The following is a 57,671-nucleotide window of genomic DNA, read 5'->3' on the forward strand; positions in this document are numbered from 1 at the left end:
CGGATCACATTTCAGGCATTGCAGGTACTGCCTGTACAGAGCATTATGCTCTGCCTGAAGCCGAAATACCTCCAGTGCCAATGATTCAAAACCATTTTGCTCTAAATTGAGTATTCTTTGCGGTAGAGTTGGATCAAACTGCTGCATCATTCACACAAATATTGCTATCTTTTCGTTAACATAAAAAAGAGTATCTTTCGTATGAGATTTTACCCCATATTTCTATGCCTTCTGGTAATGGCTGCCTGTTACAATGAACCGGAGTTCCCGGTAGAGCCAGATATAGAATTTAGGAGTGTGCAGTTTGTAGACAATACCGATCCCAGATTCCCGGACGACACCCTTAAAGTTACTGTTTCTTTCAGAGATGGTGATGGTGACCTGGGTATTATCCCGCCCGGCCAGCATTTCTACGATTCAGTTTTTGACATCAATGGCCAGAGAAGGTATATCAGATATGGTGAGTTTGATACCCTGCCAGCCCATAATTGCTCCAACTACAGAACAGGCTATTTTGATCCCAATGGCAGGTTTGTTCCTTCTGTGCTTCGCCAGGAGGTAACAGATACCATTTACATCAGGCCTAACTCTCTTTACTATAACTTCTTCCTGGACATCTACAGGATAGTAAACGGACAGGAGGAGCGATTCGATTTTATTGAGTCCAGTTACCCCCGCTGTGGTGTTACTCCAAATGGCAGGTTCAGGCTAAACAATGCAGATGATAATAAACCACTCAGTGGTACTGTTACCTATAACTTTACCAGCCAGTTTCTGCTGCCTTTCTTTAGCGACGACAGCTTAATAGTAAGAGTACGCATTGCCGACAGGGCCGGAAACATGAGCAACCAGGTAGAGTCGCAGGTGTTCACCTTAAGAGGCATCCAGGTTAACAGGTAACAGTGTTCTGCCAAACTCCTTCACAAAAAAAAGAGCTTCTCGAGAGAAGCTCTTTTTTATTTATATCCATGAAAGGACTGCCCTGTTACAGGCAATACGTCAGCTTTAGTACAACTTTGGATAATTAGCCGGGTCGGCCTCTGACATCAGCTTATAAACAGCCTCTACCACCGATTCTATGTTTGGTTTGGAGAAGTAGTCTCCGTCGGTTGAGTAGGCCGGCCGGTGCGCCTTGGCAGAAAGTGTAAGGGGCTGGCTATCGAGGTAGAAGTACCCGCCCTGCTTTTCCAATACCTCCTGCATCATGTAGGCAGTAGCACCTCCGGGTACGTCCTCATCCGTAAACACTATCCTGTTGGTCTTTTTCAGCGACTCCAGGATGCGGTGGTGCACATCGAAAGGCAACAGACTCTGTACGTCTATCACTTCGCAGCTGATACCAAACTCCTGCAGCAGATCTGCAGCATCCATTACTACCCTGCACATAGAACCGTAAGTAACCACTGTTACATCGCTTCCTTCCCGCAGTACTTCTGGTACGCCCAGCGGCACTTTAAATTCTGCTATGTTGCGGGGCACGCGTTCCTTCAGGCGATAGCCGTTCAGACACTCAATAACAAGTGCCGGCTCGTCTGCCTCCAGCAGGGTATTGTAGAAACCTGCAGCCTGTGTCATATCGCGCGGTACCAGCACATGCATACCCCGCAGGGAGTGCAGCAGCATGCCTATGGGCGATCCGCTATGCCAAACGCCTTCCAGGCGGTGCCCGCGTGTACGTACAATAACCGGTGCTTTCTGACCTCCTTTTGTACGGTAGTGTAAACTGGCCAGGTCATCAGAAAGGGTCTGCAGTGCGTACAGTATGTAATCGAGGTACTGGATCTCTGCAATGGGCCGAAGACCCCGCAGTGCCAGTCCAATTCCCTGCCCTATGATAGTGGCTTCACGGATACCGGTATCGGTAATTCTAAGCTCACCGTACTTTGCCTGCAGACCTGCAAATGTTTGGTTTACGTCGCCGATAAAGCCAACATCTTCACCAAAAGCCAGCACCCTCGGATCACGTTCTAACATAGCATCAAAGCAGGCCCGCAGTACTTCACGGCCATCTACCTGTGGGTCTTCTTCATTGATCTCCGCTTCTACGCCTTTAACAAGCAGGGCAGACTCTGAAGATTCGCTGTAAAGGTGCGAGTTGAAGCGTTCCTTATTCTGCTGCATGATCTTCACCAGCCATTCCTGTAGCTGCTGCTTCTCACTGCTGTTATTATCACGCAAATGCCAGAGCGCGCGCTTCACAGCCCTCACAGTATCGAATCTCACCGGGTTCAACACCTTTCTTAGATCTTCGAGCAGTTGTGAAATTGCCGGATGCATAGAGGCTAGCTGCTCCAGCAGAGCTTCTGCCTCCTGCTGGTCCTGTGCTATGGGCGCCTGAAAAGCCTGCCATGCCTTTGTTTTTTCACTCTTGGCCAGTGCAACGGCTTCCTGCTCTATGGTATTGAGCTCTTCTTCAGTAGCCAGTTCATTTTCCAGAATCCACTGCCGCATTTTGCTTAGGCAGTCGTGCTCGGCCTCCCACTGCAGGCGCTCTTTGGGCTTGTAGCGTTCGTGTGAGCCGCTGGTAGAGTGGCCCTGTGGCTGAGTAAGCTCTGTTACATGCACCAGTACCGGCACATGCTCTTCGCGGCAAATACGTGCAGCTTTCTGAAAAGCATCAATAAGGCCAATATAATCCCAGCCCTTAACCCGGAAGATCTCGTAACCGGGCTGATCTGCCGTACGCTGAAAGCCAGATAGTACTTCAGAAATGCTGCCTTTGGTAGTATGATACTCTTTGGGTACTGAAATACCGTAGCCATCGTCCCACACACCTATTAGCATGGGCACCTGCAGTACGCCTCCGGCATTGATGGTTTCCCAGAACAAGCCTTCTGAGGTAGAAGCATCTCCTATGGTACCAAAAGCAACTTCTGATCCATTAATGGAGAACTGCTCAAACTCATGCAGATCGGGGTTTTGCCTGTAAAGCTTAGAGGCATAGGCCAGCCCCAGCAGGCGCGGCATTTGTGCTGCGGTAGGTGATATATCTGCACTGCTGTTTTTAAGCTTCGACAGCTCCTTCCACTCCCCTTTCTCATTAATGAGGCGGGTAGCAAAGTGGCCGTTCATGAGCCTGCCTGCCGTTGCAGGATCTGCCTCCTCATCGGGGTGTGCGTACAACTGGGCAAAATATTGCTGTATGGTAAGCTCTCCTATGGCGAACATAAAAGTCTGGTCGCGGTAGTAGCCACTGCGGAAATCGCCGGGCTGAAAGGCCTTTGCCATTGCAATCTGGGCAATCTCTTTGCCATCGCCAAAGATGCCAAATTTAGCCTTGCCCATGAAAACTTCTTTACGGCCCATTAAGCTGGCCTGCCTACTGGCCTGTGCCAGGCGGTAATCAGAAATCACCTCCTCGGCGGTAAGTGAAATAGTTTCTGTTTCTAATGCTGTATATGTACCCATAGTTTCCATAAGCAGGATATTAATAAGAAAACAGGGAAAAACTCAAAATATTATTCCGAATAAAGGATTGACAACACTGCGCTACCAAAGAATGTTAAGTACTCTGATTTTGCAGGCTTCAAACAAATATAAACATATACGGTAGCTAAACAAAAATGAGTAAAGCCTGCTACCCCAAATTTTAAAGACACTGCCGGCAAGATCTCTTTTATAATATTTGGCACTTATATACTAACCGCAGAACAATCATTTAGACAAGGCAGTAATTATAAAATTTTATATGTCACTAAAGTAAAAAATGGCGATTAAATACATTTAAAACGTTTGCGGAGATATAAGTGTTTGTAATAAAAAAATTTTAATTTAAGGCCAGAATCCGCCTGTAAAACTTTTAGACTATCAAATTAATTAACCCGCATCTACTATATTTGTGCCGGTTCTTTTAACAGTAATTCCAATGATAATAGGAGTTCCCAAAGAAATTAAGAATAACGAAAACCGAGTGGCCATGACGCCTGCCGGTGTTCAGGAGCTGGTTAAGTTTAACCATAAGGTTTATGTACAAGCCAGCGCAGGTGTTGGCAGCGGTTTTTCTGATGAAGAATACCAGTCTGCAGGTGCCGAAATTCTGCCAGGCATAGCAGATGTGTATGCTGCGGCAGAAATGATTGTAAAAGTAAAAGAGCCCATAGCTCCTGAATGGGGATTAATTCGGGAAAACCAGCTCCTGTTTACTTATTTTCACTTTGCTTCTTCACGCGAGCTTACGGATGCCATGATCCGCAGCAAAGCTGTGTGCCTTGCCTACGAAACCGTAGAAAAGGCCGACCGCAGCCTGCCCCTGCTGGTACCCATGTCAGAAGTAGCAGGCCGTATGGCCATACAGGAGGGTGCCAAATACCTGGAAAAACCAATGAAAGGCCGTGGTATTCTGCTGGGTGGCGTACCTGGTGTAGCTCCTGCCAAGGTTTTGGTGTTAGGCGGCGGTGTAGTAGGTACACAAGCTGCTAAAATGGCTGCCGGCTTAGGTGCCCAGGTAACCATTCTGGATGTAAGCCTGCCACGGCTGCGCTACCTTAGTGATATAATGCCGGCCAATGTAGTTACCCGCATGTCTAATGACTATACCATACGTGAGCTGATCAAAGATCACGATCTGATAGTGGGTGCCGTGTTGATTCCGGGAGCAAAAGCACCACACCTGATTACCCGTGATATGCTGAAAATGATGCGCCCGGGTACTGTTCTTGTTGATGTTGCCGTTGACCAGGGTGGCTGTATAGAAACATGCCAGCCTACCACGCACGAAAATCCTACCTATGTGATTGATGATGTGGTGCACTATTGCGTAGCCAATATGCCCGGCGCGGTGCCTTATACCTCTACCCAGGCACTTACGAACGCAACACTTCCCTATGCACTGCAGTTAGCTAATAAGGGCTGGCAGCAGGCTTGTCTCGATAATGCAGAATTAAGGCTCGGACTTAATGTTGTGCAGGGTGAAGTAGTGTACCAGGGTGTATCCGCCGCCTTTGGTTTACCTTACACACCACTGGAGAATGTGTTTCGCCGCAGGGATTACGTAAGCTAGATCTTATTCTTATCAGAAAAGAAAAGCTGCCCTAAAAGGCAGCTTTTTTAATATACTTTCCAGGCTGGTATTTCGGGTAAAAATTGCCACTTATTCAGTTCTGGATTTAACTTGCAGCAAAAGTGCTGTAATCCATTGGATACGAGTAGTACCTCAGCCCGGAGGGTTTGGTTGTAGGTTGAAATTTGCCGGAATACTTCATTGGTCAGTGGCACCTCTGGCGCCTTGCATTCTGCCAGCAAATAGGGATGCCCCTGCCGGGAATGCACCAGCAGATCTGAGCGCCGCTGCATACCATTGTACTTGAGGCCGGTTTCGGTGGTAATAAGGCCCCGCGGATAGCCAAGGTGCTCTATCAGGTAATTCAGCAGGTGCTGTCTTACCCATTCTTCCGGGCTTAGCAACAGGTATTTACGGCGTATGGGATCATATATATAAAACCGTTCGCCCTGTTTTTTTAGTTTATAGCTAAACTCCGGCAGGTTTAACTTTTTCATAGAAGCAAATTAACAGTATGAAAACCAAAAAAGAAATTGTAGAAAACTGGCTCCCCCGATATACTGGTGTTCCTTTAGATAAATTTGGTGAGTTTATTCTTCTGACAAACTTTGCCAATTATGTAGAGATGTTTGCAGAACGCTTTGAGGTACCTGTTATGGGTAAAAGTAAGCCAATGCAAACTGCAACAGCAGAAAACATCACCATCATAAATTTTGGGATGGGCAGTGCCATGGCTGCTACTGTTATGGATTTGCTTAGTGCCATTAAACCGCATGCGGCCCTGTTCCTGGGTAAATGCGGGGGTCTTAAGAAAAAAACAAAGCTGGGAGACCTGATCCTGCCCATAGCCGCTATTCGGGGTGAGGGTACCAGTAATGACTATATGCCCCCCGAAATACCGGCCCTTCCCTCCTTTCGCCTGCAGAGGGCTGTTTCTTCCATGATCAAAAAACATGAAATGGACTACTGGACAGGCACTGTATATACGACCAACCGCCGTGTGTGGGAGCACGATGAAGAATTTAAGGAGTACCTGCACAAGATCAGAGCCATGGGTGTTGATATGGAAACTGCCACCCTTTTTATAACCGGATTTGTAAATGAAATTCCCCACGGTGCCTTACTACTGGTTTCAGATAACCCTATGGTGCCTGAAGGAGTAAAAACTGCCGACAGCGATAGAAAAGTTACCGATCTGTTTGTGAAAAAGCACCTGGCTATTGGTATAGATTCCCTGATAGAGCTCCGCGATTCGGGCGAATCAGTTAAGCACCTGCGCTACGACTAAGGGCTCATTCAGCTAAGGGGTATTCAGCTTCAGCAGAAAGCTACACTACAGCTTTCGTCTCTGCTTGTTAAGCTGACGATAGCCATAAGTATGTCGAAGATCATTGAAGAACAAGCAATAGGTCTATACAGCTGGCACAAGCCTCCGCTAGTGCTGATCGTGAATTAACAGCCACAGAAAACAGAAGCACAAGCAAAGGCCTGATCTAGCATACAGTTTCTGCTTACCCTTTAACTTGAAAGTAACACTCCCTCAAAAGGCAAAAAAAAAGCTTCTCCCGAAAGAGAAGCTTTTTTATGTTTTATAGATCTGGTCTGATAAAACTAGTCACGCTCAATATCCTGTGGTGTAGAGTACATTACTTTCAGGGCGTTTGCTGTTTTTAGCTCTTCCTGAACGTCTGTAATCAAACCCATTTTAGCCTCATCATCCACTTTAAGTGACATGGTGAGTTTATTCTGGTCGTTTTCATCAAGCTTGGAGCGCTCAGTCTCAACGTACTGAACAATCTCCGGCGTGCTGATAAAAACATCGTTCACCTGGATACGTGGCTCTTCACCAAAGCGGTGCGTTTCGCGTGGCTTACCTACATAAATGTAGCTTACCAGGCTTTTCTTCTCCAGCTTCTTCAGCTGTGTTGCTTTGGGTAAGTCCTGCTCTACCTTTATTTCAGACTCCCTCATTACGGTTGTTACCATGAAGAAGAATAGAAGCATGAAGATAATATCAGGCAATGCAGAAGTTGGAATTTCTGTCTTGGTATTGGACTTCTTTCTAAACTTGCTCATTATTCGCCGAATTTAGTAGGTTGTGCAATGGAAATGGCCATTGGTATACCCTCTTTGCCTCTTTCCATCAGCTCCAGTTGTCTTGGATCTTTACGATCGAGGTTACGGTATTCCTGTGCTGTTAAACCAACACGCTCACCATAAATCTCATAGTAAGCAGCCTGTAACTGGTCAAGAACGGTAACAAAACGCTCGTAGCTGGTACCCCTGTCATTTTTCAGTGATACAACGGCTTCAAGTGGATTTTCCGCCTTGTTAGGATCGTTGTTCGGGTTCAGCACGTGGTCTTTCACCATTTGCTTCAGCTGGTAAACGTCCTGCAGTGGTTCGTCCTCTACAAGCAGGTTATCTGCCGAATTGATCCTTACAGTAAACACATTCCGCTCATTTAATTTAATATCTGGCGGCGGCTCATTTGGATCCAGCTTTTGCGGAAGCTGTATAAGCAAACCTTTGTCGTTTGGAATTGTGGTGGTTACCAGAAAGAATACCAGCAACAGGAAGGCGATATCCGCCATTGAGCTGGAGTTAACTTCTGGTGAGCCCCTGTCCTTTTTTCTGGCCATAATTTTTTAACGGAAATATTTTGACACCTCAGTTACTGCTATGCCAAGCACGGCAAGAACTATTAAAATGTACATGGTAATCAGCGCTCCACCCACCAACTTAGAGCCCTGCTCTGTTAAATCTGGGTAGCGTGCTGCAAGATCTCCACTAGATAACGCATAGGAGATACCGAATATTACAAGTAGCAGGATAAATCCTCCGGCTACTTTAATCAGGCTTTGAGGATGGTCCAGTGATTTGATGAGCGGCAGTATGATAGCTGCTGCTACAGCAATGATCACCAGGAAATATCCCAGGTATAGAAAAATGTCTAATAATGTTGATTCCTGGTCCATACTTGAGTAGGATTAGAAGTTTAGCAGATCTAAAATCGGGTTGGCTTAGCGACGAGCCAGCTGATGACGTACCAGCATGTCAACCAGTGCAATGGAAGCATCTTCCATTTTGTTAACAAGCGAATCGATTTTAGAAACGCAATAGTTGTAGAACAGCTGCAGGATAACCGCAACGATCAGACCGGCAACTGTAGTCAAAAGGGCAATTTTAATACCGTTTGCCACAACTACAGGAGAGATATCACCTACACGCTCGATGTTGTCGAAGGCCTCGATCATACCAAGTACCGTACCCATGAAGCCCAACATTGGTGCAAGGGAGATAAACAGAGAGATCCAAACCAGACCTCTTTCCAGGCGGCCCATTTCTACAGAACCGTAAGAGATGATTGATTTCTCAACCATATCGATACCTTCAGAGCTACGCATTAAGCCCTGTGTGAAGATAGAAGCAATTGGGCTGCTGTTATTGCGGGTAACTTCTTTAGCGGCTTCTACACCACCTGTTGCCAGCGCATCTTCAACACGAGCCAAAAGCTTTTTAGTGTTGGTTGTAGCCATGTTAAGGGTAATGATACGCTCAATTGCTACAGCCAGACCAAGGATCAAACACAGAAGTACAATACCCATAAAGTCCCAGCCTCCTTCGATGAACTTTTGCTTCACATTCTGGTGAAAACCTGCTTCTTCTTCCAATGCTGGATCTTCTTCAACCAGAGCGGTGTTTACGTCTGTGTCGGTTGTTGTAACTGTTTCTTCGGCAGGTGCAGTAGTGGTGTCAGTAGTTGTTTGAGCTGTTGTATCTTGAGCAAATACTACAGAGGTATTACCTGCGCTCAGAACACCACAAAGCATCAGCAGTGCGAATAACTTTTTCATAGTGTTGTTTTGTGTGGAAATGTTAGTAAGTAAAGGTTATTTATTTTCTGATTTTTTTGTCAATAAAAAATCGCAGAGAGGAAGGGATTCGAACCCTCGATACCCTGTTGGGGTATACACACTTTCCAGGCGTGCGCCTTCAACCACTCGGCCACCTCTCTGAATAATCAACTAGAAAGCAATTTTCTACTTTCTACAATGCACAAATAAATGTAATAAATCGGCACTACGCAACAATCTTTTTCAAATTTTCGCATCTACTTCACAGACATTTCGCCGCAAAGGGGAGTAACAAGTTCTTTTTTAGCTGCTTCTGCCTCTGCGCCATACTCTCCTAAAACCAGCATCATTTTTACCAGAGCTGCATCTGTGGTTAGGTCAAAACCATTTAAAACGCCCATTTCTTCCATCAGGCGGCTGGTGCTGTAACGCCCCTGCACTACCCTACCACCCAGACACTGAGACACATTCAGCACAATTTTTCCCTCTGTAATAGCTTTTTCAACGGCCTGAATAAACCAGGGAAATGTGGGTGCATTACCGCTACCGTAGGTTTCGAGCACAACTCCCCTGGTATCCGGAATGTTCAAAACATGCTCAACATACTGTTTGCTCATGCCGGGAAACAGCTTCAGCAGCACCACCCTTGGGTCAAAACAACAACGAAAGTTCAGACTAGTTCCATCTGCTGGCTTAAGAATTGCAGAATGATTATAATTTATTTCTACCCCTGCCTCAGCCAGGAGCGGATAATTATTACTTTCAAACGCATCGAAAAGAATACTTTGTACCTTTTTAGCCCGATTTCCCCTCAATAATCTGTAATTGAAATAGATAGACACTTCAGGAACGAGAGCTCCCCCACATTTATTTTTGGCCGAGGCAATTTCTATTGCAGCCAGCAAATTCTCCCGTGCATCTGTTCTCACGGCACCAATTGGCAGCTGCGCCCCGGTAAAAATTACAGGTTTGGTAAGATGTTGCAGCATAAAGCTAAGGGCCGATGCACCGTGTGCCATGGTGTCGGTACCATGGATCACCACAAAGCCATCGTATTCGCTGTAATTATTAAGAATGGCCCTGCCTATAGCCTGCCAGGTGTCCGGGGTAGCATTCGAGCTGTCAATCAGTTCTACAAAAGATAATACCGTTATCTGGAGATTAAACCTGCCGATGGAGGGTATTCTTTCCAGGATCTGCTCGAAATCGAAAGGCACCAGTGCACCCTCTTTATCATAAACCATCCCAAGGGTGCCACCGGTATAAATAATCAGCAGCGAAGCCTCCGGATGGCGGTTTGCTGCAGTTTTGATGATCACTTTTGGCTTAAACATGGGAAGAAAAGAGCTTTAAGGTGTTGGCAGTAGTGCGTTCGGCTATCTCCTGCACATCTGCTTCCATGAGGTCTGATACACGCCTGGCAATAAGCGGAATATACTCGGGGCTGTTGCGCTTGCCCCTGTGTGGCACCGGCGCCAGGTAAGGGCCATCTGTTTCCAGCAGCAGACGATCTGGCGATATGTGGGGAAGCACCTTATCAAGGCCTCCATTCTTAAAGGTGGCCACACCGCCGATGCCCAGGTAAAATCCCAGTGCAATGGCTTTGTTAGCCTCTTCCAGGTTGCCGGTAAAACAGTGCAGCACGCCCTGCAGCTGTCCGTCCTGCAGTTCTTCCAGCAGCTCCAGCGTCTGGGGCATGGCATCCCGTGTATGGATTACCACGGGCAGGCCTTTGGCTTTTGCCCAACCTACCTGTATGCGCAGGGCTTCCTTTTGCTGCTCAAAAAAGGTTTTGTCCCAGTAAAGATCTATACCAATCTCTCCTACTGCCACAAATGGCCTTTTATTTAGCCAGTCTTCCATAATATAGAGCTGGCGTTCAAAGTCCTTGCCAACAGAACAGGGGTGCAGGCCCATCATGGCGGTACACTGCGGGTAGCGCAGTTCTGCCTCCAGCATGGCATCAATAGAGGTTACATCTACATTGGGCATGTACAGCTTTTTTACACCAAGCGCATCGGCACGCTCAAGCACCTCTGCCCTGTCTTCTTTATAGGATTCGGAGTAAATGTGTACGTGAGAATCTATATAGGTTAAGTCCGGTTGTTCCGGTAATTTCTGTCTTTCCAATTTATTTGTATTGGTAATAGGTAAAACAATAATAGCAGCAGGTTGAAGAAGAACAGGTAAAGTTCATAAAACAGTCCTGCTCTTGGCAATTGTTTTATGCCCGTTCTCTTCAGCACAGTGCCTACCAGCATGTTCTGTGCCAGCAGCCTCATAAGCAGCAGCAATATAGCAGTCAGGGGCTGTAAGCACAAAAGAACAACAAATGCCCCGAAAAATAAGTACTGAACGCTTAGCAGCGCTACCATCAGCAGGGGCATCCGCAGGGCACCCGTCATCCAGCGCTTGCGCTGATGCAGGAGTGCAGCAACATGCGCTACAGGTTCGGTAAGGGCGCTGCTGGCCCTGTTCATGAGCTGAACAGCCTTATAGCCCTGCCTGTTTAGCTGCTGCATCAGCTCAAAGTCTTCTGTAATGGAAAAAGGAATGGCCTCATAGCCCCCGGTAGCCCTATAGGCCTCCCTGCTGATTAGCATATTATTACCGATGGCTGTAAGGGTGCGGCCAATGCCGGGCAGGTAGGTATATGCCTTTGCCAGCCCTAAAGCCACTGCCCAGTCTGTTTGCTGCCAGCGTGCCAGAATACCGCTACCACCTACCGTAGTAGTGCCGTTTACCAGCCCCACACCAGGCCCCAGCCCCTGCAGCATACCTTTGATCCACAATGGATTGGGTCTGATGTCGGCATCAGTCATGAATATATATTCTACCCCTGCCGGGCATTTATGCACCAGCTGCGCCAGCACATTAGCCTTTCCCCTGGCAAGCCCCAGGTTATGCTCAATGTTGTGTACACTGATTTGCGGATGCAGCACCTGCCACTGAGCAGCTATTTCTGCAGTTCTGTCTGTAGAAGCATCGTTCCCTATCAAAATATGTAGCTTTTCAGTGGGGTACTCCAGCTGTAGCAGGCTTTTCAGGCAGGCAGCTAAGTATTTTTCCTCGTTGCGTACCGGCAATAAAACAGCAACAGGGGGCCAATCACGCTCCTGTAGCTGCTCTGGAACATCCCTGTTGTGCCGGAGCAGGTACCAGGCCCACAGGTTTGTAACGATTACCAGTAAAACAATAAGAATACATACAAGTACAACTGCCATCATAGCGTGGCAAAAGTAAAGCCTTTACGGCTAAAGTGCTCTAAATAGCGGGGCAACACCCACTGTAAACGATCCCACGCTTTAAGGCTGTCGTGAAAAACAATTATGCTGCCAGGGCGTGTATAACGAATGCTTTTTTGCAGGCAGACTTGCGGCGATAAGCGAGAGTCATAATCAGCAGAAAGCACATCCCACATCACCAGCCTGTACTGTGCCGAGAGTGCAGTGCGCTGCCCCTTAGTAAAACGCCCGTATGGTGGCCTGAAAAGCATGGGGGCTGCTTCCGACAGCTCTGGCTGCAACAACTGCTGACACAGTGCTGTATCCTGCAGGTAGGTTTCGGTGCTTACCTCTACCCCCTTCAGGTGATGGAAGGTGTGGTTACCCAGGCGATGTCCCTGCTCAACTACCTGTTTTAGCACCTGTGGGTGTTTCTGTACGTTTTCTCCCACACAAAAAAAAGTAGCCTTAGCATTCCACTGGCCGAGCATTTCCAGCACAGGGGGTGTTACCTCGGGAATGGGACCATCATCGAAAGTAAGGTAGATCTTTTTTGTATTGCGGGGCATGTGCCATAACATACCCGGGTACAACCAATGGAGTAAGCTTGGGGTAAAGTGCAGGTACATGCTTAACTTTTACTCACATAGCAGGAGAGCATCGTAATGTCGTCTCCATATTCTCTTGTTCCTCTGTAGGTATCCAGTTCTGCAATAATTAGCCGGTGGAGCAGCTCCAGCTCCTGCGATCTGTGTTGCACGATCAGCTCCTCTATTTTTTCCATGCCAAACTGTTCTTCCGCCTCATTGAAGGTTTCAGACAGGCCATCGGTATAGCAAAAGAACAGGAACTCCTCCAGGTTGTGTACCTCCCCAATGTTCAAAAAAGGCAGCTTGGGCATAATACCCAACAGGGTGGTGCCACTTTCCAGCAGCTGGCTCTCCCCATTGGTATACAAAATAGGTGGTATATGCCCGGCATTGATGTAGGTGAGTGTTTTGGCCGCCTCATCATAATAGCCAAAGAAAGCCGTGATGAAGTTATCGCCACTGGCACTTTCAAAGATCTGCTCGTTTAGCTGGCGCACAGCAGTTTCCAGCGGCGCCTGCTGCCGCATAAGGGTACGCAGCGATGCCTGGAAATTAGACATAAGTATGGCCGCAGGCATGCCTTTGCCCGATACATCGGCAATGCAGATCAGGTATTTGTTGTCGTCGAGCCGGAGAAAATCGTAATAATCGCCCCCGATCTGGTGGTGGGGAATATAAGTGGCCGCTACTTTAAGGTGCGTGGTCTGGGGCAGGTTATTGGGCAGCAGAAACTGCTGTACACCCCTGGCAAGCTCCAGCTCACGGCGTAGTACCTCCTCCTGCAGTTGCCTGCGGGCCAGCTTTTTATTTTCAATGGCTACTATGATGATGTTGGAGAGCGCCTGCACAAAATCCAGACGGTCCTGCCGGCTTAGCTGTGCTCCTTTGCCGGAAGAGGCATTGCTCACCAGCAAATAGGCCAGAATACGATCTTTATGCCTGATGGGAAATATCCAGTCATATTCCTTCAGGTCATCCTGCAGTGATTCTGTACTGGTAGGCGTTTGCAGGCTTAATAAGGAGGCCGGTATACCTTCTTTGGTAAAATCGTGATCGGCGCCATAATTCACCTGGCACACCCACTGGTCTTCATTCTGAACGATGAGCGCAAACTTTTTTATATCCAGGCTACCGCGCAGCGTAAAATAGAAGATACGATAGAGGTCATCCTCTGCCACGTTGTTATTGATGGCCTCTGTTATTTCTAACATGGCCTTCAATTCTAACTGCTGTAATCGGTAGCGTTGCTCAAAGTCTACGACAGACATAAAAAATTATTTAATAAGGGTTTTTGGGTCGAAAGCATCCCGAAGCCCATTCCCTAATAAATTGAACGATAGAACCATCAGGCTGATAGCTACTGCCGGGAATACTACCAGGTGCCAGCTGTTTTGTGTTCCTATGGCATGATATCCTTCATAAATCATAATACCCCACGATGGTGTAGGCGGTTGCACGCTTAACCCCAGGAAGCTTAAGCCTGCTTCCAGTAGTATGGCTGCTGCAAAATTTGCCGTTGCAATTACTATGAGTGAACCGGCTAAATTTGGCAGCACATGCCCCCAGATAATCTGCCGGTTGTTTAACCCATAGGCTCTGGCAGCTTCAATATATAACTTTTCTTTTATACTTAAAATTTCGCCACGCACAACCCTTGCAACATCTACCCACATGGTAAGGCCTACCGCTATAAAAGCCACAAACACACCCCTACTCTGCAGGGCCAGGCTTATGGCAATAACAAGCATAATACCGGGGATAGACCACACCACAGACATGAGCCACATGATGAGGTTATCTGTCCAGCCGCCAAAATAACCCGCCATTGCGCCAAATGTTACCCCCAGCAGCAGTGAAACGAGCACCGAAACCAGGCCTATGGAAAGAGAGATGCGTGCACCATACATAAGCCGGCTTAGCATATCTCTTCCGGATTTATCGGTTCCCAGCAGGTAATAACGCTCCTCCAGGTGATCTTCCTCGAATCTTTGCAGCAGTTCGCTCCTGCTGATCTGCTCTTCCTGGCCGGCAACATTCAGGTAGCGCACTACATCACCCTCTACAACCACATTCTGATTATTGGGGAAACTGCTGTTTTGATGGTCGCCTATAAAAAGGGCAAGCACCACCCCGGGCAAATCGTAAGCTTTTTCGGTATTCTCGCCGTAGGGCGTTATATAAAGTTTAAGGTCTTCCAGCCTGTAAGCGGCAATGGGCTCCAGCAGGTAAGGCGTAGGCTGGCCAAAAAACAGTTCTCCCAGCCAGGAGCGTTCTTCGATCTCAGCATTTTTCCTGATCCGGAGCATGGTTGCCTTAAAACCCGGAAGCTGCTTTTGCAGCTGTATGGCCCCATCATTCGCATTGGGGGTATCATCGGGCATAACCGTATACCCCAGCAGTGCTACCAGCGTGGCCAGTAAAATAATTGCCAGGCCTGCAACTGCAGGATAGTTCTTTAAAAGCCTGCGCCTGATGTAGTAGTTTGGAGACTGATGCCTGAGCTGCATACAGGTGCCGATTAGCGGGTATTATGAGCAAGCAAACCAGCCTTGGTAGCCAGGTACAAGAAAGCCTGATAGTTGCCGCTGAACTCATCAAGATTCGCCGGCTCCTCTCCTTCACGACTACGCATGCACTTTATCCAGCCCTTCCGGAGCAATGTTTCCAACACCTCCCTAAGCTCATCCGCCCCCATTTCTGTCAGCTCCCTTAGCTCTTGGTATGACTGTAAAAAGTACAGTTCATCCAACACGCGATACTCCTGTTCGCTCATGTTCTGATGTAGTGTAACGATAGTTACGTTCTTTCCAGGTAAAGCTGCCTGTATTAGCAACCAGTGCAAAGAAAAGCACATAAAACGGATAAACCAATTCCATCAGCAGAAAGACCTTCAGGGACAAAGGCTTCTTTAAAAAGTTCAACACCGGGGCCAGAAACCGGTAATCTGCCACGGCTTTCAGGAGCAACAGCGGCAAGATATACAGGCAGGCAGCAGGCTGCCAGAAAGCAAGTCCGTAGGAAAAGGTAATGAGCAGGTAAAACAGAAAAACCAGCACTGGCGGCAGCTTACTGGCAATGCCTTTATGCAGCCGCCACTTGCCTGCCCAGCGTTTGCGCTGCTGCACAAACTCCTGCCAGCTGCCACAGGCGCCGGTACTCACAACTGCCCCTTCTGCCTTCATAAAGGCTATACGGTCCGGGTATAGCTTTGCCAGCTTCTGCAGTAAAAATTCATCGTCGCCAGAGGGTACATGTTCGTTCCCGGTATAGCCTCCCACTTCCCTAAAAGCTTGTTTGCTAAATGCCATATTGGCTGCATTGCACATGCCCGGCCGCCCAGAGTGCAGCATGCTGGCGCCCACCCCTATCAACGCTGTAAAATCAAGGGCCTGCATTTTTTCAAACAACGATCGCTCCCCTACATAACGCACCGGCCCGGATATAAAACAGGGCTGCTCCTGCTGCCACAGGGATAGAATACGGCTTAGCCACTGCTGACCGGGAATGCAGTCACCATCGGTAACTGCTATAATGTTACCCCTGCAGTGGGGCAATACCTGCGTAATAGCTGCTTTCTTTGGGCTGCCACCGGCTACAAAGCCTCCATCTGCTGCAGATCTGTTCAGGCGGTGCACATTCACGTTGAATGCTGCCCTTTCCTTAAAAGCAGTTGCTATCTGCAGGCTTTCATCTGTGCTGCTATCATCGACCAGGTGCAGCTCAAAAAGCTGCGGTGCCAGGCTTTGCCCCTCCAGGGCCCTGAACAAGAGGGGCAGATTAGGAGCTTCGTTTCGCACCACCACCACCAGGCTAATCAGGCACACCTCCTTTCGTACCGCTGGCGGAGCAACCACGCTGGGTATCGAAAGCCACTGTTGCCTTAAATACTCAAGTGCAGCCCAATAGCTCAAAACCAGAATTAAGAGAAGTGGCAGGAGTATTAGCATCAGAATAAATTCTCTTTGTATTTAAGCTGCAGCACCACGCCTAACCCCAGCAGCGAGGGTAAGCACAGGTTGATGATCCATAGCAGCAGGCTTGCTGCAATAACCTCGGCATGGGGCAGCTCTAATCCGGAAAACACAATAAGGGCTGAAAATTCACGCACCCCCAGGTCACTGAGAAAGTTAAAGGCAGGCAGCAGCGATTTGAGCAGAAAAGTGCCTGCCACTGCCGCCACCATCAGCAGTAAGGGTGCTGTTATACCTGCCCACCACAATACAAAAATAAATTGCATGCTAAACACAGCGTAGCGCAAAAACGCCCAGACATTGATCAGCACCAATTCCCTCACAGAGTATTCATTTAACACGCCAATCCATTTAACCCATTTTTCATCCAGCTTTTGCCCTATCCACAGAAAAATAGTTTCCCTAAGGGGGCCAATGAGTAGCACCAGCATGGCTAACCCCAACAAACCGGGTACCAGTAACCAGATAATTTCGTCAGACTGCCAGTACCCCAGCTGCCATACTAATATTAGAATACCAGCGATGCCTCCTGCCAGTGTACTGATGGTCTGCACCATTCTGTTGATAAGCACTGCACCGATCAGCCGTACTTTTTCCGCTCCCCCGTGTACCAGTATTCTGCCGGCATAGTCGCCCAGGCTGCGCGGGGTAATCATGCCCAGGCACAGGCCCGACAGCACCGCCTGCACACACCTGCCCAAAGAAGCCGGGGCTACACGACGGACCAGTACCTGCCACTTAACAGCCTCCAGCAGCCAGTTAACGGGCACCAGCAGGAGTGCCGCCAGTACCCACTGGTTTGCAGGGCTCCCCCAGCCCTCCTTTAACTGCAAAAACATGCGCTGCATGCTCTCCTGGTGCTGCCATAATTTAGTTCCTACAAAATAGAGCATACCCAGCAGCAGGAAAACTTTAAGGCCTGCAGATACATATTTGATATAACTCTTTGTTTTAAGAGTAGAAAGGGTGCTAAATTGCATACCTGAGGTTAAGCACGTGGAGCAAATAAAGGAAAAAGTTATTTTGGGTCTCGACCCTGGAACAACTGTTATGGGTTATGGCATTATTCTTTCTAAGGGTAACCGCCTGGAGCTGCTGCAGTTTGGTGTGATACATCTGAGCAAATATAAGCAGCACGAGCTTAAACTTAAGAAAATCTTTGAACGGGTAATCGGTATCATAGACGAATACCACCCCGACGAGGTGGCCCTGGAAGCCCCTTTCTTTGGAAAAAACGTGCAATCGATGCTTAAGCTGGGGCGGGCGCAGGGTGTTGCCATGGCAGCAGCCCTTAGCCGCGAGGTACCCATTACCGAATATGCACCAAAAAAAATAAAGCAGGCTGTTACCGGCAACGGTAATGCCTCTAAAGAGCAGGTGGCCTATATGCTCAAGGATATCCTGAAGTTCGAGGAGCTCCCCAAGCTGCTCGATGCCACCGATGCACTGGCAGTGGCCATTACGCACCATTACCAGAAGGGCAATAATAACCGTAGCAACAAAAGCTGGAAATCCTTTCTGCTGCAGAACCCTGAGCGCATTGCATAAACAATCAATTTAGCCTTTAAACTTACAAAAGCTGCCCTTTGGCCTTGCTTTTAGGCCGATATCATTAACTTTAGATGATTAATCCGGCAGCATGAAGCGCAAATTAACAATACTACTACTCCTGCTTTTTGCAGGAGTAACCTTCTCTCTGAAAGCCTCTTCGCCCAAACCAGTGAGCCCCGAACAGCTGCTGGCCTCCTACCAGGGTAAATATCCGGGCGAACCTGGCATTTACCTGGAGCAGCGTACAGAAGTGCACATCACGCAGGTAAACGGAGAAGTACAGGTGAGCACCCGCTACTTTTACGACCTGCTGCACCTTACCGACCAGTCGAACCACTTTGCCCGTGAGGTACTACATGCCAACAGCTTCAGAACGCTCTCCAATATCGATGCCTACAGCCTTGTAGCTAATAAATCGAAATACAAAAAAGTACCTGTAGAGCAGTTTGAGGAAAAAGACAATGTTGTTGGCGCAGGCTTTGTATTTTATGACGATACCAAACAAACCAGGTTTGTTTTTCCGGGTGCGCGCCCCGGCACCCGTAATGTGCTGCAGTACGAAGAGCAGTTTAAAGAGCCCCGCTTTCTGAGCCCCTGGTATCCTTCAACAGCTCTGCCAGTTGAAAAAGCCGAACTCAAAATTATTGTAGACCCTGCCGTTCAGATTAAGTTCAGGGAGTTTAATACACAGACATTAGGTCTGGGCTTTACGGAAACAAAAGAAAATAACAATAAGGTATACCGCTGGTCGGCCGCCAATATTGCCGGCATGCGCCGCATCGACGATAATGCTCCTGCAGCCCCGCACTTTATGCCTCACATTGTTTATTGGGTAGAAAAGGTAAATGCACAGACGCCCAAACTGTTTCTCTCCAATCCAAAGGACCTGTACACTTTCTACACCAGCTTCATCAAAGACCTTAAACCCGAAGGCGACAGTTACCTGCAGGCCACTGTAGACTCCCTTGTACAAAATGCCCCTACCGAAGAAGAAAAAGTGCGCCGCATTCTTTACTGGGTGCAGGACCATGTAAAGTATATCGCTTTTGAGGACGGCATGCGTGGCTTTGTGCCTAACAGCGCTGGCCTGGTGTACAAAAACCGCTATGGCGACTGCAAAGATATGAGCAGCATTACCTGGTCTATGTTGCGCATGGCTGGCATACAAAACACTCACCTGGCCTGGATTGGCACGCGCAGACTTCCCTACCGCTATGCCGAGGTTCCAACACCACTGGTTGATAACCATATGATAGCGGTTTACAAATCTAAGGAAGGTTATATTTTTCTGGATGCCACCAGCCAGCATACCCAGTTTGGCCTGCCCTCTTCCATGATTCAGGGAAAAGAAGCCCTGGTAAGCCTCGGGCCCGAGCAGTTTGAGGTAGTGCCCGTACCTACCATGCCTGCCACCGTTAACCTGCATCAGGATTCGCTATACCTGCACTTCGATCAAAACAGCTTAAGGGGCAGCGGGAGCCTAAGCATGCAGGGGTATCCTAAAACATTCGCCACCTACTCGCTGGAGGGAACCAATAAGCTTGAGGAAAAAGAAAAGATCAAAAAAGTACTCACCAAAGGGCATAACAAATTTTTTGTTGAGGATTATACCATCAGCAACCTCTACGATCGGGACCTGCCCCTGCAGATCAGCTACAAATGTGCCATAGATGATTACCATCGCCAGATTGGCAAAGAGCTATATGTAAACCTGCACCTGGAGCGTGATTATGAAAACGACCGCATAGACCTGGAAAAGCGAAAGCTTGAACGGGAGAATGAATTCTGTTTCGACGACCGCCAGGTGGTGGTACTGGAGGTGCCTGCCGATTACAAGGTGCAGTACTTACCAGCCAACCAGGAGTTTTCGCACCCGCTCTTTGGCTTCAAGTTCAGCTACCGCACCGAAGGCAACAAGGTGATCCTCGATAAACAGCTAAGAATCAACCACCTGCTGCTAAAAAAAGAAGATTTCCCGAAATGGAATGAAATGGTGGCCCAGCTGCAGGAAGCCTATCGGGAAGTAGTGATCCTGGATAAGTAACACATAGTATTGAGTAATGAGTATTGGGAATGTAGTACCATGTATATGGTACAATGACAAGAAACCTGATAGCCACACCTCAAACCTCATACCCGATACCCGACACCCGATACCCGATACCCCATACCTCATACCCGATACCCGATACCCATGAACAAATACACCTACCTGCTGCTCCTGCTTTGCCTGGTGCAGCTGCCACTAAAAGCGCAAAACCTGCTGCAGTACAACTGGGAGGAAAAGCGCAAGCTCCATACCTTAACCGATAAAGAAGCGGAAGAGCCTGCTATTGCCTTACTAAGCCGCCAGTCGTACGAGTATGCTGTTGACCAGGAAAAAGGGGCGCTTAAGCAGTACACCCTCACCCACCGCATTGTAAAAGTAAATACCGATAATGCCATAGAGCAGCACAACCGTATTTATATACCTCTGCATAATACAGAATCTGTACTGCAGCTAAAGGCACGCAGCATCAGTCCCGATGGCAAGGTTACCGAAGTTGACAAAAACAACATCAGGGAAATTAAGGATGATGAAAGCCAGGGTGCCTACCGCATTTTTGCACTGGAAGGTGTGGTAAAGGGCAGCGAAATTGAATATTTCTACCTGGAGGAAAACTCACTTGGCTTCTTTGGCAGGGCTTATTTCCAGAGTGCCATCCCATGCCGCAAAGCTGTATTTACGCTTGAGTGTCCTTCTTTTATCCAGTTCGACGCCAAAAGCTACAATGGATTTTCCAGCCCTGTGGAAAGCATCAATGGCGAGGTTCGTGTACTTGCCGCCGAACAAGCGGACATCCCGGCCCTGCGCAAGCAGGAGTTTGCCAAATACAACTCCAACCGCCAGCGTATAGAGTTTCGCCTCAACAAAAACCTGCGTTTCAGCCCCGATCCAATCTTTACCTGGAGCGACGCCATCAAATACATCAACAGCCAGGTATATGAGGTAGACGCCAAAGAAAGCAAAGCCGTGCAGAAGCTGTACAAAGGCCTGAAAATCAACGCTTCACTTGCAGCCAAGGAAAAGATCCATCAAATCGAAAACCACCTGAAAACCAATTTCCTGATTCAGAAAGGGCTGGGATCTGCAAACCTGGAAGAAATCATTAAAGGCGGCTATGGCAGTGAGCTTGGGCTGGTAAGGCTGTATGCCTCACTGTTCAATCTGGCTGGTGTAGCGCATGAGGTAGGTCTTACTTCTAATCGTGATAACATCCGTTTTGATCCTGAATTTTCTTCCTGGAATTACCTGGAAACTTACCTTTTCTACTTCCCGGCACTCGATATGTACCTGGCGCCTGAAGATATGATGTACAGGTTCCCGCTGATTCCCTATGATAATACCCACAACAGCGGTTTATTCTTTAACCCCGCTGCAGTTGCAGGTGCAACTGGCAAAATACCGCATACCATCCGCAGTATTTCAACCCCTGCCTACAAGCACAACTTTCATAACATGGACATCCAGCTGAAGCTGACCCCTGCCCTGGATAAGGTTAACCTGCAGGTACGCCAGGAGTATGGCGGGTACTCTGCTGCCTACCTGCAGCCGGCCTATGCCATTATGCCCCAAGAGCAGCGCGAAGAAATGATACAAAGCCTGATTAAATTTGCAGCTCCTGATGCTCAGGTAGAGAAGTACAACATTACCGGCGGTGAGCCTAATACCAATGTGCTGGAGAAGCCTTTTGTAATAGATGCATCGCTTAATTCTACAGCCCTGCTGGAGAGAGCCGGTAATAAATACCTGCTGAAAGTGGGCCAGGTGATTGGGCCGCAGTCGGAGCTTTACCAGGAGGAGGCCCGTACGCTTACCGTAGAAAATGAATTTAACCGCATGTACGACCGCACCATCCGCGTGGAACTACCTGCCGGTTATATGGTAAAGAACCTGGAGGATATTCGCATCAACAAGATCTTCAAGATGGGAAAAGCAGAAAAGCCGCACTGCATGTTTACTTCAGACTACAAGCAGGAAGGTAATACCCTGGTAATCACAATAGAAGAATTTTACAATGAGATAGAGTGTGACCTGGAGAACTACGAGAAATTCCGGGAGGTAGTGAACGCCGCTGCTGATTTTAACAAAGTAACCCTGGTGCTTGAAAAAGGAAAAGCCAACTAAACTCAAACAGGAAGAGCAGCCCCGGGGCTGCTCTTCCTGTTAAATATGATCCTTAATCTTCTGCGCTGTTTCTTCCAGCTCCGATTTTGGCGGGTTCAGCTTTGGCTTTGAGAAATTGATATCGCTCATGGTGTTAAGCGGTACCAGGTGCACATGGGTATGCGGCACCTCCAGGCCAATCACCGCCACACCAACTCTTTTACAGGGCACAGCCTTATTTAATCCTTTTGCCACTTTTTTGGCAAATACATTCAGGCGCGCAAGGGCACTGTCTTCCAGGTCAAATATATAATCTACCTCCTGCTTTGGCACCACAAGGGTATGCCCGGTGGCTACAGGATTAATGTCAAGAAAAGCAATGTGGTGCTCATCTTCAGCTACAATATAAGCAGGTATTTCTCTATTGATGATCTTAGAAAATATTGAGCTCATGCCAGGAGATATTAATATTACAGGCTGATGTCCATTATTTCAAATTCCATAGTACCGGCTGGTGCTTTCACCACCGCCGTCTCACCCAGCTTTTTACCCATCAGCCCCTGCCCGATAGGAGATTTTACTGAAATCTTATTCGATTTCAGGTCTGCCTCTTCTTCCGACACAAGGGTATAGGTTACCTTCATGTTGTTCTTTTTATTGCGGATGGTAACTTTAGACATGATGGACACCTTTGACGTATCCAGCTGGCTCTCGTCAATTTCGCGGGCGTTGGCTACGATCTGCTCCAGTTTAGATATTTTCAGCTCCAGAAGGCCCTGGGCATCTTTGGCTGCATCGTACTCTGCATTTTCACTAAGGTCGCCTTTATCGCGCGCTTCGGCAATCTGCCGGGCTATATCGGCACGCCCCTTCGTTTTAAGCTCAGAGAGCTCATTCTTCAACCTTTCTAAACCTTCCTTCGTGTAATAGGATACCTGTGACATATACAGCTTCTTTTAAAAATAAAAGAACGATCTTGTTTCCAAAACCGTTGCTCTTCTTTGTAACAATATACATGATTTAACCCTCCTGTACGAATCATAGTGGCCCGTACCGGAGGGTAGACAACAAAGTTAAGGAAATATAGGGCAAAAGAAAAGTGCTAACGTTTTAAACCTGTTATTTTTAAAGTGCTGTTTAAATGCCCTGTCAGCACCAGTCCTGCATGTTTTGTCATGTAAGTTTCTACGAAAAGATATAGCAGTATTTATTATGAAGAATAGAGATATTGCAGTCCTATCCCAATGGATCATTTGTTTAAATTTCTGCAATATAAGGCTTTAAGAAGGTGCGCTCTGTGCTGTTATTACCTGCTGCTGGCTACCCTGCTGTCCATACCCTCTTTTGCCCAGCATAACACCCCCACAGCCACTGCTCCCCCCGATAGCCTGGAAGTACAGCTGATCCTGGCCGAGGAGCCTCAAAAGATGCAGCTGCTGCTTACCCTCTCGGAAATGTACCTGGAGCGCGATCCGGATATGGCCCTGAACCGGGCAAAGCAGGCACTCACCCTTGCCCGCCGCATTAACGATAAAAGATCCGAAGCCATAGCGCTCAAAAACACCGGTAATGCCCTCCGCCACCTCCTCTCAGATTACGAGGCAGCCCTGGATTACTGCCATAAGGCCCTGAAGATCACCGAAGAAAGCGAGTTTAAGCTGGAGCAGGCAGAAATACTGCACCTCATTGGCGATATCTACTACGAGGTGGGCAACAGCTACAAAGCCATAGAGCACTATATGCAGGCACTGGCGCTGGCCGAGAGCCTTACCCTTTATCCGGTTGCGGTAGACATCCTTAACGATATTGGCAGGGTGTATGCCACCCTGGGCAACGACCAGAAAGCAATAGAGTATCATAAGAAAGCCCTGCGCATCAGCAAGGCCAATGAGCATGTGCCAGGGGTGGCATCCAGCAACTACTGGCTGGCCATTACCTACACCCAGGTAGGTAACTTAGACCTTGCCCTTGAAAAGCAGCACATCTCCCTGGCTCTCCGCCAGAACCTGAAAGACATTGAAGGGCAGGCACTTTGTTACCTGGCTATAGGTAAGGTCTATCACTTAAAAACAGATTATGACAAGGCCCTGAAGCAGATCAGCAGTGCCCACCAGCTCTACGGACAAATTGGCGACACCTATGGCCGGGCCACTGCCCTTAACCAGATGGGTGCCATCCTGATTGAGAAAAAGGAGTATGAGCAGGCCATTAACCAGCTTAAACTGGCGCTACATTTTGGCGAGCAGCTGAACAACAAGAAAATTATCAGGGACAGCTACGAGTACCTCTACAACTGCTACGCCGGTTTGCGTGATTACGAGCAGGCCCTGCGCTATAAAGACCTGTTCATTGCCATCAGCGATTTTATTTATGGCGAGGAAAGTGAACGCCGCATGGCCGAACTGCAGAACCGTTTTGAGATTGAGCAGAAGGAAAGTGAAATTGCCGTTCTGAAGAAAGACCGGCAGCTCCGCGACCTGGCCCTGCAGGAGCAGGCAAACTTCCGCAACTTCCTCATTATCCTGCTGGTGCTCATGTGCGTAATTATTGCACTGGTGCTCTACCTCTACCGCAACCACCGCCGCAGCAACCTGCAGCTGAAAGCTGTTAACGAGCAAATCAACAGCAAGAATGGTGAGCTGCAGGAACTCAATGCAACCAAGGATAAGTTCTTTTCCATCATCAGCCACGACCTGAAGGGGCCGCTGAACTCGCTTACGTCCTTTGCCGGCCTGCTAATTAATCATACCGATGCGCTAAGCAAGGATGAGATCAAGATGCTGGCGACAGACCTCGACAAATCGCTTAAAAACCTGCTGAGCCTCCTGAACAACCTGCTGGAATGGTCACGCTCCCAAACCGGCAACCTGGATATTAAAGCCGAACCATTTGATGTGCGCGACCTGGTATACGCCAATGCAGAGCTGCTGCAGCGCATGGCCGAAAACAAGGAGATTACCCTGCGCACCCGTGTACCCAACAGCCTTACTGGTTTTGCAGATAAAAACCAGATGAACACCGTATTGCGCAACCTCATCAGCAATGCCCTGAAGTTTACAGAAAAGGGCGGCAAGGTAGAGGTTGATGTAAATGAATGGAAAGATGCCATTGAGATTGCCGTAAAAGACAGCGGCGTTGGCATGAGCAAAGAAGTGCTGGCCAAGCTTTTCAAGATTGAGCATAAATACTCTACCACCGGCACTGCCAACGAAAGTGGCACCGGCCTGGGCCTTATGCTGTGCAAGGAGTTTGTAGAACGCAGTGGCGGCATTATCAGCGTAGAGAGCGAAGAAGGCAGAGGCAGTATATTCCGCTTTACCATTCCAAAGCATAAAGGCAGCACAGAGCCTGCACTGGCTATTTAAATATAATAGTGCCCAATCCTGCAGCAGCAAACTCCCCTGCTGTTTACCAGATCCTTTTCAGCTAAGCTTACCAGATTAAAGTATTTCAAGGGCGATACCCTGTACTATACTTTTTTGCCTGCTGCATTCAGCATCCTATTTGCTGCTGATGAAAAGCCAAACCTGGCCAACATTTTTCCTAAATCTAAGCAGGATACTGAGCTAAATACCCTCTGCTGAATGATACCAAAACCCTCTTCAGCTAATGCTTTGAGCTTCAGGGCATGATCGTGATTTGCAGATAATAAAAAATAAAAAAATACAAAATTGTATTGGTATTGCTAAATTACTAAAGCAGACATATATTCGCATAGTCAATACATACTCCTCCTCTAACTGGTCAGGGTTAAACGCAGTTTGCCTGTGCAAAGGCGTTTAATATTTTACCCTCGCACCAGACACAGCACAATTATTTAAACGAAAGGCAGCCATTTTGAGGGCTCCGGTAGAAAGCTGTGAAATACGTACCGAAACAGGTAAAACAATCACATTCAGGCATTTCTATCGTGTAGCAAGATTCTGCGGGGTTCAGTTTTTATATTTTTTTTCATTAAAAATCTGAAACTGCGTTTTTTTTACAAACCCTTTGGTGGTCTTCATGTTAAGATAAGTGTTGCACAAAACCCTAAATGGCTCTTAGCTAACATTATAACTATGCCATTACCAGCCACTAACTTAATAGATGCGACGTATGGAACAAACTGTATATACACCGGAGGTATGGAAAGAGGTTGATTTTCAAACCAACCTGGAGCACGCAAAATACGAGGTTTCTACCCATGGTAGGGTAAAAAGCTATGCTATCGATAAAAAATCAGGTAGAATTATCAGAGGAGGTAATGTGGGAGGCTATAAATCCATTACTGTAAAATTTGGCGGAAAAATAGTGCGCCAGTTTTATGTACACAGACTGGTAGCTGAAACATTTCTTGATAAGGCTTCGGCCGATCAGTACTATGTAATTCACCTGGACTACGACAAGGAGAACAATCACACTTCCAACCTCATGTGGGCGACGGAAGAAGAACTGGTTGCCCACAACAACAAAAACCCTGAGGTAATCCGCAGCCGCACTACCGGTTATAAGCTTACTGAGCCCGATGTGCGTATCATCAAAAAACTGCTGAAATCTGAAAAAACCAGGTTAAGCATGATTGCCAAACGCTTTGGCATTACGCACACGCAGCTGAACCGTATCAGAAGCGGCGAGAACTGGGGCCATGTAACCATCTGATCCTGTGCAGAATAAAGCATCTGACTCTACACCCGATAAGCTGGCAAAACGCTTATCGGGTTATGAGCTGCTGCAGGAAGTGCCGCAGGAGCAACTGTTGTGGCTGGCCAGCAAGGGCAGTGTGCGCAGGCTGAAAGCAGGGGATAAACTCTTCCAGAAGGATGCACCCATTGATTTATTGTTTGTGGTGCTCAGTGGCAAAATTCAGTTTAAGCTGGAGCAAAACGGAGGGCACCGCATCATCAATGAGTTAATCGAAGGTGATATCAGCGGAGCGCTCCCCTACTCGCGCGCCAAAAATGCCATTGCTTTTGCCGAAGCAAAGGGCCCTACAGAGGTGCTTCAGCTCCCTAAAGACTACTTTCGGGAAATGATACATAAACAGCCAGAGTTAACAGAGGCACTGGTGCATGTAATGGCTTCCCGTATCCGTGATTTTACCACAGAACAGCAGCAAACAGAAAAGCTGGCCTCTCTTGGCAGGCTGTCTGCAGGCCTGCACCATGAGCTGAACAATCCTGCTGCAGCGGCATTGCGGGCTTCTACCGAGCTGAAAGATCAGCTTAGCCTGGCACCCGACAAGTTTAAAGCCATTATGCTGCTCAACATAGGCCCGGAGCAGGTAGATAAGATCAACAAACTTGTTTTCTCGCCCGGGAAAAGGAAAAAGCCCGAAGAAAAGCTAAGCCTGATGGAACGCTCCGAGCAGGAAGACAAGCTTGCTGAATGGCTTGAGCAAAGGGGTCTTCAAAATGCCTATGCCATGGCCGAAACATTTACAGAGAAAGGGGTTGGGCTGGAGGTAATGCAACAGGTTGAAGAAATATGTGGAGGTGACAAGGCAGGTGCTGTTATTGACTGGGTATACAATATACTCATTACCGATAAGCTGGTTTCTGATATTCAGGAGAGCACCAGGCGCATTTCCGGCCTTGTAGGTGCCGTAAAAAGTTACTCCCATATGGACCGCGGCCAGGAGCGCGAACGCGCCGACCTTGAGGAAAGTATTCGGAGTACGCTTACCATGCTTAATTTCAAACTCAAAAGGAAGAAAATTGATGTAAGCCTGGATGCCCCCGAAGGCCTGGTGCAGCCATGTGTTTACACCGGCGAACTAAACCAGGTATGGACCAACCTGATTGATAATGCAATTGATGCCATGGAGGAAGGTGGCCAGCTGCATATAGAGTTACAGCAAAAGGATCAGGATATAGAGATAAGCATTACCGATAATGGCAAAGGCATTCCGGAAAATGTAAAAGACCGCATTTTCGATCCTTTCTTCACAACAAAATCAATTGGCCAGGGCTCCGGTATGGGTCTGGATATTTCCAAAAAGATCATTGATCAGCATGGTGGTACTATAAAGGTAGAGTCTGAACCAGGCAAAACTATATTTCGGGTAATTATACCAGAGAATTTGCAGAGCTAGCAGCCCTTTACTTACCTATCAGTTCAGGAGTATGTTCCTTTATCTGTTGTTCCAGGTCGGGATCTAGCTGGGTAAGATACAGCGTACGTGCCTGCTGCAGCTGCTCAAGGGTTAAGCCAACTGCATTTCTTAAGTCTGCTTTGTAGAGGTTTGCGCCTGTTAAATCAGCACCCGTCATGTAGGCGCCATTCAGGCTGGCTTCCATTAAAAAGGCACCACGCAAATCAGCCTTTATCAGGTAACATTTGTCCAGAATGGTCTTGATCAGGAAAGAGTCTTTAAAAACTGCACCACTTGCATAGGCCCCGGTTAAATCAGCCTGGTTGAGGGTGGAGTTCTCAAAATTAGTCTGGTTTAAGCGCGCATTGCTAAGGTTACACTCCAGCAGGGATGAAGTGCTTACATCGGCAGAATTAAGGTTGGAGTTGCTTAGGTTGGTGTAGTTAAGGTTGGTGCGGGTAAGATAGCAGTTTACCAAGTTTATATTATAGATCTTGTGCTGGTTAAGACGCTTAATGTTACCAACGGTACGAAAAGCTGCTTCTTCGCTTTTCCAGAGACGGAAATCGTCGATCTCATCTTTGTAGGTTTTAATACGCAGCCGCTCCTCACCGCTTTTGTTCAGCCAAAGGATTAGAATACCGATAATGGCAATGTCGAAGATCATGCCATGCGCTTCTGCCAGTACCTGTATGTATATTTCTTCAAAGTTAGTGAGATAATAGGGCATGCTTAAGCCAAGCACCACAGCCGTTACCAGTAGCAAAACCAGGAACGAAGTAAGCACAGGCTTCTCAATTACCTCCAGAAAAAACTGCTGTGCTTTCGCAAAAAAGCCTTTTTTCTTCATACTAAATAGTTTTCTTACTTTTAGAAAAGCGTATCAACTAATCCTTGAATAAACATCCACTAGCTTTCTGACCAACACCTGGTTTATCTTTTTGTAGGATTCGTGCGTCCAGCCTGCTACATGAGGGCTCAGCAGAACGTTTTCACTAGTAATAAGATAGTTAAAATTCTCCTGCTGCATGGGGCTAAGCTGGTGCAACTTTTCGTTTTCTAATACATCAAGTGCGGCTGCTGTTACTTTGCCTGATTCCAGGGCCTGCACCAGGTCCTGAAGCGGCAAAATCTCGCCACGGGCAGTGTTGATGAGGTATATGTTTTTTCTGAATGCCTGCAGGTAGGCTGTGTTCACCAAGCCCTTGTTGTGCTGGTTTAGGGGTATGTGAAAGCTTACCACATCGGCTTCCTGCTGCAGCTGTTCCAGGCTTACTTCCTCAACCAGTGCATCGCCAAAGTCTTTTTTCTCTATATCATAAGCTATAATGCGGCAGCCAAAACCGGCAAGACGTTTTGCAAAAGCCTGCCCCATATAGCCATACCCTACAATACCAACAGTTTTTTCTCCCAGCTCAACACCCCTGTTTTCTTCACGCAGCCACCGTTTTTGCCGCACCTGCCTGTCTGCACGCAGCAGGTTGTTAAACAGGCAAAGCAGCATGCCCAGTGCATGTTCGGCTACGGCATCCCGGTTACCTTCAGAGGCATGCACCAGCTGAATATTTCTCCTGCGCACAGCCTCCAGGTCTATCAGGTCCAGGCCTGCCCCTGCCCTGCCAATTACTTTTAGCTTATTTGCCTGTGCAAGCACCTCATCGGTAACAGTCATTTTGCTGCGCAAAAAAAGCACCTCGTAGCCTGCCAGTAAAGCGGGTACCTCCTTTGCACTTACAGTAGGCTTATAATGTGCCTCAAATCCTTTTTCCTCCAGCAGGGAAATAACGCTCTCATGCATATCATCGATGATGAGCACTTTTGGCTTAGGGTTGTTCATGCGGTAAAATTAGTGAATGTGCAAATTAGTTGATATGCTAATCTGCTAATTAGTAAGTGTCGGCGCGCCAACTATCTATTGAGAAAACAAAAGGTAATGATCAATGAAAAGAATATGGAATTATTGCAGCTGGGCCGGGGTCCGGAGTATCCAGGGGCTGTTGCATGAAATCAACTTAAAAAATGAAATCTGCCCAGCGTTAAATAAGCACAGTATTGCAATCCAGGGTTATCGAATTAAATATTGTAGAGCAAATGTGCCACTGTAAAGTAAACGCCTAGCCCCAGCAGGTCGTTGGCGGTGGTAATGAAAGGGCCGGAGGCAAGTGCAGGGTTGATGTTGAATTTATCCAGCACCAGTGGTGTAACGGTGCCCGTAAAAGAAGCAAGCAGTACTACATTGAACAGGGCAATTGACACCACCATTACCAGCTTGGCCTCATAGCCCATGATTGTAACCACCAGCAATAAAAAGGCAGCCAGCAATAAACCATTCATGATGGCTACCAGCAACACCTTTAACAACCTTTTGCCAACACTTTCGCTGAATACAGAAGGATTCGCCAGGCTTTGAAGAATAATACTGCTGGACTGAATACCCACATTACCGCCGGTTGCAGTTACCAGCGGCATAAAAAAGGCCAGGGCTGGTATTACCTCAATGTCTTGTTCAAAATTACCCAGGAAGGTAGCAGCCAGAAGCCCACCCGTCATACCAATGAGCAGCCAGGGCAGGCGGGCACGGCTGATGCGCCAGACGGAGTCTGTTTCTTCCACATCTTCGGAGATACCACTCATCAGCTGGCGTTCTTCTTCGGCCAGCTCAGTGATTACGTCCACCACGTCGTCGATGGTGATGCGACCCACCAGCTTGTTCTGTACGTTCACCACCGGCACAGCATCCAGGTCGTACTTACGCATTACCTGGGCTACTTCTTCTTCGTCCATAAAAGTCTGAACGGAGATCACATCCGGATCGTAAAGATCGGCTATTTTGGTGCCGGCGCGGGCCAGCAGCATGCGCTTCAGCGATACTTTGCCGAGCAGTATGTCATCATCGTTCACCACATAAACCGAGTAAATTTTATTAACATTCTCGGCCTGGCGACGAATTTCTTCAATGGTTTGGGTAACCGTCCAGTTAATGTTTGCCTTGATCAGCTCTTTGGCCATCAGGCCACCTGCCACATCTTCTTCGTAGTGCAGCAGGTCTACAATGTATTTGCTTTGTTCACGGTCGGTAAGGCGGGCAATCACTTCCTCCCTGCGGCGCACCGGCTGTTCATTCAGAATGTCCACGGCATCGTCAGAGTCCATCTCTTCGATGTAGGGCACCAGTTCTTCGGCATCAAAATTCTTTACAAAATCACGGCGCACATCATCGTCCAGCTCAGTGAGCACCCTGGCGCCTTTCTCTACAGGCAGCAGGTTAAAAACCCACTTACAACCATCTGTATCAAGCTCATACAAAATAGCACTGATGTCGGCAGAATTAACATTCTCCAGGCTGTTCTGTACAAATTCTGCATTATTATCCTCTACCGCCTGTTCAAGGCGGTCCAGGAACTCTTTGGTGAGTTCGAATTGGGTTATTTCTGCCTGCTGATCCACTTAGTTTTCCAATGCTTGGGTGATCCTGATAAAATCTTCTACGGAAAGCTGCTCCGCCCGTTTATCCAGCAGCGGCCATTGCTGCACAGGTTCGGGCAAATTTAGACTTTTTAAAGCGTTGCGCAAGGTTTTTCGCCGGGTACCAAAGGCCTGTTTTACCACGGCAAAAAACAATTTATCGCTGCAGGGCAGCTCATGCCGCTCGTTGCGCCGCAGCCGCAACACAGCCGACTGCACCTTTGGAGGAGGCGTAAAAACACCAGGTGCCACTGTAAAAAGATACTCTATATCGTAAAACGCCTGCAGCAGCACACTCAATATACCATAGGTTTTACTTCCCGGCGGCGCGGCAATGCGCTGGGCTACTTCTTTTTGCACCATGCCAACTACCTCCGGTACCCGCTGGCGGTGCTCCAGCACTTTAAAAAAAATCTGGCTGCTGATGTTATACGGGAAATTTCCGATAATGGCGAATGAGCCGCCCATGAGCTGTGCCAGATCAACCTTCAGGAAATCGGCATAATGCACCCTGCCTTCCAGTGCCGGGTAATGCTCCTGCAGGTAGGCCACCGATTCGCGGTCCAGCTCTACCAGTTGCAGGGGGTATTTACCATCAGCAAGCAGGTATTGGGTAAGCACGCCCATGCCCGGCCCCACCTCCAGCACCTGTTCATACTCCTTCCAGCCGGTGAGGGAATTTACGATGTTACGGGCAATCCGCTGATCGTGCAGAAAATGCTGTCCTAATTGTTTCTTTGGCTTAACCTTTTGCCCCTCACCTTTCATAAATTTGTAATCCGGAAGTTTTAAATAAATTTGTAGCAAATCTACACTTTTTTATATGCAGCCTGCCATTACACTTGCCCCTTCTATACAAGACAACCAGCATACGGCCTACCTGTTGGCTGATTCTGATGATTTGTCTGCTTATTCACTCTCAGATGCCGAGCGCAGCTGGGCCTCCTCCAGACTGGAGGGAGATGAAAAAATTATTTCCATTAACCGCTACTCCCACTGGATATACCTGGTGAAAGCGCCAAAGAAAGCTGCCGACTGGCAAAAAGCAGAAGCATGGCGCGGCGCAGGTAATAAACTGGCCGCTGCACTGAAGCAGCAAAAAATCACCCATTTCCAGATCAGCGGACAGCCCCAACAGCAACTCCACCTGCTGGAAGGCCTGCTGCTTTCGCTCTACAGCTTCGACAAATATAAAACCAAGAAAAAGAACAGCTGGCGCCTATTGGAGCTGGTGCTGGGCAACGACCAGCTAAGCATTGAGCAGGTACAGGAGTTACAGCAGGTGGTAACAGCTACCTGTGCAGCCCGTACGCTGGTAAATGAGCCTGTGGTGTACCTCACAGCGCTGCAGCTAAGCCGTGAGCTGGAGCAGCTGGGCCGTCAGGCTGGTTTTTCTGTAGAGGTATTTGAGGAGGGAAAAATTCAGAGCCTGAAAATGGGTGGCCTGCTGGCCGTAAATGCTGGCAGTACTCAGCCACCAACTTTTAATGTGCTGGAGTATAAGCCCCAAAATGCCGTAAACAAAAAGCCCCTGATACTGGTGGGCAAAGGTGTGGTGTACGATACCGGAGGTCTTAGCTTAAAGCCTACTCCCGGCAGCATGGACCTGATGAAGAGCGATATGAGTGGTGCCGCCACAGTAGCCGGTGCCATTTATGCAGTAGCTGCCAATAAACTGCCGGTGCATGTAGTGGCCCTGATCCCCGCCACCGATAACCGCCCGGGCGAAGAAGCCATTACCCCCGGCGATGTTATCAGCATGTGCGATGGCACAACCGTAGAAATTTTAAATACCGATGCAGAAGGAAGGCTGATCCTGGCAGATGCCCTCTCCTATGCAAAAAAATACAAACCGGAGCTTGTACTGGACTGGGCCACCCTTACCGGTGCTGCTGCCCGCGCCATTGGGCCCGAAGGCACTGTGTGCATGGGTACGGCTGAGGAAGGGGTTATGAAAGCCCTGAAAGAAGCCGGCGAACAAACCTACGAGCGCCTGGTAGAATTTCCGCTCTGGGAGGAGTATGAAAAGCAGCTGGAGAGTTCCATTGCCGACCTTACCAACCTGGGCGGACCAAATGCGGGGGCCATTACCGCTGGTTTATTTCTGAAACATTTCACAGATTACCCCTGGGTTCACTTTGATATAGCCGGACCGGCCTTTCTGACCAAAGCCGACAGTTACCGCGGTAAGGGCGGAACGGGTGTTGGTGTACGCCTGTTGTACCGGTTCATCAAAAATTACATTCAAAATTCATGAGCGATATTTCTCTGCATAAGCCCGTGATTGGCATTAGCCTGGGCGACATTAACGGCATAGGTCCGGAAGTAGTAATGAAGGCGCTGTCTGATGCCCGCATGCTGGATATGATCACCCCCGTTATTTACGGATCTACCAAAGTGCTGGGATACTACCGAAAAACACTGAAGATCAATAATTTTCAGTACCAGCACATGGACAAAGGTCCACAGGAGGCGCATATAAATGTTGTGAACTGCTGGGAGGAGGTGATTGAAATCACCATGGGCCAGGCCACTCCCGATGGAGGACGCGCGGCCCTCATGGCGCTCCAGCATGCAGTGCGCGACCTGAAAGCCGGCGTGATCGAAGGCATTGTTACCGCTCCCATCAATAAAAATAATATTCAGACGGAGGAGTTTCAGTTTCCCGGCCACACCGAATACTTCACGAAAGAATTTGAAACCAAAGACAGCCTGATGCTGCTCTGCAGCGGCAACCTGCGGGTGGGTGTGGTAACCGGCCATGTGCCGCTTGCCAAAGTACCCCAGCTTATTACCAAAGAGCGGGTGCAGCTTAAGCTCAATATCCTGGAGCGCACCCTGCGGCAGGATTTTGGCATCAGCAAACCACGCATCGCTGTGCTGGGACTCAACCCCCATGCGGGAGAAGAAGGTCTGCTGGGTACTGAAGAGGAGCAGGTAATTACACCTGTGATACAGGACCAAAAGAACAAAGGCAGGCTGGTGTTTGGCCCCTTCCCCGCCGACGGATTCTTTGGCAACGGCTCACACAATAAATTCGATGGCATACTGGCCATGTACCACGACCAGGGCCTCATTCCTTTTAAAACCCTGGCATTTGAGCTGGGGGTAAACTATACCGCCGGCCTGCCTATTGTACGCACCTCGCCAGATCATGGCACTGCTTACGATATTGCCGGTCAGAATATCGCCAGCGAAGCCTCTTTCAGAGAAGCCATTTACCTGGCCTGCGATATTGCCAGAAGAAGAAAGGAAAAGGACGCCTGAAAAACAGAAGTTAATGCAGGGCTGTGTGCTATATATTTGCAGTTTCAAAAGATTATATAAACTTTATCGTTAATTTTGCAACTATAGCGACAAGCGCTGCATTAACTTTGTAGCAGATAACACAGAAAAATGTCACTGATCCGCCGTACCATATTGCTTACCCTTAGCCTGCTGGTGCTGATGTCATCCATCGGCCTTAGCGTGGGTATGCACCTGTGCGGTGGAGCCATTCAGGACCTGGCCCTTTTCCATGCGGCAGCAGCCTGCCCCATGGAGCAAAAACAGGAGCCCCTCCCCTGCCATAAAGAGGACGAAAGCAGCCAAAAGAGTGCCGGCGACCACCAGACTGCCGATGGCGACATGAGCTGTTGCCAGGATAACCTGGTGATAGTTGATGGTGTGGATAATGCCGTAGCCTCGAAGGCATCGCTAAGCTTCAAAAATCCCGATTTACAGCTGATTGCTGTGATTCAAACCGCTTTCCTGTTCCTGGTGCCCCAGGAGGAAGCGCCGCAACCAATCCACCTCTCCTACGCATCTCCCCCAATTGTGCGAGACATACCAGTGTTCGTACAATCTTTCCTGATATAGCCTTACTCCCTGTTTGCAGATAGGTATGCTGTTGCCTGGCTGAATCTATCTGGCTGCGCCCTGCTTTTAGCACCCATCTGCACCCCATCGGCATTTTGCCGCTCTATATTCTTTCCGTAAGGCTTTCATTATTATCATGATTGAAAAGTTAATATCCTTTTCACTGCACAACCGGCTTATGGTGTTGCTTATTGCTGCCGTACTGTTTGGCTGGGGTGTGTATTCGGTCAATACCAATAAGGTAGATGCCATTCCGGATCTTTCGGAAAACCAGGTGATCGTTTTTACCGAATGGATGGGCCGCAGCCCTGAACTGATCGAGGACCAGATCACCTATCCGCTGGTAACGCAGCTGCAGGGCATGCCCCAGGTTAAGTATGTGCGGGGCACTTCCATGTTCGGCATGAGCTTCATCTATGTAATTTTTGATGATGACACAGACGTGTACTGGGCCCGCGAACGGGTGCTGGAGCGCCTTGCCTCTACAGGCAACCTGCTGCCGGAGGGAGTTTCTCCTACCCTTGGCCCCGATGGTACCGGCGTGGGCCATATTCTATGGTATACCCTGGATGCCAAAGGAATGGACCTTGGCGAACAGCGGGCACTGCAGGACTGGTATGTAAAGTTTGCCCTGCAGAACGTGCCCGGCGTTAGCGAAGTAGCCTCCTTCGGTGGTTTCCAGAAGCAGTACCAGATTACGCTTGATCCCAACAAGCTTACCTACTATAATGTATCTGTGCCACAGGTAATCCAGTCGGTGCGGGCCAATAATAATGAGGCAGGCGGGCGCAAATTTGAGCAGAGCAACATCGGCTACATCATTAAAACCACTGGTTACCTGGAGTCGGTAGAGGAGATAGAAGACATTGCTGTTACCACCCGCAACTCTATTCCGGTACGGGTGCGCGATGTTGCCTCGGTGCAAATGAGTGGCGAAAGCCGCCTGGGCATCTTCGACCTTAATGGCGAAGGGGAAGCCGTGGGAGGCATCGTGGTGATGCGTTATGGCGAAAATGCTGCAGAGGTTATTGAGCGGGTAAAAACAAAAATGGATGAAGTAGCCAAAGGCCTTCCCAAAGGCGTAGGCTTCAACATTGTATACGACCGCAGCGGCCTGATCAATGAATCGATCGAATCTGTAAGAACCACGCTTATAGAAGAGATGATTGTTGCCTCCCTGGTGGTGCTCATCTTCCTGTTCCACTGGCGCAGCGCTCTCATCATCATCATACAGCTGCCCCTGTCGGTTTCCATAGGCTTTATCCTGCTCAATGCCTTCGATATCTCCTCCAACATCATGTCTCTCACCGGCATTGCCCTATCCATAGGTGTAATTATCGATGATGCCATAGTAATGGTGGAGAACAGCTACAGACATTTGGCAGACGCGAGTAATAGTGAGCGGGGGAGTGAGTGAATAAGGGGACGCTGATTTGAACTAACTACCACAGGTTATACAAACAATGAATACCCATACTCACTCCCTCAAAACTTAAAACCATGAAATTAACCAAAGAGCAAAGGCTCTCTATCATAGAAAAGGCAAGCAAGCAGGTGGGTCCCAGTGTGTTTTGGAGCACTGTGATCGTGATCACCTCCTTTTTGCCGGTGTTCCTGCTCACAGGGCAGGAAGGCAGGTTGTTCAGCCCGCTGGCCTGGACCAAAACCTTCATCCTCATTGTGGATGCCATCGTGGCTATTACGCTTACACCAGTGCTCATCTCCTTTTTTCTGAAGGGGAAATTCAGGAGCGAAACAAAGAACCCGGTAAACCGGGGGCTGGAGCGGGTGTACGGACCCATTCTTAGGTGGTGCCTGGAGTGGCGCAAAACTACACTGGCAATCAATGTAATTGCACTGCTGATAGCCATCCCTATGTTGTTCAGGCTGGGTACCGAGTTTATGCCCCCACTGGACGAAAGCTCTATCCTCTTTATGCCTGTTACTTTACCGGATATCTCCAATGAGGAGGCCAAGCGCATACTGCAGGTACAGGATAAGATCATCAAATCGGTACCAGAAGTGGAAAGTGTGTTGGGCAAAGCAGGCCGGGCCAGCACCGCCACCGACAACTCCCCCATCAGCATGATTGAAACCATCATCATGCTCAAACCCCAGTCTCAATGGCGTGAAGGCGTTAGCAAGCAGGATATCATCCAGGAGCTGGATAGCAAACTGCAGATACCCGGTGTGGTGAATGGCTGGACACAGCCCATCATCAACCGCATTAATATGCTGGCCACCGGTATCCGTACCGATGTGGGCATCAAGGTGTACGGCCAGAACCTGGATACCATCAGTGCAGTGTCGGAGCGGGTAAAGGAAGCGCTGGAAGGTGTCGCCGGGGTAAAAGATCTTTATGTTGAACCTATTACCGGGGGCAAATACCTGGAAATTGACATTCAGCGAGAGGCCCTGGGCCGCTATGGCCTTACAGTTGATGATGTGAATATGACGGTAGAATCTGCCCTGGGAGGTATGCCAATTGGCAATACTGTGGAAGGACGGCAGCGCTTTGCCATTAACGTACGGCTAGCCCAGGAGTACCGCAACAGCGTGGAACGCATCAGGCGCATTCCTATCCAGACCCCTGCTGCGGGTACTATTCCGCTGTCATCAGTAGCCAACATAGGCTTTACCGACGGTCCACCCATGATCAATTCAGAAAATGCCCAGCTGCGGGGTGCTGTACTATTCAATGTGCGCGAGCGTGATCTGGGAAGCACGGTAAAGGAAGCCATGGCAGCCCTAAGTGAAAATTCAGCCGGTGTTCCGGAAGGCTATTACCTGGAGTGGAGCGGACAATGGGAAAACCAGGTGCGGGCAAACCAGACCCTGCAGGTGATCATACCGCTCGTGCTGGTAATCATCTTCCTGATCCTCTACTTTTCCTTTAAATCTATGAAGGAGGCCCTGCTGAACCTGGTAACCATTCCCTTTGCGCTGGTGGGCGGGGTATACATTGTGTACTTCTGGGGCGTGAATTTATCGGTAGCAGTGGCAGTAGGCTTTATTGCCCTCTTTGGCCTGGCCATAGAAACTGCCATGGTAATGGTGGTGTACCTCAACGAGGCCATGAAAGATATGGTGGAGCTGAAAGGCAACTCCCGCGAAACCATCACCAATAAGGATATCCGGGAATGGGTGTACCGCGGTGCTGCCAAGCGCCTGCGCCCCAAGATCATGACAGTTTCGGTAGCCCTTTTCGGCCTGATTCCGGTGCTGTGGGCCACTGGTGTGGGTACCGATGTTATGCTCCCCATTGTACTCCCCATGATTGGCGGGGTGTTTACCTCCTCTATCCACATTCTGCTGGTAACACCAGTAGTTTTTGAAATGACCAAAGAACACGAACTGCGCAAGCAGGGTAAACTGGAGATTTACGATGTTAAGCATTAGCAACTGCTCATATATTAAGATGTCGTCATTCCCGCGGAGGCGGGAATCTGGCAGCGAGTTTACAGGCTGGGTTAGCAATAGGGAGGCTTTGATGACAAGAGTGCTTTGTAGTGCCACTATCATTCTTACTTTATTTTTCATCAGCTCCACTACTTATGCACAGCAGCAAGCTGTGAGCCTCGACAGTGCACTGCGGCAGGTAGACAGGAACAACCCCCTGCTGCAGCAGTGGGGAACCAGGGCCCGCGCCAGGGAAGCCGCAGCCGAAGGCTCCACGGCCTGGATGCCGCCTATGGTAGGTGGTGGTGTATTTATGATGCCCTACCCGGGCCAGGACCCTATGCCCGATCAGAGAGGCTCCCTGATGCTATCGGCAGAGCAGGATATTCCTAACCCTGTCAAACAAAGGGCCACAAGAGCCTACTTTAACTCTAGGGCCTCTCTGGAAGAAGCTAACAGGGCGGTGCAGTATAACCAACTCAGGGCCGAGGTAAAACAATCCTACTACAGCTGGCTGGTACTGGAGAAGAAAATGGCAGTGCTGGAAGAAAACCAGCGCATTATGGAATTTATGCTGAAGCTGGCCAAAATCCGCTACCCCTACAGCCAGGGTAACCTGGGCAGCATATACATGGCCGAAGCACGCCTGCATGAGGTAGAAAACATGCAGCTGATGACGGCCACCCAGATCCGGCAGCAGAATATTCAGCTCAACACACTCATGAACCTGCCCCGCCAGCAGCAATACAGCATCGATACAAGCCTTTCGCTTCCGGAGCCTATTGTACTAGAGCAGGTAGATACAGCTTACCTAAGCAGCCGTCGCAGCGATATTGGACTGGCTAACCGCACCATTGCCTCCATGCGGCTGGATGTTGAGCGGGAACGGCTGCAAAGGCTGCCAGACTTCCGCATCCGTTTTGACCATATGACCCCGCTTGGAGGTATGATGCCGCAGCAGTTCACGCTCATGGGCATGGTTTCCATTCCCATCGCCCCCTGGTCGTCGCGCATGTACCGCTCCGGCACCCGCGCCATGAACCTGGACATCCAGGCCATGGAGCAGGAACGGGAGGGCATGCTCATTGAAGCTGAGGGCATGGCTCGCGCCATGGCTGTGGAGCTGAACTCAATGCGGCAGCAGGTAGAGAATTACAGGCTTAAGATTATACCGGCGCTCCACAAAAACTACGATGCCACCATGCTGGCCTACGAACAAAACACCTCGGAGTTACCGATGGTCATAGATGCCTGGGAAGCCCTGAACATGGCCCAGATGGAATACCTGAACAAGCTCCAGAGCCTTTACGAAATGGCGGTGGAGTACGAAAGGATCATAGAAGAGTGAGTGCGTGATACCCTGATGTAGCGATCAGCCGCTGGGGTAAGTAGTTCTTCTAAGAGTAGTTCACGCTAAATAAACTAACATGAAAATAAAACTAAATATATACCTGCTCCTGATTCCGATACTCCTCTTTTTGGGTAGCTGCGGAAATAAGGACAACGATCAGGCCGCACATGAGCACGGTGCAGGAGAAACCACCTACACCTGCCCCATGCACCCACAGGTTGTAGCGCAAGAACCCGGCTCCTGCCCTATTTGCGGCATGGACCTGGTGCCTCAGACTGCCCATGCTGAGGGTATTGAGGTAACGGAAGATTTAAGCTTTCTGCTGGAGCCAACCAACAGAACAGTTGTAGCCTCCATTGCCACAACTTCTCCGCTCATGAAGTCTGTGGAAACCAGTGTAAAAATGGAAGGCATCATCACCTACGACCCCCGCAGGGTATATAACATTCCGGCCAGGGTGGGCGGACGTATTGAGCAACTGTATGTAAAATACAACTACCAGCCCATTAGTAAAGGCCAGAAGCTGATGGAGATATACAGTCCCGAGCTGGTAACGGCCCAGAAAGAGCTCCTGTACCTGGTACAGTCGGCGCCGGAAGATACCCAGCTCATAGAAAGTGCAAAACAACGACTCCTGCTGCTTGGCGCCACACAGGAGCAGGTAAACCGCCTGATCCGCAGCGGTGAAGCCAGCTATACCTTTGCCCTCTACAGCCCTTACGATGGCTATGTAATTGGGCTGAATACCAGCCCCCCGCTGGCCAGTGCAGGCGCTATGCAACCCAGCAGTACCCCAGCCGCCAGAGGCATGGGTGGTATGGCTGGAGGAGCAGGCACAGCTGCTCCAGCAGGCATTTCCACTGCAGGGAGTGCGGGCGAGGAGATTCAGCTAAGAGAAGGTATGTATGTAGCGGCCGGCCAGGCACTGCTACGGGTGGTAAATACCGAACAGCTCTGGGCAGAATTTAACATTCCGGCCGGCTATGTAAGCAGCATTGCCAAAGGTGCCCCTGTAGACATCAGCTTTCCGGGTTTACCAGAAGAAAGCCTGGAAGCACAGGTAGACTTTTTCCAGCCCTATTACGAGGCTGGAGAAAACTTTGCCAGGCTGCGGGTATACCTGCCGGGAGAGCAAAATGCAGCCATGGTAGGTCAGCTGGTGAGTGGCAGGGCTCGCTACACCACCCCTCCCTCGCTTTGGGTTCCAAAAGAGGCAGTGCTGGATGTAGGCACCCGCTCCGTTGCATTTGTGAAAGACGGCGCAGCCTTCAGACCGGTAGCCGTTAGTACTGGTATCAGCGAGGGTGGTCAGACACAGATTTTGGATGGCCTGCAACAAAGTGATGTAATTGCAGGCAATGCGCAATTTATGGTAGACAGCGAAAGCTTTATACGCGTAAACAATTAAGAGATGAAAGCAATCAGAAATATTATCTTCTTCTTTCTGCTGCTGGCAGGCATAGCCTGTAGTGAACAGGGGCATGAGGAGCAGCATGCTGCCGGGCAGAACTATACCTGCCCCATGCACCCGCAGATTGTAGAGCCAGCGCCTGGCACCTGCCCTATCTGTTTTATGGACCTGGTGCCGGTATCTAAAGGTGGCGACAATAGAGGTGAGCTGGTGCTTAGCGAAAGCCAGATGGTGCTGGCCAATATACAAACCATGGCCGTTCGAGCAGGCACCTCCACCAACAACACCATCCTTACCGGCAGGCTTGTATTAGATGAAACCCAGAACGAATTGATCAGCAGCCGTGCAGCCGGCCGTGTAGAGCGCCTGTACATCAAAGAAACCGGGCAGGCAGTACGCAAAGGACAGCCCCTCTACGAGTTGTACAGCGAAGAGCTCCTTACGCTTAAGCGCGAGTATTTACTGGCCCTGGAGCAGCACAGGCAGCTGGGTGCGCAACAGCCCCGCTTTGCCTCCTTTTTGGAAGCAGCCCGTAAAAAGCTCCTGCTGTACGGCCTTACCGATGCACAGATCAACCAGCTGGCCAGGAGCGGAAACCCCGAGCCCAGAATAACGTTCCTGTCACCCGCTTCGGGAGTGATAACCGATGTTGCCGCCACCGAAGGACAATATGTGCCGGAGGGCGGTGTGTTGTACCGCCTGGCAGATTTAAGCAAAATATGGGTGGAGGCAGAACTGTACCCACAGGAAGCCCAGGCCATCCGAGCAGGCGATCCTGTTCAGGTAGCGGTACAGGGCTTTGGCACCAAGCCTGTAGCTGCCAGGGTAAGCTTTATCAGTCCCGAATTACGCCAGGGCAGCCAGGTGGTGGTAATGCGTGCAGAGTTACCAAACCCGGAGGGCAACTACCTGCCGGGTATGCAGGCAAATGTGCTGGTACCACGGCAGTCGAGCCTTATTTCAATACCTAATGATGCCGTTATCCGGGGCCAGCGCGGAAGCCATGTGTGGGTGCATACAGGAGAAGGCACGTTTAAAGCCCGACCCGTAGAGCTGGGCGAAGCTAACTTCGATAGTGTGGCCATACGCTCCGGACTAACACAGGGAGAAAACGTAGTAACCTCCGGTGCTTACCTGCTCTACAGCGAACATGTGCTCAAAAAAGGAGGCGAACCTACCGCAGGAGTGCTGACAGAACAGGCGATAGACCTGGCGCAAACCCCTACTGAAGAATTTATTGAGGAAGATGCCGCAGACTACAGCCAGCAAATCCCCGCTTCATTTAAACAGCAGCTGGATGTTGTGCTTCAGGCGTACCTAAGCCTTAAAAATGCACTGGTTGCAGGTAACACAGAAGTCTCTACCCAGGCAGCAGGATCGCTTGCTACAGCACTTACTAAAACCAACGACGGATTGCTGAAGGGCGAAGCCGGTAAATTCTGGCTTGAGAAAAAAGCCTTTCTGCTTCAGCACCTGGAGCAAAGCCGGCAGCTGGCCGATATAGAGGCTAAAAGAGAGAACTTCATCTACATTTCACAACCCATCATTAAAGTAGTGGAAGCCTTTGGCACCCCGGAAAGCCTTTTTGTGCAGTACTGCCCCATGGCCAACAATGATAAAGGTGCCTATTGGCTAAGCGGCGAACAGGAGATCCGCAACCCCTACTATGGTGATGCCATGCTAAGCTGTGGTGAAGTTGTGAAAGAATTGTAAATCATAACCAGTGAGTAAAATCCACAGTCAAAGAATTTGCAGTCAAATAGAAAATACTCAATACTCAACACCTAACACAAACACATCAAATGAAAAGAACATTTTTAACCCTAACTGCAGCCTGCAGTATGTTTTATGCCACAGCCTGCAACGAGCGGGAAAGCAAGGAAGAAAAGGACCCCGAAGTTGAAGAGCTCATCCAGGAAGACAGCCTGGACCAGAATACAGAACGGGAGCAGTTGAGTAATGATCATTTTGTAGATACTGAAGCAGCCTTCAATTCATTCAACCAGGTAACTGCCGGAGCGAAAGCCCAGATGAAGGAGCTCACCAGCCATTACCTTGAGATAAAAAATGCCCTAGTTGCCAGTAATGCTGCTGCAGCAAAAGAGGCTGCTTCTAAACTATCAGCGCCACTGGATAGCTTCAATGCCACCAGTCTTCCGGCAAAACAGCAAAACCTGTACATGGAGCAGGCTGGTGCCATCAGGGAAGCAGCAAACGGCATAACCAAAGCGCAGGATATTGAAACACAGCGCAAGCACCTCGGCACTCTTAGCCAGGCGCTGTACGTGCTTAATAAATCCTTTGGTACCGGAGAGAACCAGCTCTATCACCAGTATTGCCCTATGGCCAACAACAACAAAGGCGGCTACTGGCTAAGCGCCGAAAAAGAAGTCCGCAACCCCTACTTCGGCGATAAAATGTTGAAATGTGGTAAGGTGGCGGAGACGCTGTAAGGTATATAGAGACTACTCTTAAAGCTGTTAGACTAAATAATTAGCCTGTGTATTCTGGCATCCGAAGGTATAGGGTACACTGGTTAATTGTTTTTACGAACACTTGTGCTCCCTACAATCATGAATGATGGCTAAAGTATGAGTAGATTTTCCCGTGGCGCCAAGCACGAAAAGCGCGCATAGCCTAAGCTACGTGATGCTTTTCGTAATGATTGCTGCGGATAAAGTTGCCATAGATTAGCCGAAAGTTGTGCTTTAGGGAACACTTGTTTTAGCAGTTTTAAGGCCTCCTTCTACTAACAGGAACAAAGCTTGATGCCACCAGGGTACATTGAACTCATCCCTCCTGTTTCAATTCAGGCACAGGTATCTATGGTAAAGCAGGTATAAATATGTAATCAGAATGCCAGCAACAAGCCAGCAGCTATCTCTGGAGCATGTACCCCCGGGATGGATCTGCTGTAGCTATTGGCAGGAAACAATCATTTACAGCACAGGCGTGTAAGCACTGGTAAAAGCATGACAGACCCCAATTTTTAATTCAGGCTGTTTACAAACTAAATAGTAAGCTTTACTTTTATGGGCCTGCATTCGGGCACTACAAACCAGCAAATAAACATTATAGCAGATTAGACAATTATCTATTTAACGCTCAAAACCATGACTATGAAAAAAACTGTTCTTTATACCACAGCTTACCTGCTGATAGCCCTCGGCGCATGCAATTCCGGATCTGAGGAGCATGCAGCAGCCACCGAAGAAAATAGGGCTGTACAGTCAGAAGACCTGCATGATAAGCATACCAATGTGGCAGATCTAAGCCGCGAGGAGCATATTAAACTGGTGAAGGCCGAACCGGTGCAGACATTTAATAATGTAAACGAGATAGCCAAAACTAACCTTGGCACCCTTACAGATCAGTACCTGCAGCTTAAGGAAGCCCTGGTGGCATCTAGTGCACAACAAGCCAGCAATGCAGCTTCTGCCATGCTCAACAGCCTGAAGGCCTGGGATGGCAATAACCTTGAATCAGATCAGAAAGATTTTTACCAGCAACGAAGCAGCTCCATGCGTGATGAACTGCAGCCTATGGTAGGTGAAAATGACCTGGTAAAGCTGCGTGATCATTTTGCCCGCCTCAGCAAACCTATGACCGAGTTGGTGAGTGCCTTTGGCACAGGCCAGGGCTCCCTCTATTACCAGTACTGCCCTATGGCATTCGATAACAAAGGCGGGTACTGGCTAAGCAGCACCAAAGAGATCCGCAACCCATTTTATCCGGAAGAAATGCTCACCTGTGGCCGTGTAGAGAGAACACTCTAAGTAACAGGTATGGGGCTTTGAAGCCCCATACCTGTTTCAGCAACTATTTTAGGTGAACTGGTGTTAATCCTATACAAGAACAAGACTCCGGGAGGCAAAAATGCCTGTGAGTCTTTTTTTATCTAAAAACTATTCATAACTTTGCAACCTTGAATTCGAGATGAGCAGCAAAAAGACTTGGGAACTGTACGATATAGATGTTTATCGGCTGCCCAATGGCGAACATCTCTACGAGATGCCGCTGAACAACGAGTTCTTTTCTTTATTTGATTTTGGACTGCTGGAGAAAGGTACCGGCACTGCTAATATACGTTTAGTAAAAACTGAAACCATGATCACGGTAACTGCCGAGGTTGAAGGTGCAGTGGAACTAACCTGCGATAGAAGCCTTGAAGAGTACCCACACCCCATATCATTGCAGGAGGTGCTGTATATAAAGTATGGCGAAGAAGAAGAACCTCTTGAAGATGATCTGCTGATGATCACACGGAATACCCAGAAAATTAACCTGGCACAGTTCCTTTACGAGATCATCGGGGCTTCGCTACCCATGAAAAAGATTCATCCTGATTATCGCCGTGAAGACGACGACGATGAAGATGACTTAAGCGAAGGCACCGTAGTGTACAGCAGTGGTAATGAAGAAGAAGAAGATACAGAAGCAGGTGAAGAAAACAGCGAAGATAATGTAGATCCCCGCTGGCAGATCCTGAAAAATTTACGCGATAACTAGAATTTATATAAACGGATAGAAAATGGCGCATCCTAAACGCAGACATTCATCAACCCGCAGAGATAAGCGCAGAACGCATTACAAAGCAGAAGCACGCAACATCGCTGTTTGTCCGGTAACGGGCGAGCCACACCTGTGGCACCGCGCTTACTGGCACGAGGGCAAATTGTACTACAAAGGACAGGTAGTACTGGAAAAAGAAGTACTGGCATAAGCCAACTCATATGATAAAAAAAGCCTTATACCGGCGGTGTATAAGGCTTTTTTTTATAGCATAATCTGAACCCTTTCTCGCTTCTGCACCCGCCGCAGTTGCATCTTTCACGTTTAGGGTTCATTTTTGCATTACACTGTTTTGATGCCGGCATAAAGTGTCCAGCACTTAAAGCGGCATAAATAGAAGGAAGAAACCCAAGCATGAGCAATATCAAAGCTGCTATTACAGGCGTACAAGGGTATGTACCCGATTATGTGCTCACCAATAAGGAACTTGAGAAAATGGTGGATACCACAGATGAGTGGATCACCACCCGAACCGGAGTTAAAGAGCGTCATATTTTAAAAGGTGAAGGGCAGGGCACCTCTGTAATGGGAATAGAGGCGGTGAAGGGACTTTTGAAAAAGACCAACACCCATCCCAGTGAAATAGACCTGCTGATCTGTGCTACGGTTACCCCAGACATGGTTTTTCCGGCAACTGCAAACCTGATTGCCGATGCCGTAGGTGCCAAAAACGCCTTTAGCTACGATATTGGGGCAGCCTGCAGCGGTTTTCTATATGCACTGACTACCGGTTCGCAGTTTATAGAAACCGGTCGCTACAAAAAAGTAGTGATTGTTGGTGCCGATAAAATGTCGTCTATCGTAGACTATACCGACCGCACCACCTGCATTATTTTTGGCGATGGCGCCGGCGCAGTTATGCTCGAACCTTCTGTAGAAGGCTTTGGCATACAGGATCATATTTTACGCAGCGATGGCTCCGGAATGCCGCACCTGCACATGAAGGCCGGTGGCAGCCGCCGCCCGGCTAGTGTTGAAACTGTAATGGCAAAAGAGCACTTTGTATACCAGGAGGGCTCTGCTGTTTTCAAATTTGCTGTTACCAACATGGCCGATGTTTCTGCCGAGATCATGGAAAAAAATGGTCTTGCCAGTGAGGATGTTTCCTGGCTGGTGCCACATCAGGCCAATAAACGCATTATTGATGCTACCGCCACCCGCATGGGTGTTGGCAGCGATAAGGTAATGCTCAATATTCACCGTTACGGAAATACCACCAGCGGCACCATACCCCTTTGTTTGTGGGATTATGAGCAGCAGCTGAAAAAGGGAGATAACCTGGTACTGGCGGCCTTTGGTGGCGGCTTTACCTGGGGTTCTGTATGGGTGAAATGGGCCTACGACCCGAAATAAGACAAACTACTTTTTGTAATTAAGGTTAAAAGACTAACTTAAGCAGGATTTTCTACTATTCGCTATGGCATCTACTGCAGATTTCCGTAACGGACTTACCATTGAGTTCAATAACGACCTGTTCTCGATCATAGAGTTTCAGCACGTAAAGCCCGGCAAAGGTGCCGCTTTTGTACGTACTAAACTCAAAAGCGTTACCACCGGTAAAGTTATTGAAAACACATTCTCTTCGGGCACTAAAGTTACTACTGCCCGCATTGAAAAACGTCCGCACCAGTTCCTTTATAAAGATGATTACGGCTACCATTTTATGGATAGCGAATCGTTTGAACAGGTAACCCTGGAAGAAAGTAAAATTGAAGCAGCCAGTCTGCTTAAAGACGGCCAGCTGGTAGACATACTTTACCACGCCGAAACAGAAACCCCACTTAGCTGTGAGCTGCCTCCTTTCGTGGAGCTGCAGGTTACTTATACTGAGCCGGGTATACGGGGCGATACCGCTACCAGTGCCTTTAAACCTGCCACACTGGAAACAGGTGCAATCATTCAGGTTCCACTTTTTATTGATCAGGACGAAGTGATACGGGTAGATACCCGCACCAATTCCTATTCTGAACGCGTAAAGAAATAACTATGAAACCACAGGAAATTCAGGAACTAATAGACTTTATCTCCAAATCAGGCCTGGATGAGGTAAACATTGAAACCAGCGATTTTAAAATAGCGGTTAAAAAGCACTCTGCCGGCCCGGCAGCAGATGCTTCTCGCGGACTGGCACAGGCTCCGGCGCAGCATCAGCTTACAAATGCCCCGGCACCACAGGCGCCTGCACCACAGGCGGCCGAACAGTCTGCAGCAAGCCAGGCTAAACCAGCCGAAGACAGTGCCAGCAAACGCTACAAAGAGATCAAGTCACCAATGATCGGTACCTTCTACCGCTCTGCCAACCCCGATTCTGCTTCATTTGTTAATGTAGGCGATACTGTTAAGCAGGGACAAACGGTTTGTATCATTGAGGCCATGAAGCTTTTCAATGAAATTGAAGCCGACTTTGGTGGCACCATTGTGAAAGTACTGGTAGAGAATGCCTCTCCGGTTGAGTATGATCAGCCTCTTTTCCTGGTAGATCCTGCTTAAGTAAACCTGTTGCCAAGGGAACAGCTTTGTAGAACACTTAATCAAAAAAGCCTCGTGTTCAAAAAAATACTGATAGCAAACCGGGGAGAAATTGCGCTCCGGATTATTCGCACTTGCCGGGAAATGGGCATCAAAACGGTAGCAGTATATTCAACTGCCGACCGCGAGAGCCTGCACGTACGCTTTGCCGACGAAGCCGTGTGCATTGGCCCCCCGCCAAGCAATAAATCTTACCTGAATATTCCTAACCTGATAGCAGCGGCAGAAATTACCAATGCCGATGCCATACACCCCGGCTATGGTTTCCTTAGCGAAAATGCCGAGTTTAGCCGGGTTTGCAGCGAAAGCGGCATCAAGTTTATTGGTGCCAGCCCGGAGATGATCCAGAAAATGGGTGATAAGGCCACCGCAAAAGCTACCATGCAGGCTGCAGGTGTGCCTACCATTCCTGGTTCTGATGGTTTGCTTAGCTCACAGGAGCAAGGCAAAAAGGTAGCAAAAGAGGTGGGTTATCCCGTAATTCTGAAAGCTACTGCCGGTGGCGGTGGCAAAGGCATGCGGATTGTAAAGGAAGAAAAGGATTTTGAGAAGGCCTGGAATGATGCACGCCAGGAAGCTGGGGCTGCCTTTGGCAACGATGCCCTGTACCTGGAAAAATTCGTAGAGGAACCACGCCACGTAGAAATACAGATCGTAGGAGACCACAGGGGCCGTGCCTGCCACCTTTCCGAGCGCGACTGCTCTATTCAGCGCCGCCATCAGAAGCTGGTAGAGGAAACCCCCTCTCCCATCATGACCGACGAACTGCGCGAAGCCATGGGGAATGCTGCCATCAAAGGCGCAGAAGCCATTGCCTATGAAGGTGCCGGTACCATCGAATTTCTGGTAGACAAGTACGGCAAGTTCTATTTCATGGAAATGAACACCCGTATCCAGGTAGAACACCCCATTACAGAAGAAGTAACCGACTTCGACCTGATCAAAGAACAGATTAAGGTAGCAGCCGGCGATACCATCAGCGGTAAAAACTATTACCCAAAGATGTTCTCCATGGAGTGCCGTATTAATGCCGAAGATCCTGGCAAAGGTTTCCGCCCCAGCCCCGGCACCATTACAAACCTGCACCTGCCCGGTGGCCATGGCGTTCGGGTAGACAGCCATGTATATGCCGGCTATACCATTCCGCCCAATTACGATAGTATGATCGCTAAGCTTATTGTGAGTGCACAAACCCGTGAGGAATGTGTAACACGTATGAAGCGGGCCCTGCAGGAGTTTGTGATCGAAGGTATTAAAACCACCATTCCATTCCACATACGCCTCATGGACGACCCTACTTTCAAATCAGGTATGTTCACTACTAAGTTTCTTGATACTTTCGACCTCGAAGGTTTATAATAATCAGTTTACGAATGTTATCTTAAGCCCGGATTTTTTATGGTCCGGGCTTTTTATATGAAAACACTTCTCCTACTCCTCCTGCTGTTGCTGCCCCTAAGCCTGGTACAGGCCCAAAGTCCCGGCCGCTATGCCTGGGCAGGAATCAGTGCCAACCACTACCGTGGCGACCTCGAAGACGGTCTCTTTCACCTGAACCCGGCCATCCATGCAGGTCTTAAATTTAACCGTGCTAAAAGGTTGAATGGTATTTTCAGCATTGGTTATGGCAGCGTAAGCGGACAAAACCCTGATTTCAACCCTTCGGTACAGCCCCCTATCGCACCCAATAAATACTTCAATACCAGCTTCTTTACGGCAGATTACGCGCTACAGTACAACCTGGTTAAGACGGAGCGCTTTCACCTGTACATCAGCCAGGGCATTGGTCTCTTCCGGTACAACCCTAAGGACGAGCAGGACAGAGAACTACAAAACCTGGGTACTACCCGTCCTTCAGACGAAATCTACGGCAACATCAGCCTGCAGCTGCCTACCTCCCTGGGCACTGCCTTTTTCCTGCCCAACCAATGGGGTCTTGGGCTGCAGGCCTCTTATCTCAACCCGCTTACCGACTACATCGACAATATCGGCCGACTGGGGACAGATAAGGGAAACGATAACGTACTGCAGTTCAGGCTAATGCTGCTGGTGCCTGTTGAAGCGAGCAGAAAGGGCACATCAGAACTAAAATAGCCTCTAACCACCGGGTATGTTCATCTTTATGATAGCAGAAAAAGAGACTTTTCCTGGCGGAATAGATTGCCAGTATCCAAATCATTTTTGAAGTTTGCAGCCCAAACTAAAAGTATGTACTGACCGTACAGGTAAAGCGTTCTACCTAAAACTTAACAATGATGAATATCAATTTTTTCCCCTCTTTATCAGCACTTGCTTTTTCGCTGCTATTGTTTACCGCCTGCCTACCAGCACAGGCGCAAAATAAAACCTGGAGTGTAGGGCCCGAAATTGGCTTGAGCTTTTCGAAATTGGTAGGTGACATGGCGCAGGATCAGCAGTTTAACAGTGGCCTGATGGGTGGTGGCCATATTACCTACAGTACCCGCAATACCTTTGGAATTACCTTTAAGGCCTTATACCACAGGCGTGGCAGCCAGGAGGAATCTTCTGATGGCGTGGTGTACCGTAGTGCCCTCGACTATCTTGAATTTCCGCTGCTGGCAAGGTTCTTCCTGACACCCGGCGGAAAGTTCAGGCCTAATGTATTTGCAGGGCCTTCTGCCGGGTTGCTACTCGGCGTGAAAAATAAAGCGGGCGATGGCGATTATGCCAATGTTACCTCACAGATGCGAGATACCTACACTAATTTTGATTTTGGCCTGACTGCGGGCATTGGCCTCAATTACCTCATTGCAAAAGAAACACGCCTTCTGTTTGATGCCCGTTACCTCTACGGTCTTTCGGATATCAACAACATTGACAGAGTATCGATGAACAACAGAAGTCTTGCTTTTACCCTTGGCCTTTCTTTTGGCCTTACCAAAGCACCCCTGAAATAAGCTGCTAACAAGGCTATCGCTTGTTACAAGATTTCATACATTTATTCTGGCCCGGTTGCAGTAGAGCGTACCGGGCTTTTTCTTTGCTTCCATTATACTTCTACAGCGGTTACATCGTAGCTAAAATACTTATCAAGCATTTTAGCTGAAAGCTTGTCTGGCATCAGGCTTACTGCACCATTCCGTAGCGCTACCAGGAGCGGGTGCTCCAGTTGCCCCATTCTGCCATTCAGCAGGCTTTGCTCAATAACCTCTTTTGTTCTGGGGTAATGCAGTTTTTCGTATTGAGCAAAGGCCTGCTCATACGCAGAATAATGGTGCAGGCAATGGCTTAGCAGGTAAGCTCCTTCTATAGCCATGCAGGCACCCTGGCCAAGGTTTGGTGTGGTTGGGTGGGCAGCATCGCCCAGTAATGTTACCCTTCCCCTGCTCCAGCCTTTGCGGGGCAGGCGATCGCCCAGGGGATTTTTGATGATGTTCTGGCTGTTGTCGAACAGATGGGGAATGGGATAGTGCCAGCCTCCAAACAGTCTTTTGAGCTTTCGCAAGGTACCTTCCGGTTCGTCGCTCTCAGCCTCCTGCTCATTCAGGGTGGCCCACCAGCCAAAAGAATTTCCTTTTATTGGTACAATGCCCACCCGGGCTCCCCTGCCCCAGGTTTCAGACCCGTAGCCCTGGGGCACATCCAGCGCTGCTACGCCTCTCCAGATATTGTAGCCCCTGTAAATGGGGGTACCATCGCCTATAATTTGCTGGCGAACCCTGGAATGTATACCATCGGCGCCAAGCAGCAGATCGAAAGTTTGCTGTTCCTGCTGCTCAAAATTAACCACTACTGCTCCTTTTTCCTCCTGCCTGAATTCAGCCAGGGGGTGTGCCGGAAATAAACGGTCGGGTGGAACATTCTTCAGCAATACTGCATGCAGGTCTGCCCGGTGCATACACACTGCAGGCAAATCATACTGTGGTTTTACCTGGCTTAGTACCCTGCCACTGCTCGTTTTTATGTATGCAGCCTCTATCTCGCCCCAGTAGGGAATTAATTGCTCATAGACCCCGATTTTCCGATAAACCCGAAGCGCATTGGGCCACACACTTAAGGCGGCACCAATCTCCTTAAATGCCGGTGCCTGCTCGAATATACGATAATTGCTAAAGCCAAAGTGCTCCAGTGTAAGTGCAAGGGTGAGGCCGCCAATGCCACCACCAATGATGCCTATTTTGGTTTCCTTATTCATTTTACTACTTTTAGCGCAATTGCGCTATAAATGTAACTATCTGACAATCATTCTAGCGCAATTGCGCTAAAAATATATGGAAACCAAAGACTACATCCTCACCAATGCAACGGAACTCTTTAACAGACAGGGGGCTACGGCAACCTCTATGCGGCAGTTAGCTGCTCATCTCGATATGAGCGACGGAAACCTTAGGTATCACTTTAGAACCAAGGAAGATTTAGTTACAGCCATTTTCAGGCAGATGTTGCTGGAGATGGATGCGGCCATCAATACCGAAAATATAGAGCGTGCTGCATTAATGGAGGAGGTACGAAAGCAGTTTCGTTCTGTTTTCTTTACCATGTACCGCTATAAGTTCCTGTTCATTGAATCTAACCTGCTCCTGAAGCAGTACGAAGTATTCCGTCAATCATTCATCGAACTGATGGAGGCCCGCAAGGCTTTCTTCCTCCATTTTTTCCAGGAATATAAAGCAGATGGATTTTTTAACAAGCAGATTCCCCATGCCCGCTATGAAATGATCTTTGAGCAGATCTTTATCATTTCAGATAACTGGATCAAATACGTAGAGCTCGAACGAACCTCGCCCGATTCGATCGATAAAAAAATAGATCACTACATAGACCTGTGCCTTGTATTGCTGGAGGGGCTGGCGGCTTAATGTGCTGATTGTTTAATGTAAGGGTGTGCCACTGCGACTAGTATGCTCATTATGAAGTGCCGCATAAAAACAACTGCAGCCGCAGACTCCTCAAAATGAGCCATTAGCGCATGAAACAACCAGCACACAATCCACTATTATTAACCTTCAATTTCCTGCACAAGCTCATCGTACCACGCCTGTCCGTATTTGCGGATAAGGGGTTCTTTCAGGAATTTATAGATAGGCACCTGCAGGGAGCTGCCCAGGGTGCAGGCATCGGCACAAATGCTCCAGCGATCGTAATTGAGCGCTTCGAATTCGTCGTATTTGGTAATGCGGATGGGGTATAAATGGCAGGAAAGGGGCTTCATCCAGGCTGTTTTACCATCGCGGTAGGCCTGCTCAAAAGCACACTTCAGCATGCCTTTCTGGTCGTAGGTGGCATAGGCACATTCACGGTTGCCAATGGTTGGGGTCGACCAGTCTCCTTCTTCGTCGAGTATATACAGCCCCTGCTCGGCAATGGCTTTTTTACCTTCTTCTGAAAGATAGGGGGCTACGGCCGGATAAGCTGCAACCACCTCTTTAAGTTCAGCTTCCTCAAGGGGAGCACCAAGATCGCCCTCTACACAGCAGGCACCTTTACACTTGTGCAGGTCGCATACAAAGTGTTCATCACGAATATCGTCGGAGAGTATGGTCTTATCTAAAATGATCATAGCATTATATTGATTGCCTGTGCCCTACTGCCAGTGATGGCTTTCTGCCAGTGGCATGCTGTGAAGCGCGGGCAAAGGTATAAGTAAATTATGGGATTGCCTGCATTTCACGAAGTGCTAACATCAGCAGTGGTACAAGGGGTTCCGTAAATGGAACGATCAAATCACTACTTAACAATAAAATTATTATTGTAACATTTTATTGGGAGTGCCCTGCTTTTTTCAGATAGGGCAAGCATCTGAGCTTTTGAAGCGTTAACTTGCAGAAAGAATATTGTGGAGAACAAATTGGAGTATTTAGCGCAACTCAATGCCCCCCAAAGGGAGGGTGTTATCAATACAGACGGCCCCTGCATGCTGATTGCCGGTGCCGGTTCGGGCAAAACAAGGGTACTTACCTACCGGATTGCCCACCTGATCAAGGAAAAAGGAGTTGATCCGTTCAACATCCTTTCCCTTACCTTTACCAACAAGGCGGCCGCAGAAATGCGCGAACGTATTGAAAAGGTAATTGGTCCGGAGGCCCGCAACGTATGGATGGGGACCTTCCACAGCATATTTTCCAGAATACTACGGGCCGAAGCCAACAAGCTGGGCTACCCCAACAACTTTACCATTTACGATACCGACGACAGCAAATCGCTGCTGAAATCAATCGTAAAGGAAAAGAACATGGATCCGCAGATATACAAGCCAAATGTATGTCTGAACCGTATTTCGGGAGCTAAAAACCGCCTGATAGAGGTAAAGGATTACCTGGCAAACGCTATGTATGCCGAAGAGGATATGATGGCAGGCAAGCCCCGGATGGGAGAAGTGTACAAAGCCTATGCCGAGCGCTGTTTCAGAGCCGGAGCCATGGACTTCGATGACCTGCTGCTCAACACTGCCAAGCTGTTCCGCGATCATCCGGATGTGCTGCACAAGTACCAGCACCGCTTCCGTTATGTGCTGGTAGACGAGTTTCAGGATACCAACGTGGTGCAGTACCTGATCACCAAAAAGCTGGCATCTGTAAACCGCAACATTTGTGTGGTAGGTGATGATGCCCAGAGTATCTATGCCTTTCGCGGCGCCGATATCCAGAACATCCTAAACTTCGAGAAAGATTTTCCCGACCTGAAGATCATTAAGCTGGAACAGAACTACCGCTCTACTCAGAACATTGTTAACTCGGCCAACGCTGTTATTGCCCAGAACCGCTCCCAGCTGAAGAAGAATGTCTGGACAGAAAATATAGAGGGTGAAAAGGTAGAGATTATCAAATCTGCCAGTGATAATGAAGAGGCCAAAGTGGTGGCCTCTACCATCTTTGAGCTGAAGCACAATAACAGGATGCAGAACACCGACTTTGCCATTCTGTACCGCACCAACAGCCAAAGCCGTTCGCTGGAGGAAGCCCTGCGGCGCATGAACATCAAGTACCGCATCTATGGGGGCCTCTCCTTCTATCAGCGTAAAGAAATCAAAGACCTGCTCTCTTACCTGCGCTTTGTGGTAAACCAGCAGGACGAGCAGGCCTTTCGCCGCATCATTAACCTGCCCCGCCGCGGTATTGGCGACACCTCTGTAGACAAAATTGTGGTACAGGCCTACGAACATGGCATGGACCTCTGGGATGTGGTAGAAAATGCCAGCGAGTACCTGGGCGGCCGCGCTGCCGGAGCTGTTGAACAGTTTGCCACCCTTATCAAGCGTTTTAAGATAGAAGCCCAGCACCGCGATGCCTACGAGGTTGCCAGTACCATTGCCAAAGACAGCGGCCTGCTGCGCGAGCTTTATGAGGATAAAACCGTGGAGGGCCTGAACCGCTACGAAAACGTTCAGGAATTGCTCAACGCCATCAAGGAGTTTACCGACAACCCCGAGGCCAGCGACAAAAGTCTGGGAGCTTTTCTGCAGGAGATTGCCCTGCTTACCGATGCCGATAATTCTAAAGATGCCGATCCGGATGTGGTGCAGATGATGACCATCCACTCCGCAAAAGGTCTTGAGTTCAGGGTGGTGTTTGTGGTAGGCATGGAAGAAGACCTGTTCCCCAGCCAGATGATGCTGAACAGCCGTGCCGACCTGGAAGAAGAACGCCGCCTGTTTTACGTAGCCATAACCCGTGCGCAGCACCGGCTGTACCTTAGCTATGCCCTAAGCCGCTACCGCTTTGGCAGGCTAAAGAGCTGCGAGCCCAGCCGTTTCCTGGAGGAGCTGAACCCTGATTGCATCAAGATCAATAAAAAGTATGGAAGCCGCGATGCTGCCAGCCTGGGACCTAACCAGACCGGGGGCAGCAGCAATGGCGGAACTAATAATTTTGCCAAAACACTGGTAGAAGGCTTGCGGAAACAGCCTGTAAACCGCACAGCAACTGCTGCCCAGGTACACCGCCCCTCTGCAAACTTTGCTCCCAGTGACCCTGCGCTGCTGAAGGAAGGTATGCGGGTAGAACACCAGAAGTTTGGCTACGGCAAGGTGGAAGCTCTTGACATGAACGGCGCCAATAAAAAGGCAAAGATACAGTTTGAAATAAGCGGAGAAAAAACCCTGCTCTTAAGCTTTGCCAAGCTTAGGATTGTAGAGGAATAATCACCTTGTTCTAGCTTATAGCGATAAAACAGAGAAAGGCCAGCGAAGTAATTCACTGGCCTTTCTCTGTTTTGTTTTATCCCTGATTGGATTACTCCTGCGGTGGTACCGGATATTCCTCGAAGATATTGTCTACATAGGAGCCTATGGAGCTCTGCAGGGCAAGGGGGTCCACTGAAGTTGGCGACCAACCACGCCAGATGATCTCTTTAGTAGAGGTATCGATGATATCTACCACAAAGCTCCCCTGGGAATATTCTACTTCGCGGATGTAAGACCCCCGCACCCGGTCAATCAGGTAGTACCTGGCGTAATAATATTCTTCTAGCGTAATGGGCGCCAGTAAATCGGGCCTGTAGTAATCGTAGCTTGAATAGATAGGTGTTCGTTCTATGGCGGTGGCTTCCTGGTAAAACGACCTGAACAAGACCAGCAGATCAGGATTCTCCCGATCCAGGCGATAGCCCCGGGCCTGCATTTCCTGATTGACTTCCTGGATCACGGTTTCATCGAAGGCTACCCTGTAGCCTGCAGTATCGCCGCTGGGCAGATAAGCATAGGTAGCATAGCTGCTCA

General features: G+C 48.8%; 54 protein-coding genes and 1 tRNA gene (2 of these 55 cut by a window edge). 29 read left to right on the top strand and 26 right to left on the bottom strand.

Annotation, left to right across the window (positions count from 1 at the left end; translation table 11 throughout):
* Positions 1–150: the start of an acyl transferase gene (locus KWJ01_RS10310; protein ID WP_370634702.1), read on the bottom strand. It extends 849 nt beyond the left edge of the window; the window shows 150 of its 999 coding nt (coding positions 1–150); its start codon is at positions 148–150; its stop codon lies off the left edge, out of view.
* 51 nt (positions 151–201) lie between these two features.
* Between KWJ01_RS10310 and KWJ01_RS10315 the strand changes: the two genes are divergently transcribed.
* Positions 202–900 (top strand): hypothetical protein, encoded by a 699-nt coding sequence (locus KWJ01_RS10315; protein ID WP_224996359.1) that lies wholly within the window; start codon positions 202–204, stop codon positions 898–900.
* A gap of 105 nt (positions 901–1,005) precedes the next feature.
* Here the strand turns inward: KWJ01_RS10315 and KWJ01_RS10320 are convergent, their stop codons facing one another.
* Entirely contained in the window at positions 1,006–3,408 is a 2,403-nt protein-coding gene (locus KWJ01_RS10320) for a thiamine pyrophosphate-dependent enzyme (RefSeq protein ID WP_370634710.1), read from the bottom strand.
* Positions 3,409–3,865: 457 nt separating this feature from the next.
* On the opposite strand from KWJ01_RS10320, the gene ald reads away from it, so the two are divergent.
* A complete protein-coding gene (gene ald, locus KWJ01_RS10325; protein ID WP_224996361.1) occupies positions 3,866–4,999 on the top strand; it encodes an alanine dehydrogenase in 1,134 nt (377 codons plus the stop codon).
* 47 nt (positions 5,000–5,046) lie between these two features.
* Here the strand turns inward: ald and KWJ01_RS10330 are convergent, their stop codons facing one another.
* Positions 5,047–5,496, bottom strand: coding sequence for a type I restriction enzyme HsdR N-terminal domain-containing protein (locus KWJ01_RS10330; RefSeq protein WP_224996362.1), 450 nt, complete (start codon positions 5,494–5,496; stop codon positions 5,047–5,049).
* A 17-nt stretch (positions 5,497–5,513) separates the two neighbouring features.
* On the opposite strand from KWJ01_RS10330, the gene KWJ01_RS10335 reads away from it, so the two are divergent.
* The gene (locus KWJ01_RS10335) at positions 5,514–6,287 is read left to right on the top strand and encodes an AMP nucleosidase (protein ID WP_224996363.1); all 774 of its coding nucleotides are present in this window, start codon (positions 5,514–5,516) and stop codon (positions 6,285–6,287) included.
* Positions 6,288–6,610: 323 nt separating this feature from the next.
* Here the strand turns inward: KWJ01_RS10335 and KWJ01_RS10340 are convergent, their stop codons facing one another.
* The 14 genes from KWJ01_RS10340 to KWJ01_RS10405 form a co-directional block, all read right to left on the bottom strand.
* Positions 6,611–7,075 (bottom strand): biopolymer transporter ExbD, encoded by a 465-nt coding sequence (locus KWJ01_RS10340; RefSeq protein ID WP_224996364.1) that lies wholly within the window; start codon positions 7,073–7,075, stop codon positions 6,611–6,613.
* Positions 7,075–7,641, bottom strand: a complete 567-nt coding sequence (locus KWJ01_RS10345) for a biopolymer transporter ExbD (RefSeq protein WP_224996365.1) — start codon at positions 7,639–7,641, stop codon at positions 7,075–7,077. Before KWJ01_RS10345 ends, KWJ01_RS10340 begins: the two co-directional genes overlap by 1 nt.
* Before the next feature lie 6 nt (positions 7,642–7,647).
* Positions 7,648–7,977, bottom strand: a complete 330-nt coding sequence (locus KWJ01_RS10350) for a hypothetical protein (protein ID WP_224996366.1) — start codon at positions 7,975–7,977, stop codon at positions 7,648–7,650.
* A 45-nt stretch (positions 7,978–8,022) separates the two neighbouring features.
* Positions 8,023–8,856, bottom strand: coding sequence for a MotA/TolQ/ExbB proton channel family protein (locus tag KWJ01_RS10355; protein WP_224996367.1), 834 nt, complete (start codon positions 8,854–8,856; stop codon positions 8,023–8,025).
* Between the two features lie 73 nt (positions 8,857–8,929).
* A tRNA-Ser gene (locus KWJ01_RS10360) sits at positions 8,930–9,017 on the bottom strand.
* A 96-nt stretch (positions 9,018–9,113) separates the two neighbouring features.
* On the bottom strand, positions 9,114–10,190 hold the full coding sequence (locus tag KWJ01_RS10365; protein ID WP_224996368.1) for an asparaginase: 1,077 nt from the start codon (positions 10,188–10,190) through the stop codon (positions 9,114–9,116).
* Entirely contained in the window at positions 10,183–10,986 is an 804-nt protein-coding gene (locus KWJ01_RS10370; protein WP_224996369.1) for a TatD family hydrolase, read from the bottom strand. Before KWJ01_RS10370 ends, KWJ01_RS10365 begins: the two co-directional genes overlap by 8 nt.
* Positions 10,950–12,083 carry a glycosyltransferase gene (locus KWJ01_RS10375; protein ID WP_224996370.1) on the bottom strand — a complete coding sequence of 378 codons (1,134 nt, stop codon included), beginning with the start codon at positions 12,081–12,083 and terminating at the stop codon, positions 10,950–10,952. Before KWJ01_RS10375 ends, KWJ01_RS10370 begins: the two co-directional genes overlap by 37 nt.
* Positions 12,080–12,709: a polysaccharide deacetylase family protein gene (locus KWJ01_RS10380; RefSeq protein ID WP_224996371.1), complete on the bottom strand. Its 630-nt coding sequence runs from the start codon at positions 12,707–12,709 to the stop codon at positions 12,080–12,082. The genes KWJ01_RS10375 and KWJ01_RS10380 overlap by 4 nt, the downstream gene beginning before the upstream one ends.
* Positions 12,710–12,711: 2 nt before the next feature.
* On the bottom strand, positions 12,712–13,938 hold the full coding sequence (locus KWJ01_RS10385) for a PP2C family protein-serine/threonine phosphatase (RefSeq protein ID WP_224996372.1): 1,227 nt from the start codon (positions 13,936–13,938) through the stop codon (positions 12,712–12,714).
* 6 nt (positions 13,939–13,944) lie between these two features.
* A complete protein-coding gene (locus KWJ01_RS10390; protein ID WP_224996373.1) occupies positions 13,945–15,177 on the bottom strand; it encodes an ABC transporter permease in 1,233 nt (410 codons plus the stop codon).
* 11 nt (positions 15,178–15,188) lie between these two features.
* Entirely contained in the window at positions 15,189–15,443 is a 255-nt protein-coding gene (locus tag KWJ01_RS10395) for a hypothetical protein (RefSeq protein ID WP_224996374.1), read from the bottom strand.
* A complete protein-coding gene (locus KWJ01_RS10400; RefSeq protein ID WP_224996375.1) occupies positions 15,412–16,617 on the bottom strand; it encodes a glycosyltransferase in 1,206 nt (401 codons plus the stop codon). Before KWJ01_RS10400 ends, KWJ01_RS10395 begins: the two co-directional genes overlap by 32 nt.
* Positions 16,617–17,621 (bottom strand): lysylphosphatidylglycerol synthase domain-containing protein, encoded by a 1,005-nt coding sequence (locus tag KWJ01_RS10405; protein ID WP_224996376.1) that lies wholly within the window; start codon positions 17,619–17,621, stop codon positions 16,617–16,619. Before KWJ01_RS10405 ends, KWJ01_RS10400 begins: the two co-directional genes overlap by 1 nt.
* Positions 17,622–17,637: 16 nt before the next feature.
* On the opposite strand from KWJ01_RS10405, the gene ruvC reads away from it, so the two are divergent.
* From ruvC to KWJ01_RS10420, 3 genes are all read left to right on the top strand, one after another.
* Positions 17,638–18,189 carry a crossover junction endodeoxyribonuclease RuvC gene (gene ruvC / locus KWJ01_RS10410; protein ID WP_224996377.1) on the top strand — a complete coding sequence of 184 codons (552 nt, stop codon included), beginning with the start codon at positions 17,638–17,640 and terminating at the stop codon, positions 18,187–18,189.
* Positions 18,190–18,280: 91 nt separating this feature from the next.
* Positions 18,281–20,236, top strand: coding sequence for a transglutaminase domain-containing protein (locus KWJ01_RS10415; protein ID WP_224996378.1), 1,956 nt, complete (start codon positions 18,281–18,283; stop codon positions 20,234–20,236).
* 150 nt (positions 20,237–20,386) lie between these two features.
* On the top strand, positions 20,387–22,360 hold the full coding sequence (locus KWJ01_RS10420; RefSeq protein ID WP_224996379.1) for a DUF3857 domain-containing protein: 1,974 nt from the start codon (positions 20,387–20,389) through the stop codon (positions 22,358–22,360).
* A 39-nt stretch (positions 22,361–22,399) separates the two neighbouring features.
* On the opposite strand, the gene KWJ01_RS10425 is transcribed toward KWJ01_RS10420, so the two are convergent.
* Both KWJ01_RS10425 and greA read right to left on the bottom strand, forming a co-directional pair.
* A complete protein-coding gene (locus KWJ01_RS10425; protein WP_224996380.1) occupies positions 22,400–22,792 on the bottom strand; it encodes an HIT family protein in 393 nt (130 codons plus the stop codon).
* A gap of 17 nt (positions 22,793–22,809) precedes the next feature.
* Positions 22,810–23,283, bottom strand: a complete 474-nt coding sequence (greA, locus tag KWJ01_RS10430; RefSeq protein ID WP_224996381.1) for a transcription elongation factor GreA — start codon at positions 23,281–23,283, stop codon at positions 22,810–22,812.
* Between the two features lie 300 nt (positions 23,284–23,583).
* Here greA and KWJ01_RS10435 point away from each other — a divergent pair, with 300 nt between their 5' ends.
* From KWJ01_RS10435 to KWJ01_RS10445, 3 genes are all read left to right on the top strand, one after another.
* On the top strand, positions 23,584–25,704 hold the full coding sequence (locus KWJ01_RS10435; RefSeq protein WP_224996382.1) for a tetratricopeptide repeat protein: 2,121 nt from the start codon (positions 23,584–23,586) through the stop codon (positions 25,702–25,704).
* A 730-nt stretch (positions 25,705–26,434) separates the two neighbouring features.
* Positions 26,435–26,977: an HNH endonuclease gene (locus tag KWJ01_RS10440; RefSeq protein ID WP_224996383.1), complete on the top strand. Its 543-nt coding sequence runs from the start codon at positions 26,435–26,437 to the stop codon at positions 26,975–26,977.
* 4 nt (positions 26,978–26,981) lie between these two features.
* On the top strand, positions 26,982–28,409 hold the full coding sequence (locus tag KWJ01_RS10445; protein ID WP_224996384.1) for an ATP-binding protein: 1,428 nt from the start codon (positions 26,982–26,984) through the stop codon (positions 28,407–28,409).
* A gap of 7 nt (positions 28,410–28,416) precedes the next feature.
* Here the strand turns inward: KWJ01_RS10445 and KWJ01_RS10450 are convergent, their stop codons facing one another.
* From KWJ01_RS10450 to rsmA, 4 genes are all read right to left on the bottom strand, one after another.
* The gene (locus KWJ01_RS10450) at positions 28,417–29,259 is read right to left on the bottom strand and encodes a pentapeptide repeat-containing protein (RefSeq protein ID WP_224996385.1); all 843 of its coding nucleotides are present in this window, start codon (positions 29,257–29,259) and stop codon (positions 28,417–28,419) included.
* A gap of 33 nt (positions 29,260–29,292) precedes the next feature.
* Positions 29,293–30,246 (bottom strand): NAD(P)-dependent oxidoreductase, encoded by a 954-nt coding sequence (locus tag KWJ01_RS10455; RefSeq protein ID WP_224996386.1) that lies wholly within the window; start codon positions 30,244–30,246, stop codon positions 29,293–29,295.
* A 236-nt stretch (positions 30,247–30,482) separates the two neighbouring features.
* Positions 30,483–31,856 carry a magnesium transporter gene (gene mgtE / locus KWJ01_RS10460; RefSeq protein WP_224996387.1) on the bottom strand — a complete coding sequence of 458 codons (1,374 nt, stop codon included), beginning with the start codon at positions 31,854–31,856 and terminating at the stop codon, positions 30,483–30,485.
* Complete coding sequence (gene rsmA / locus KWJ01_RS10465) at positions 31,857–32,642, bottom strand: 16S rRNA (adenine(1518)-N(6)/adenine(1519)-N(6))-dimethyltransferase RsmA (protein WP_224996552.1); 786 nt, start codon at positions 32,640–32,642, stop codon at positions 31,857–31,859.
* Positions 32,643–32,697: 55 nt separating this feature from the next.
* Here rsmA and KWJ01_RS10470 point away from each other — a divergent pair, with 55 nt between their 5' ends.
* From KWJ01_RS10470 to KWJ01_RS10555, 18 genes are all read left to right on the top strand, one after another.
* A complete protein-coding gene (locus KWJ01_RS10470) occupies positions 32,698–34,131 on the top strand; it encodes a M17 family metallopeptidase (protein WP_224996388.1) in 1,434 nt (477 codons plus the stop codon).
* Positions 34,128–35,141 carry a 4-hydroxythreonine-4-phosphate dehydrogenase PdxA gene (gene pdxA, locus KWJ01_RS10475; RefSeq protein WP_224996389.1) on the top strand — a complete coding sequence of 338 codons (1,014 nt, stop codon included), beginning with the start codon at positions 34,128–34,130 and terminating at the stop codon, positions 35,139–35,141. Before KWJ01_RS10470 ends, pdxA begins: the two co-directional genes overlap by 4 nt.
* A gap of 129 nt (positions 35,142–35,270) precedes the next feature.
* Positions 35,271–35,732, top strand: coding sequence for a hypothetical protein (locus tag KWJ01_RS10480; protein WP_224996390.1), 462 nt, complete (start codon positions 35,271–35,273; stop codon positions 35,730–35,732).
* A 136-nt stretch (positions 35,733–35,868) separates the two neighbouring features.
* Complete coding sequence (locus KWJ01_RS10485) at positions 35,869–37,149, top strand: efflux RND transporter permease subunit (RefSeq protein WP_224996391.1); 1,281 nt, start codon at positions 35,869–35,871, stop codon at positions 37,147–37,149.
* A gap of 83 nt (positions 37,150–37,232) precedes the next feature.
* Positions 37,233–39,131, top strand: a complete 1,899-nt coding sequence (locus KWJ01_RS10490) for an efflux RND transporter permease subunit (RefSeq protein WP_224996392.1) — start codon at positions 37,233–37,235, stop codon at positions 39,129–39,131.
* 19 nt (positions 39,132–39,150) lie between these two features.
* Positions 39,151–40,479: a TolC family protein gene (locus KWJ01_RS10495; protein ID WP_224996393.1), complete on the top strand. Its 1,329-nt coding sequence runs from the start codon at positions 39,151–39,153 to the stop codon at positions 40,477–40,479.
* 79 nt (positions 40,480–40,558) lie between these two features.
* Entirely contained in the window at positions 40,559–41,890 is a 1,332-nt protein-coding gene (locus tag KWJ01_RS10500; protein WP_224996394.1) for an efflux RND transporter periplasmic adaptor subunit, read from the top strand.
* A 3-nt stretch (positions 41,891–41,893) separates the two neighbouring features.
* The gene (locus KWJ01_RS10505) at positions 41,894–43,606 is read left to right on the top strand and encodes an efflux RND transporter periplasmic adaptor subunit (RefSeq protein WP_224996395.1); all 1,713 of its coding nucleotides are present in this window, start codon (positions 41,894–41,896) and stop codon (positions 43,604–43,606) included.
* Between the two features lie 89 nt (positions 43,607–43,695).
* Positions 43,696–44,346, top strand: a complete 651-nt coding sequence (locus KWJ01_RS10510; protein WP_224996396.1) for a DUF3347 domain-containing protein — start codon at positions 43,696–43,698, stop codon at positions 44,344–44,346.
* 666 nt (positions 44,347–45,012) lie between these two features.
* The gene (locus tag KWJ01_RS10515; protein WP_224996397.1) at positions 45,013–45,669 is read left to right on the top strand and encodes a DUF3347 domain-containing protein; all 657 of its coding nucleotides are present in this window, start codon (positions 45,013–45,015) and stop codon (positions 45,667–45,669) included.
* A gap of 160 nt (positions 45,670–45,829) precedes the next feature.
* Positions 45,830–46,402, top strand: a complete 573-nt coding sequence (locus KWJ01_RS10520; protein WP_224996398.1) for a DUF177 domain-containing protein — start codon at positions 45,830–45,832, stop codon at positions 46,400–46,402.
* A 22-nt stretch (positions 46,403–46,424) separates the two neighbouring features.
* Positions 46,425–46,616, top strand: a complete 192-nt coding sequence (gene rpmF / locus KWJ01_RS10525) for a 50S ribosomal protein L32 (RefSeq protein WP_224996399.1) — start codon at positions 46,425–46,427, stop codon at positions 46,614–46,616.
* A gap of 203 nt (positions 46,617–46,819) precedes the next feature.
* Positions 46,820–47,818, top strand: coding sequence for a beta-ketoacyl-ACP synthase III (locus KWJ01_RS10530; protein WP_224996400.1), 999 nt, complete (start codon positions 46,820–46,822; stop codon positions 47,816–47,818).
* A gap of 64 nt (positions 47,819–47,882) precedes the next feature.
* A complete protein-coding gene (gene efp, locus KWJ01_RS10535; protein ID WP_224996401.1) occupies positions 47,883–48,449 on the top strand; it encodes an elongation factor P in 567 nt (188 codons plus the stop codon).
* A 2-nt stretch (positions 48,450–48,451) separates the two neighbouring features.
* The gene (accB, locus tag KWJ01_RS10540; RefSeq protein WP_224996402.1) at positions 48,452–48,955 is read left to right on the top strand and encodes an acetyl-CoA carboxylase biotin carboxyl carrier protein; all 504 of its coding nucleotides are present in this window, start codon (positions 48,452–48,454) and stop codon (positions 48,953–48,955) included.
* Between the two features lie 54 nt (positions 48,956–49,009).
* Positions 49,010–50,353, top strand: a complete 1,344-nt coding sequence (gene accC / locus KWJ01_RS10545; RefSeq protein ID WP_224996403.1) for an acetyl-CoA carboxylase biotin carboxylase subunit — start codon at positions 49,010–49,012, stop codon at positions 50,351–50,353.
* Between the two features lie 57 nt (positions 50,354–50,410).
* Positions 50,411–51,088: an outer membrane beta-barrel protein gene (locus tag KWJ01_RS10550; protein ID WP_224996404.1), complete on the top strand. Its 678-nt coding sequence runs from the start codon at positions 50,411–50,413 to the stop codon at positions 51,086–51,088.
* Positions 51,089–51,246: 158 nt separating this feature from the next.
* Entirely contained in the window at positions 51,247–51,912 is a 666-nt protein-coding gene (locus tag KWJ01_RS10555; RefSeq protein WP_224996405.1) for a porin family protein, read from the top strand.
* 92 nt (positions 51,913–52,004) lie between these two features.
* Here the strand turns inward: KWJ01_RS10555 and KWJ01_RS10560 are convergent, their stop codons facing one another.
* The gene (locus KWJ01_RS10560) at positions 52,005–53,150 is read right to left on the bottom strand and encodes an FAD-dependent monooxygenase (protein WP_224996406.1); all 1,146 of its coding nucleotides are present in this window, start codon (positions 53,148–53,150) and stop codon (positions 52,005–52,007) included.
* Positions 53,151–53,226: 76 nt separating this feature from the next.
* Here KWJ01_RS10560 and KWJ01_RS10565 point away from each other — a divergent pair, with 76 nt between their 5' ends.
* Positions 53,227–53,814 carry a TetR/AcrR family transcriptional regulator gene (locus tag KWJ01_RS10565; RefSeq protein ID WP_224996407.1) on the top strand — a complete coding sequence of 196 codons (588 nt, stop codon included), beginning with the start codon at positions 53,227–53,229 and terminating at the stop codon, positions 53,812–53,814.
* A 140-nt stretch (positions 53,815–53,954) separates the two neighbouring features.
* Here KWJ01_RS10565 and KWJ01_RS10570 read toward each other — a convergent pair whose 3' ends face one another.
* Entirely contained in the window at positions 53,955–54,515 is a 561-nt protein-coding gene (locus tag KWJ01_RS10570; protein ID WP_224996408.1) for a DUF3109 family protein, read from the bottom strand.
* A gap of 288 nt (positions 54,516–54,803) precedes the next feature.
* Between KWJ01_RS10570 and KWJ01_RS10575 the strand changes: the two genes are divergently transcribed.
* Positions 54,804–57,095, top strand: a complete 2,292-nt coding sequence (locus KWJ01_RS10575) for an ATP-dependent helicase (RefSeq protein WP_224996553.1) — start codon at positions 54,804–54,806, stop codon at positions 57,093–57,095.
* A 91-nt stretch (positions 57,096–57,186) separates the two neighbouring features.
* Here KWJ01_RS10575 and KWJ01_RS10580 read toward each other — a convergent pair whose 3' ends face one another.
* Positions 57,187–57,671, bottom strand: partial view of a DUF4136 domain-containing protein gene (locus tag KWJ01_RS10580; RefSeq protein ID WP_224996409.1) — the 3' portion only. The gene runs 106 nt beyond the window's last position; 485 of the gene's 591 nt are visible here — the last part of the coding sequence; its start codon lies off the right edge, out of view; the stop codon is at positions 57,187–57,189.

Source organism: Cesiribacter sp. SM1 (genome assembly GCF_020178975.1).
In the GTDB taxonomy this organism is placed as follows: domain Bacteria; phylum Bacteroidota; class Bacteroidia; order Cytophagales; family Cyclobacteriaceae; genus Cesiribacter.

What these genes read in the sequence shown, in the direction of transcription:
- KWJ01_RS10485 (WP_224996391.1), top strand. Translation starts at nt 35,869, where the DNA reads ATGATTGAAAAGTTAATATCCTTTTCACTGCACAACCGGCTTATGGTG.
- KWJ01_RS10560 (WP_224996406.1), bottom strand. Translation starts at nt 53,150, where the DNA reads ATGAATAAGGAAACCAAAATAGGCATCATTGGTGGTGGCATTGGCGGC.
- KWJ01_RS10570 (WP_224996408.1), bottom strand. Translation starts at nt 54,515, where the DNA reads ATGATCATTTTAGATAAGACCATACTCTCCGACGATATTCGTGATGAA.
- KWJ01_RS10415 (WP_224996378.1), top strand. Translation starts at nt 18,281, where the DNA reads ATGAAGCGCAAATTAACAATACTACTACTCCTGCTTTTTGCAGGAGTA.
- KWJ01_RS10330 (WP_224996362.1), bottom strand. Translation starts at nt 5,496, where the DNA reads ATGAAAAAGTTAAACCTGCCGGAGTTTAGCTATAAACTAAAAAAACAG.
- rpmF (WP_224996399.1), top strand. Translation starts at nt 46,425, where the DNA reads ATGGCGCATCCTAAACGCAGACATTCATCAACCCGCAGAGATAAGCGC.
- KWJ01_RS10320 (WP_370634710.1), bottom strand. Translation starts at nt 3,408, where the DNA reads ATGGGTACATATACAGCATTAGAAACAGAAACTATTTCACTTACCGCC.
- KWJ01_RS10375 (WP_224996370.1), bottom strand. Translation starts at nt 12,083, where the DNA reads ATGATGGCAGTTGTACTTGTATGTATTCTTATTGTTTTACTGGTAATC.
- KWJ01_RS10480 (WP_224996390.1), top strand. Translation starts at nt 35,271, where the DNA reads ATGTCACTGATCCGCCGTACCATATTGCTTACCCTTAGCCTGCTGGTG.
- KWJ01_RS10505 (WP_224996395.1), top strand. Translation starts at nt 41,894, where the DNA reads ATGAAAGCAATCAGAAATATTATCTTCTTCTTTCTGCTGCTGGCAGGC.
- KWJ01_RS10435 (WP_224996382.1), top strand. Translation starts at nt 23,584, where the DNA reads ATGGATCATTTGTTTAAATTTCTGCAATATAAGGCTTTAAGAAGGTGC.
- ald (WP_224996361.1), top strand. Translation starts at nt 3,866, where the DNA reads ATGATAATAGGAGTTCCCAAAGAAATTAAGAATAACGAAAACCGAGTG.
- KWJ01_RS10385 (WP_224996372.1), bottom strand. Translation starts at nt 13,938, where the DNA reads ATGTCTGTCGTAGACTTTGAGCAACGCTACCGATTACAGCAGTTAGAA.
- KWJ01_RS10365 (WP_224996368.1), bottom strand. Translation starts at nt 10,190, where the DNA reads ATGTTTAAGCCAAAAGTGATCATCAAAACTGCAGCAAACCGCCATCCG.
- rsmA (WP_224996552.1), bottom strand. Translation starts at nt 32,642, where the DNA reads ATGAAAGGTGAGGGGCAAAAGGTTAAGCCAAAGAAACAATTAGGACAG.
- KWJ01_RS10440 (WP_224996383.1), top strand. Translation starts at nt 26,435, where the DNA reads ATGGAACAAACTGTATATACACCGGAGGTATGGAAAGAGGTTGATTTT.
- KWJ01_RS10400 (WP_224996375.1), bottom strand. Translation starts at nt 16,617, where the DNA reads ATGCTAATACTCCTGCCACTTCTCTTAATTCTGGTTTTGAGCTATTGG.
- KWJ01_RS10520 (WP_224996398.1), top strand. Translation starts at nt 45,830, where the DNA reads ATGAGCAGCAAAAAGACTTGGGAACTGTACGATATAGATGTTTATCGG.
- KWJ01_RS10390 (WP_224996373.1), bottom strand. Translation starts at nt 15,177, where the DNA reads ATGCAGCTCAGGCATCAGTCTCCAAACTACTACATCAGGCGCAGGCTT.
- KWJ01_RS10550 (WP_224996404.1), top strand. Translation starts at nt 50,411, where the DNA reads ATGAAAACACTTCTCCTACTCCTCCTGCTGTTGCTGCCCCTAAGCCTG.
- KWJ01_RS10405 (WP_224996376.1), bottom strand. Translation starts at nt 17,621, where the DNA reads ATGCAATTTAGCACCCTTTCTACTCTTAAAACAAAGAGTTATATCAAA.
- efp (WP_224996401.1), top strand. Translation starts at nt 47,883, where the DNA reads ATGGCATCTACTGCAGATTTCCGTAACGGACTTACCATTGAGTTCAAT.
- KWJ01_RS10425 (WP_224996380.1), bottom strand. Translation starts at nt 22,792, where the DNA reads ATGAGCTCAATATTTTCTAAGATCATCAATAGAGAAATACCTGCTTAT.
- KWJ01_RS10450 (WP_224996385.1), bottom strand. Translation starts at nt 29,259, where the DNA reads ATGAAGAAAAAAGGCTTTTTTGCGAAAGCACAGCAGTTTTTTCTGGAG.
- KWJ01_RS10510 (WP_224996396.1), top strand. Translation starts at nt 43,696, where the DNA reads ATGAAAAGAACATTTTTAACCCTAACTGCAGCCTGCAGTATGTTTTAT.
- KWJ01_RS10530 (WP_224996400.1), top strand. Translation starts at nt 46,820, where the DNA reads ATGAGCAATATCAAAGCTGCTATTACAGGCGTACAAGGGTATGTACCC.
- KWJ01_RS10420 (WP_224996379.1), top strand. Translation starts at nt 20,387, where the DNA reads ATGAACAAATACACCTACCTGCTGCTCCTGCTTTGCCTGGTGCAGCTG.
- KWJ01_RS10395 (WP_224996374.1), bottom strand. Translation starts at nt 15,443, where the DNA reads ATGAGCGAACAGGAGTATCGCGTGTTGGATGAACTGTACTTTTTACAG.
- KWJ01_RS10565 (WP_224996407.1), top strand. Translation starts at nt 53,227, where the DNA reads ATGGAAACCAAAGACTACATCCTCACCAATGCAACGGAACTCTTTAAC.
- KWJ01_RS10315 (WP_224996359.1), top strand. Translation starts at nt 202, where the DNA reads ATGAGATTTTACCCCATATTTCTATGCCTTCTGGTAATGGCTGCCTGT.
- accB (WP_224996402.1), top strand. Translation starts at nt 48,452, where the DNA reads ATGAAACCACAGGAAATTCAGGAACTAATAGACTTTATCTCCAAATCA.
- KWJ01_RS10345 (WP_224996365.1), bottom strand. Translation starts at nt 7,641, where the DNA reads ATGGCCAGAAAAAAGGACAGGGGCTCACCAGAAGTTAACTCCAGCTCA.
- KWJ01_RS10340 (WP_224996364.1), bottom strand. Translation starts at nt 7,075, where the DNA reads ATGAGCAAGTTTAGAAAGAAGTCCAATACCAAGACAGAAATTCCAACT.
- KWJ01_RS10455 (WP_224996386.1), bottom strand. Translation starts at nt 30,246, where the DNA reads ATGAACAACCCTAAGCCAAAAGTGCTCATCATCGATGATATGCATGAG.
- greA (WP_224996381.1), bottom strand. Translation starts at nt 23,283, where the DNA reads ATGTCACAGGTATCCTATTACACGAAGGAAGGTTTAGAAAGGTTGAAG.
- KWJ01_RS10335 (WP_224996363.1), top strand. Translation starts at nt 5,514, where the DNA reads ATGAAAACCAAAAAAGAAATTGTAGAAAACTGGCTCCCCCGATATACT.
- KWJ01_RS10350 (WP_224996366.1), bottom strand. Translation starts at nt 7,977, where the DNA reads ATGGACCAGGAATCAACATTATTAGACATTTTTCTATACCTGGGATAT.
- KWJ01_RS10470 (WP_224996388.1), top strand. Translation starts at nt 32,698, where the DNA reads ATGCAGCCTGCCATTACACTTGCCCCTTCTATACAAGACAACCAGCAT.
- KWJ01_RS10355 (WP_224996367.1), bottom strand. Translation starts at nt 8,856, where the DNA reads ATGAAAAAGTTATTCGCACTGCTGATGCTTTGTGGTGTTCTGAGCGCA.
- KWJ01_RS10490 (WP_224996392.1), top strand. Translation starts at nt 37,233, where the DNA reads ATGAAATTAACCAAAGAGCAAAGGCTCTCTATCATAGAAAAGGCAAGC.
- KWJ01_RS10500 (WP_224996394.1), top strand. Translation starts at nt 40,559, where the DNA reads ATGAAAATAAAACTAAATATATACCTGCTCCTGATTCCGATACTCCTC.
- pdxA (WP_224996389.1), top strand. Translation starts at nt 34,128, where the DNA reads ATGAGCGATATTTCTCTGCATAAGCCCGTGATTGGCATTAGCCTGGGC.
- KWJ01_RS10495 (WP_224996393.1), top strand. Translation starts at nt 39,151, where the DNA reads ATGTCGTCATTCCCGCGGAGGCGGGAATCTGGCAGCGAGTTTACAGGC.
- KWJ01_RS10555 (WP_224996405.1), top strand. Translation starts at nt 51,247, where the DNA reads ATGATGAATATCAATTTTTTCCCCTCTTTATCAGCACTTGCTTTTTCG.
- KWJ01_RS10380 (WP_224996371.1), bottom strand. Translation starts at nt 12,709, where the DNA reads ATGTACCTGCACTTTACCCCAAGCTTACTCCATTGGTTGTACCCGGGT.
- KWJ01_RS10515 (WP_224996397.1), top strand. Translation starts at nt 45,013, where the DNA reads ATGAAAAAAACTGTTCTTTATACCACAGCTTACCTGCTGATAGCCCTC.